General features: G+C 69.3%; 48 protein-coding genes (2 of these 48 running past the window's edge). 19 read left to right on the top strand and 29 right to left on the bottom strand.

The features are described from left to right. The 4 genes in view from L2K70_RS02285 to L2K70_RS02265 are tightly spaced (at most 28 nt apart) and all read right to left on the bottom strand, a layout consistent with a single transcriptional unit that may run on beyond the window. Positions 1-3,871, bottom strand: partial view of an Eco57I restriction-modification methylase domain-containing protein gene (locus L2K70_RS02285; RefSeq protein ID WP_236398389.1) — the 5' portion only. 731 nt of this gene lie to the left of the window's left edge; 3,871 of the gene's 4,602 nt are visible here — the first part of the coding sequence; it begins with the start codon at positions 3,869-3,871; the stop codon falls past the left edge of the window. Next, positions 3,868-6,729 carry a DEAD/DEAH box helicase gene (locus L2K70_RS21495; protein ID WP_308195712.1) on the bottom strand — a complete coding sequence of 954 codons (2,862 nt, stop codon included), beginning with the start codon at positions 6,727-6,729 and terminating at the stop codon, positions 3,868-3,870. The genes L2K70_RS02285 and L2K70_RS21495 overlap by 4 nt, the downstream gene beginning before the upstream one ends. A 28-nt stretch (positions 6,730-6,757) precedes the next feature. After that, positions 6,758-9,502: a hypothetical protein gene (locus L2K70_RS02270; protein WP_236398386.1), complete on the bottom strand. Its 2,745-nt coding sequence runs from the start codon at positions 9,500-9,502 to the stop codon at positions 6,758-6,760. Continuing rightward, on the bottom strand, positions 9,495-12,761 hold the full coding sequence (locus L2K70_RS02265) for a UvrD-helicase domain-containing protein (RefSeq protein WP_236398385.1): 3,267 nt from the start codon (positions 12,759-12,761) through the stop codon (positions 9,495-9,497). The genes L2K70_RS02270 and L2K70_RS02265 overlap by 8 nt, the downstream gene beginning before the upstream one ends. 176 nt (positions 12,762-12,937) lie before the next feature. On the opposite strand from L2K70_RS02265, the gene L2K70_RS02260 reads away from it, so the two are divergent. The 3 genes from L2K70_RS02260 (at position 12,938) to L2K70_RS02250 (ending at position 15,553) form a co-directional block, all read left to right on the top strand. Further along, on the top strand, positions 12,938-14,083 hold the full coding sequence (locus L2K70_RS02260) for a sigma-70 family RNA polymerase sigma factor (RefSeq protein WP_236398381.1): 1,146 nt from the start codon (positions 12,938-12,940) through the stop codon (positions 14,081-14,083). Positions 14,084-14,173: 90 nt separating this feature from the next. After that, the gene (locus L2K70_RS02255; RefSeq protein ID WP_236398377.1) at positions 14,174-14,557 is read left to right on the top strand and encodes a very short patch repair endonuclease; all 384 of its coding nucleotides are present in this window, start codon (positions 14,174-14,176) and stop codon (positions 14,555-14,557) included. A gap of 18 nt (positions 14,558-14,575) precedes the next feature. After that, complete coding sequence (locus tag L2K70_RS02250) at positions 14,576-15,553, top strand: hypothetical protein (RefSeq protein WP_236398375.1); 978 nt, start codon at positions 14,576-14,578, stop codon at positions 15,551-15,553. 27 nt (positions 15,554-15,580) lie between these two features. Here the strand turns inward: L2K70_RS02250 and dcm are convergent, their stop codons facing one another. The 3 genes from dcm to nrdR all read right to left on the bottom strand — a co-directional run bounded on the left by dcm (position 15,581) and on the right by nrdR (position 21,641). Further along, positions 15,581-18,040, bottom strand: coding sequence for a DNA (cytosine-5-)-methyltransferase (gene dcm / locus L2K70_RS02245; protein ID WP_236398372.1), 2,460 nt, complete (start codon positions 18,038-18,040; stop codon positions 15,581-15,583). Positions 18,041-18,144: 104 nt separating this feature from the next. After that, positions 18,145-21,054 (bottom strand): vitamin B12-dependent ribonucleotide reductase, encoded by a 2,910-nt coding sequence (locus tag L2K70_RS02240; protein ID WP_236398370.1) that lies wholly within the window; start codon positions 21,052-21,054, stop codon positions 18,145-18,147. Between the two features lie 110 nt (positions 21,055-21,164). After that, positions 21,165-21,641 carry a transcriptional regulator NrdR gene (gene nrdR, locus L2K70_RS02235; RefSeq protein ID WP_236398367.1) on the bottom strand — a complete coding sequence of 159 codons (477 nt, stop codon included), beginning with the start codon at positions 21,639-21,641 and terminating at the stop codon, positions 21,165-21,167. 348 nt (positions 21,642-21,989) lie between these two features. On the opposite strand from nrdR, the gene L2K70_RS02230 reads away from it, so the two are divergent. Beyond that, positions 21,990-22,328, top strand: coding sequence for a hypothetical protein (locus L2K70_RS02230; RefSeq protein ID WP_236398365.1), 339 nt, complete (start codon positions 21,990-21,992; stop codon positions 22,326-22,328). Between the two features lie 44 nt (positions 22,329-22,372). Here the strand turns inward: L2K70_RS02230 and L2K70_RS02225 are convergent, their stop codons facing one another. From L2K70_RS02225 to L2K70_RS02215, 3 genes are all read right to left on the bottom strand, one after another. Continuing rightward, positions 22,373-23,146 carry a PKD domain-containing protein gene (locus L2K70_RS02225; RefSeq protein ID WP_236398363.1) on the bottom strand — a complete coding sequence of 258 codons (774 nt, stop codon included), beginning with the start codon at positions 23,144-23,146 and terminating at the stop codon, positions 22,373-22,375. 29 nt (positions 23,147-23,175) lie between these two features. Then, a complete protein-coding gene (locus L2K70_RS02220) occupies positions 23,176-23,691 on the bottom strand; it encodes a hypothetical protein (RefSeq protein ID WP_236398361.1) in 516 nt (171 codons plus the stop codon). A 248-nt stretch (positions 23,692-23,939) separates the two neighbouring features. Further along, positions 23,940-24,290 (bottom strand): LysM peptidoglycan-binding domain-containing protein, encoded by a 351-nt coding sequence (locus L2K70_RS02215; protein ID WP_236398359.1) that lies wholly within the window; start codon positions 24,288-24,290, stop codon positions 23,940-23,942. A 296-nt stretch (positions 24,291-24,586) separates the two neighbouring features. On the opposite strand from L2K70_RS02215, the gene lexA reads away from it, so the two are divergent. The 3 genes from lexA to L2K70_RS02200 all read left to right on the top strand — a co-directional run bounded on the left by lexA (position 24,587) and on the right by L2K70_RS02200 (position 27,468). Continuing rightward, positions 24,587-25,309, top strand: a complete 723-nt coding sequence (gene lexA, locus L2K70_RS02210; protein WP_236398356.1) for a transcriptional repressor LexA — start codon at positions 24,587-24,589, stop codon at positions 25,307-25,309. Between the two features lie 98 nt (positions 25,310-25,407). Further along, positions 25,408-26,625, top strand: a complete 1,218-nt coding sequence (locus tag L2K70_RS02205) for an NAD(P)/FAD-dependent oxidoreductase (RefSeq protein WP_236398353.1) — start codon at positions 25,408-25,410, stop codon at positions 26,623-26,625. Positions 26,626-26,748: 123 nt separating this feature from the next. Next, positions 26,749-27,468 (top strand): sulfotransferase family 2 domain-containing protein, encoded by a 720-nt coding sequence (locus tag L2K70_RS02200; protein ID WP_236398350.1) that lies wholly within the window; start codon positions 26,749-26,751, stop codon positions 27,466-27,468. On the opposite strand, the gene L2K70_RS02195 is transcribed toward L2K70_RS02200, so the two are convergent. The 9 genes from L2K70_RS02195 to miaA all read right to left on the bottom strand — a co-directional run bounded on the left by L2K70_RS02195 (position 27,456) and on the right by miaA (position 39,015). After that, a complete protein-coding gene (locus tag L2K70_RS02195) occupies positions 27,456-29,459 on the bottom strand; it encodes an ATP-dependent DNA helicase (protein ID WP_372477469.1) in 2,004 nt (667 codons plus the stop codon). The two genes, L2K70_RS02200 and L2K70_RS02195, sit on opposite strands and share 13 nt — an antisense overlap. A 53-nt stretch (positions 29,460-29,512) precedes the next feature. Next, a complete protein-coding gene (locus L2K70_RS20910) occupies positions 29,513-29,644 on the bottom strand; it encodes a hypothetical protein (protein ID WP_268930018.1) in 132 nt (43 codons plus the stop codon). Between the two features lie 144 nt (positions 29,645-29,788). Then, positions 29,789-32,080 carry a protein translocase subunit SecD gene (gene secD / locus L2K70_RS02190; RefSeq protein ID WP_236398344.1) on the bottom strand — a complete coding sequence of 764 codons (2,292 nt, stop codon included), beginning with the start codon at positions 32,078-32,080 and terminating at the stop codon, positions 29,789-29,791. A 146-nt stretch (positions 32,081-32,226) separates the two neighbouring features. Beyond that, positions 32,227-33,774 carry a GTPase HflX gene (hflX, locus tag L2K70_RS02185; protein WP_236398342.1) on the bottom strand — a complete coding sequence of 516 codons (1,548 nt, stop codon included), beginning with the start codon at positions 33,772-33,774 and terminating at the stop codon, positions 32,227-32,229. 67 nt (positions 33,775-33,841) lie between these two features. Continuing rightward, the gene (locus L2K70_RS02180) at positions 33,842-34,618 is read right to left on the bottom strand and encodes an SDR family oxidoreductase (protein WP_236398339.1); all 777 of its coding nucleotides are present in this window, start codon (positions 34,616-34,618) and stop codon (positions 33,842-33,844) included. Between the two features lie 66 nt (positions 34,619-34,684). Further along, on the bottom strand, positions 34,685-35,470 hold the full coding sequence (dapF, locus tag L2K70_RS02175) for a diaminopimelate epimerase (RefSeq protein WP_236398336.1): 786 nt from the start codon (positions 35,468-35,470) through the stop codon (positions 34,685-34,687). A 148-nt stretch (positions 35,471-35,618) separates the two neighbouring features. Further along, entirely contained in the window at positions 35,619-37,460 is a 1,842-nt protein-coding gene (gene ggt / locus L2K70_RS02170; protein WP_236398333.1) for a gamma-glutamyltransferase, read from the bottom strand. 83 nt (positions 37,461-37,543) lie between these two features. After that, entirely contained in the window at positions 37,544-38,059 is a 516-nt protein-coding gene (locus tag L2K70_RS02165) for a dihydrofolate reductase family protein (RefSeq protein ID WP_236398331.1), read from the bottom strand. A gap of 47 nt (positions 38,060-38,106) precedes the next feature. Continuing rightward, positions 38,107-39,015 carry a tRNA (adenosine(37)-N6)-dimethylallyltransferase MiaA gene (gene miaA, locus L2K70_RS02160; RefSeq protein WP_236398328.1) on the bottom strand — a complete coding sequence of 303 codons (909 nt, stop codon included), beginning with the start codon at positions 39,013-39,015 and terminating at the stop codon, positions 38,107-38,109. Positions 39,016-39,101: 86 nt separating this feature from the next. Here miaA and L2K70_RS02155 point away from each other — a divergent pair, with 86 nt between their 5' ends. From L2K70_RS02155 to L2K70_RS02145, 3 genes are all read left to right on the top strand, one after another. After that, complete coding sequence (locus L2K70_RS02155; RefSeq protein WP_236398325.1) at positions 39,102-39,362, top strand: antitoxin; 261 nt, start codon at positions 39,102-39,104, stop codon at positions 39,360-39,362. A gap of 25 nt (positions 39,363-39,387) precedes the next feature. Beyond that, positions 39,388-39,840 carry an NUDIX domain-containing protein gene (locus L2K70_RS02150; RefSeq protein ID WP_236398323.1) on the top strand — a complete coding sequence of 151 codons (453 nt, stop codon included), beginning with the start codon at positions 39,388-39,390 and terminating at the stop codon, positions 39,838-39,840. Between the two features lie 77 nt (positions 39,841-39,917). Then, positions 39,918-40,220 (top strand): hypothetical protein, encoded by a 303-nt coding sequence (locus L2K70_RS02145; RefSeq protein ID WP_236398321.1) that lies wholly within the window; start codon positions 39,918-39,920, stop codon positions 40,218-40,220. A gap of 95 nt (positions 40,221-40,315) precedes the next feature. On the opposite strand, the gene L2K70_RS02140 is transcribed toward L2K70_RS02145, so the two are convergent. Both L2K70_RS02140 and miaB read right to left on the bottom strand, forming a co-directional pair. Then, positions 40,316-41,293, bottom strand: coding sequence for a type IV toxin-antitoxin system AbiEi family antitoxin domain-containing protein (locus tag L2K70_RS02140; protein WP_236398318.1), 978 nt, complete (start codon positions 41,291-41,293; stop codon positions 40,316-40,318). 152 nt (positions 41,294-41,445) lie between these two features. After that, on the bottom strand, positions 41,446-42,939 hold the full coding sequence (gene miaB, locus L2K70_RS02135; protein WP_236398315.1) for a tRNA (N6-isopentenyl adenosine(37)-C2)-methylthiotransferase MiaB: 1,494 nt from the start codon (positions 42,937-42,939) through the stop codon (positions 41,446-41,448). Positions 42,940-43,162: 223 nt separating this feature from the next. Here miaB and L2K70_RS02130 point away from each other — a divergent pair, with 223 nt between their 5' ends. The 8 genes from L2K70_RS02130 (at position 43,163) to L2K70_RS02095 (ending at position 50,085) form a co-directional block, all read left to right on the top strand. Further along, positions 43,163-44,515 (top strand): glycoside hydrolase family 16 protein, encoded by a 1,353-nt coding sequence (locus L2K70_RS02130; protein ID WP_236398312.1) that lies wholly within the window; start codon positions 43,163-43,165, stop codon positions 44,513-44,515. Between the two features lie 128 nt (positions 44,516-44,643). Further along, entirely contained in the window at positions 44,644-45,855 is a 1,212-nt protein-coding gene (locus tag L2K70_RS02125; RefSeq protein ID WP_236398309.1) for a glycoside hydrolase family 16 protein, read from the top strand. Continuing rightward, entirely contained in the window at positions 45,855-46,121 is a 267-nt protein-coding gene (locus L2K70_RS02120; RefSeq protein ID WP_236398306.1) for a hypothetical protein, read from the top strand. The genes L2K70_RS02125 and L2K70_RS02120 overlap by 1 nt, the downstream gene beginning before the upstream one ends. Positions 46,122-46,131: 10 nt before the next feature. Continuing rightward, complete coding sequence (locus L2K70_RS02115; protein WP_236398303.1) at positions 46,132-46,629, top strand: 2'-5' RNA ligase family protein; 498 nt, start codon at positions 46,132-46,134, stop codon at positions 46,627-46,629. Between the two features lie 59 nt (positions 46,630-46,688). After that, a complete protein-coding gene (locus L2K70_RS02110; RefSeq protein WP_236398300.1) occupies positions 46,689-47,465 on the top strand; it encodes an amino acid ABC transporter ATP-binding protein in 777 nt (258 codons plus the stop codon). Between the two features lie 98 nt (positions 47,466-47,563). After that, positions 47,564-48,454, top strand: a complete 891-nt coding sequence (locus L2K70_RS20905; RefSeq protein WP_268930017.1) for a glutamate ABC transporter substrate-binding protein — start codon at positions 47,564-47,566, stop codon at positions 48,452-48,454. Between the two features lie 84 nt (positions 48,455-48,538). Continuing rightward, on the top strand, positions 48,539-49,222 hold the full coding sequence (locus tag L2K70_RS02100; RefSeq protein WP_236398297.1) for an amino acid ABC transporter permease: 684 nt from the start codon (positions 48,539-48,541) through the stop codon (positions 49,220-49,222). Then, positions 49,222-50,085, top strand: a complete 864-nt coding sequence (locus tag L2K70_RS02095) for an amino acid ABC transporter permease (RefSeq protein ID WP_236398294.1) — start codon at positions 49,222-49,224, stop codon at positions 50,083-50,085. Before L2K70_RS02100 ends, L2K70_RS02095 begins: the two co-directional genes overlap by 1 nt. Here the strand turns inward: L2K70_RS02095 and L2K70_RS02090 are convergent. The 4 genes from L2K70_RS02090 to L2K70_RS02075 form a co-directional block, all read right to left on the bottom strand. Further along, complete coding sequence (locus L2K70_RS02090) at positions 50,082-50,558, bottom strand: hotdog fold domain-containing protein (protein WP_236398291.1); 477 nt, start codon at positions 50,556-50,558, stop codon at positions 50,082-50,084. The genes L2K70_RS02095 and L2K70_RS02090 overlap by 4 nt on opposite strands. An 80-nt stretch (positions 50,559-50,638) precedes the next feature. Further along, a complete protein-coding gene (locus tag L2K70_RS02085; RefSeq protein ID WP_236398288.1) occupies positions 50,639-51,211 on the bottom strand; it encodes an ATP-binding protein in 573 nt (190 codons plus the stop codon). A gap of 93 nt (positions 51,212-51,304) precedes the next feature. Further along, positions 51,305-51,682, bottom strand: coding sequence for a VOC family protein (locus L2K70_RS02080; protein ID WP_236398285.1), 378 nt, complete (start codon positions 51,680-51,682; stop codon positions 51,305-51,307). Beyond that, positions 51,679-52,482 (bottom strand): trans-aconitate 2-methyltransferase, encoded by an 804-nt coding sequence (locus L2K70_RS02075; RefSeq protein WP_236398283.1) that lies wholly within the window; start codon positions 52,480-52,482, stop codon positions 51,679-51,681. Before L2K70_RS02075 ends, L2K70_RS02080 begins: the two co-directional genes overlap by 4 nt. 187 nt (positions 52,483-52,669) lie before the next feature. Here L2K70_RS02075 and L2K70_RS02070 point away from each other — a divergent pair, with 187 nt between their 5' ends. Further along, on the top strand, positions 52,670-53,155 hold the full coding sequence (locus tag L2K70_RS02070) for a MarR family winged helix-turn-helix transcriptional regulator (protein ID WP_236398280.1): 486 nt from the start codon (positions 52,670-52,672) through the stop codon (positions 53,153-53,155). 89 nt (positions 53,156-53,244) lie between these two features. Here the strand turns inward: L2K70_RS02070 and L2K70_RS02065 are convergent, their stop codons facing one another. From L2K70_RS02065 to L2K70_RS02050, 4 genes are all read right to left on the bottom strand, one after another. After that, complete coding sequence (locus tag L2K70_RS02065) at positions 53,245-55,041, bottom strand: ABC-F family ATP-binding cassette domain-containing protein (protein WP_236398278.1); 1,797 nt, start codon at positions 55,039-55,041, stop codon at positions 53,245-53,247. A gap of 186 nt (positions 55,042-55,227) precedes the next feature. Further along, positions 55,228-56,769 (bottom strand): flotillin family protein, encoded by a 1,542-nt coding sequence (locus L2K70_RS02060; RefSeq protein ID WP_236398275.1) that lies wholly within the window; start codon positions 56,767-56,769, stop codon positions 55,228-55,230. 47 nt (positions 56,770-56,816) lie between these two features. Continuing rightward, on the bottom strand, positions 56,817-57,314 hold the full coding sequence (locus L2K70_RS02055; RefSeq protein WP_236398273.1) for an NfeD C-terminal domain-containing protein: 498 nt from the start codon (positions 57,312-57,314) through the stop codon (positions 56,817-56,819). Positions 57,315-57,402: 88 nt separating this feature from the next. Further along, on the bottom strand, positions 57,403-57,671 hold the end of the coding sequence (locus L2K70_RS02050; protein ID WP_236398269.1) for a 4-(cytidine 5'-diphospho)-2-C-methyl-D-erythritol kinase. 631 nt of this gene lie beyond the right edge of the window; only the last 269 of its 900 coding nucleotides appear in the window; its start codon lies beyond the right edge, outside the window; it ends in the stop codon at positions 57,403-57,405.

Here is a 57,671-nt window from a genome sequence, read left to right as displayed (position 1 = left end):
GCAAAATCGGAATAAGGGTGCGCTCGCCCGTATTGGCCGCCATTCCTCGCCAAGCGATACGCGGCAGATCGAGTGACCGACTTCCACTCCACGCCTGGTAGGCATTTCGATATGTCGGCGCGTCAGTGGCACGCTTGTAAGAAGTTACGGGAACTTCGTCCACTGACAACCCTTCCAGATCGACTTGCGACCAATCGAGGTTGTTAGCCATGGTCTCGTTCGGAGACTTATAGAAAGGCGCTGCCACGTGGAAATTTGGCCCCATTAGCACCACGTCGGACCAATCTGTTGGCCGGCCCCACTGCAGTTCGATAAGCCCATCTTTCCGAGCCTGAGTCTCAATCAGACCCGGACTGAACGACAAGTCCAGGCCGCGCAGCCGCGGGGCGCGAGCAATCACTCGCAGGGTTTCGGCACTCGAACTGTTTACAGAATAGACCATTCGAGAGTGAAGCACCGGTACATCTTCTGGTTCGACAAGCGTATGCCAAGTCGCAAGCGTCTCTTTATCAACTCTCAGTATCCGACTTCTGTGGGGCCGTACATCCCATTTGCCTTCCATGTCCTTCAGGCCCGGCTCAGTACCCTCCCCGCCGTGCTGCAACGACCGCTCAACTGTATCTGGGTGGTAAAGCGAACTCGCCATTAAGAATTCCGGGGCGTCCCGTTCCAGTCCATAGACGTGAACACCGTACACAACCAAGTGGTGGATCTCGAATAGGACGAGCTCGTTGATGAACTGCCAGTGCCGCCGGAGACGACGATAGGCGCCAGCCCGAAGCACGCCCGCCTTCTCGTCCGTGAAGTGCGTTTCAGGGTGAATCAGAGCGATGACGCCTCGGCCGGACTGACGCCCCCACGTGCTCTCAATAAAGCATCGATAGAGATCTGGTCGAAGCCCAGCGAGATAGGGGAAGAGAATGGGCGCCGAAACTGCTTCGCGTAAAGCCATCTGGTCGGAAGCGAGACCTACAACTTCGACGCGCGCAGCAGGATTACAAAGCACTGTCCGTGCGAGCACCTGCCGGCGTTCGCTCGCCATCTTCCCTTCCAGCGCGAAACGCACGTCGTGCTCAGCGAGCGCAGAAGTCTCGTCCCAATCAGGACGTACCCACGGTGGATTTCCGACCTGAAGGTCAAAGCCTCCTTGCTGGTCAAAAAGCTGCGTGAAGTCGAGGTGCCAGTGAAAAAAGCCCTGCCGCATCGCGACCGACTGCGTGACGGCGAGCCACGGGTGATCGGCGAGCACCTTCTCGACGCGATCCGCCCCTGCAAGCACCCAGTCGTTGTGCTCGGCATCTGCGAGCTCGTCCCAGTCGGCGATGTCACCGATGGTGGCGTCCCCCTGACTGCGTGTCTTGGCGCGCATGGTCTCGCCGCCGAGGATCTGCCGGAGGGTGCCGTACCACTCATCAACCGTCGGGGGCTCGATGGTCTCTTCGGTGAGCGGCCAGAACCAGAGCGCGCACCAGGCGTCCATCACGAGCTTGAGGCGCTGGTAGGCGCCGTCGTGGTCGGCCAGCGACTCCTCGATCTGCTCGCGGGTGACGTAGGCCTCTGCCGTCTCCTCGTGATCACGGCCCCAGAGGGGGATGTCGCGGCTGGCCTGCTGCTCGGCGATCTCAAGGCGGCGGGAGGCGATCCCCCAGAGCGTCTCGACGCGAGCCGCGAGCTCGGTCAGGTGGTCGAGCTGCTTCTTGGTCGGCTTGGACCTGGTGGAGCGTCGCCACGTCTTGAGGTCGGCGACCGCGTCGGGGACGAGCTCCTTGATCTCCTTGCCCACGTCGGCGGCGGCGCCCCAGCCCTCAGCTGGCACGAGGAAATGGTGGATGAGCCCTGGGCGGTCCGAGATGTCCGTCGGTACGGTGGTCAGCCAGGTCTTCGACTGCAGGTCCGACTTCGAGAACCCGGCACGGCGAGCGCCGACCAGTGAATTGCCCCGCTTGAGATGAAGCCCAAACCACGGGGCGTGCAGTCCCTCGACCATGGTGTCGAGCCACAGCGAGATCTCGGCGAGCTCGACAGCCGTCGCGTTGAGGTCGACACCGTAGACGTTGTGCAGGGCGAGGTAGGCCTTCACCTTCTGCAGCTCGCGGGGGTAGGCCTCGGGGTCGATCCGTTCGCCGAGCTCGTCCTGGCGCCGGGTCAGGTACTCGGCCGCGAGCTGGCGCACGGCCTCGATGGCGAACGCACCCGAGCCGAGCGCGGGCTCGCAGACCGTGAGGGACAGGATCTCCTCGGCGGTCGTGCGCTGGCCGTCCTGGTCGAGCAGCTCCTCGAGGGCTTGGCCGACGGTGAACTTCGTCAGCACCTCGGGGGTGTAGTAGGACGCCGACTGCTGGCGCTCGCGGCCCGCAAGCCGGAACACGAAGGCTCCGCGCCGGTGGTGGACCGGCTTGAGCTCTCCGGTGACCTTGTCCTCGGTGCGGACGAAATCCTTCTCGTCGATGTCTCCGGACCGGTCGACGGGGACCAGCCAGGACCCCTTGGAGGAGTCGCCGCCCTTGGCGACCTCGTAGAGGTCCGTCTCGGCGAACCGGCCCGTGTAGGACATCAGGCCCTCGTAGACCGCACCCAGCTGGTTGATGCCGAGCTCGGCGTAGGAGATGAATCCGCGGTCGCGACCACGCGCCTCCTTCGAGAGCAGGAGGTGCTGGAGCACCTCCTGGAGCCGCGCGTTGCCGAGGCCAACCTCGGCAATGTGAGCAACAGCGTCCGGGTGGAAGAGGTCTGCACGGAGCGACCGGAACTCGAGCGGCTCCAGCAAGCCTTCGTCCTCGGTCACCGTGGGCTGGTAGCCCTGGTCGACGAGCCGGAAGAGGACGCCGAGGGAGTCGTAGAGGTGGGTGCCCCGCTCGGCCTGCGGGCTCGTCAGCGGCACCTGCACCAGCTCGCGGAGCCGGTCGAGGCTGTAGCCCGCGTCGTACTCGGGAGCGCCGACCGGCATCACGCCGAGCTCGGGCGACGCCTCTGCGTAGAGCAGGAACAGGATGCGGTAGAGGTAGCGCAGTGACTGCTTGGCCAGTTGTTGCGCCTCGGACTGCGGGAGCGGCTCGAGACCCTGCTCGCGCCGCCGGGTGACGACCTCGTTGGCGATGAGCTCGATCGAGAGGCGCACCCCCTCGCGAAGGTCCTGGGAGACGCCGACGGTGTGCTTGACGGACTCCTCCAGCACCTCGTGCCACCAGATGGTGCCCTCCGCGTCGGGTGCGAGCGACTCGGCGGCCAGGCAGGTGAGCGCGCGGTCGACCTCACCCCCCTTGGTGCCGTCGTTGCGCTCACACACCAGCTGGAGGTCGAGCGAAAGGTAGCGGCCCTCGGGCCACCGCTCCTTCTCCGCAACCAAGAGCACACGGCCGGCGAGGACGAGAGCGAACGCCGGACCGTGCTCCTGGACGAACAGCCTGGACAGCAGCCGGCTGACAGACGTGACGGCGTCCCCGGAGTCCTCGTCGACGAACGCTTCAGCCAGTGTCTCCTCGTCCTTGGCGAGCAGGTCCTCCACGGAGTCGACCGGCTTTGCGGCGACCAGTGCCACTCCCGCCACGTCGGCCAGGCTGGCCTGTCGCACGAGGGTGAGCGGCCCTGTCTTCTCGTGGTGCAGGCCGATGGCGTCGTACCGCAGGACGCGCAGCACGTCAGACCTCAGGTCCGCGGCAAGGGTCGGGTCCTCCTCGAGCCGTGCCAGCCGCGCAAGGAGGTCGACACGCGCCCCGGTGAACCGGCTCCGGGCGGTCTCGCTCTCGGCGGCGTCCCACTCCTTGCGACGAGCCAGCACTCGAGCCTTGAACGACTCCTTGGTCGCGTCGGTGGTGAGGTAGTGCTCGCTGATCCAGTCACCGACGACCACGATCGCGTCACTGGCACTCACGGCTGACCTCCGAGGAACGACGGGACGACGACGAGCAGCGGGCGGACGAGCCGCTGGTCGGGCAGGAGGGACTCGGCAACCTCGCGCTCGCGGCGTACGAGCTCCGTGCGGTCGCGGATCTCGAGACGCTGGGCCTCGCGGGCGGCGTCTACTTCCCACTGGCTGACGCGCTCGAACCAGGCATCGACGCGGGCCTGGACGTCCTGAGCCGATGTCTCCACGAGGGAGGACAGGAAGGTGTGGCCCTGGTCGACCGCTGGTGCGACGTACGCCTGCAGGTCGTCCAGCCCGGTCACGGCGCCGGTGTTGACGGGCGTGCGCTCGAGACCGACCGACATCAGGGCGCGGCGCAGGGACGGGTGCGGCTCCGGGAGGGCGAGACCCGCGGGGCCCTGCCCGACGAAGCGCAGCGTGAGGAAGGACGACGCCACGACCTGCCCTCGCCGATTGGTGAGCATGCCGTGCATCAGGACAGCGACCTCGTCGACCGACCCGCGGACCGCGAAGACCTGGTTGCGTCCGAGCTTAGCGAGCGCTCGGTCGGCCGCCCACTCCAGCACGGGGTGCAGCGGCGCGAGGTAGTGCGCCTCCGGCCAGGTGATCCCGTCCTCGGCCCGGGCGGCCGCCATCGCCTGCTCCCCGCGTCGGGTCGTCGTGGCAAGACGCAGCCGCTCGGCGACCCGCCGCTCGCGGAGGTAGGTCTGCGGGAGCACCTCGAGTCGGCGGCGCAGGTCGGGCGACGGCTCGAGGTCGGCCACCTGGTAGGCCCGGTCCTCCTGCCACGCGACGCCGTCCGGCCAGGGTCGGCCGGGGGTCAGCAGCACCTCGTCAAGGGTGTCGCGCAGGAAGTCGAGGTCGCTGGGGTAGACCCCGGACGGCTCGTCATCGACGGTGGCCACCGGCGCGTCGTCAGGGGCGTTGACGATGGCGGCGAAGAGATCGTCGAAGTCGTCGCCGGTGCCGATGTCCTTGACCTGTCGGACCACCTCGTCGAAGGACTCCTGCTCGGCGAGGACTCGACGGATTTGTTCCTCCTCGCGCTTCACGTCGTGCTGCCCCATCAGCGACGCAGAGTCACCCAGCGCCAGGTGAGCCTCGTGCTCGCGCTCCATCAGACGGGTCAGCACGCGCAAGTCGCCCAACGACCCGTCGACGTCCGGGTCGAGCAGCAGGGTGGTGATGCGGGGTCGGTGTCGCTGGCCGTAGCGGTCGACGCGCCCGTTGCGCTGCTGGATGCGGATGAGGCTCCACGGGATGTCGTAGTGCACGAGGTGGTGGCACTGGAGGTGGAGGTTGACGCCCTCGGACGCGACGTCGCCGGTCACGAGCACCCGGATCTGCGACGACTCGAGCTTGAAGGACTCGACGACGTCCTGCTGCTCGACGTCGCTCAGTCCGCCGTGCAGCACGACGACCTGGTCCTTGATCATGCCGAGGTCCTTGCACAACTTGCCCTGGAGCCACTCGAGGGTGGCCACTCTCTCAGCGAAGACGACGACCCGGGTGGCGCTCTGCCCGGCGACGCCGATGTCGTCGAGGTGCGCACGCAGGGCGTCGTACTTGCCGCTGGGCTCGGTGTGCGCGCGCTCGGCGAGGGCGAGCAGGCGGACGAGCGCCTCGTCCTCGGCGCGCTCGTCAGCGCTGAGGTCGGGGCCGAGCTTGCGGCGTCGCTCCCGCACGCTGGCGACGAGTGCCGCCGGAGAGGACAAGAACGCCTTCATCAGGGTCCAGGGGAACAGAGAGGAGTTGGGGCCGGAGTAGGGGTTGCTGCCCGACCGTGGGTGCAGCCAGACCTCGTCAAGCTCGCGGGCGATCTCGTCCTCGATGGGCGACGCTGCCACGACCTGGTTGTCCGGTGGCAGCCGCTCGGCCCAGTCGCCACCGACATGGCTGGCCACCTCGGGGCTGTTACGGTGGCGGCGGATGACCAGGCGCCTGACCTCGTCCTTGACGAGCTCGCCGTCGGGTGTCACGGCACTGGGCTCGAGCATCCGGACCAGCTCGGCGAACGACTCCTTGCGCCCGTTGTGCGGGGTCGCCGAGGCGAGCACCAGCGCGTCCGTGCGGGACGCGAGGAGCCGCGCGAGCCGGTTGTTCTGGGACGCGCCGGTGACGTTGTGGGACTCGTCGATCACCACGGCGTCCCAGTGCTGCTTGCGGAGGTGGCTGAGGTAGCGGTCGCTCTTGAGGGTGTCGATCGAGATGACGACGCGCTTGTAGTAGGCGAACGGGTTGCGGTTGCCGGGCACCTTCTGGCGGATCCGCTGGATGCCGACCGAGTCGAGGCGGACGAAGGGCAGGGCGAACCGGGTCCACATCTCGTGCTGCATCTGCTCCAGCACGTGACGCGGCGTGACCACGAGGATGCGCTCGCCGCGACCGCGACGCACGAGCTCGGAGAGGATCATGCCTATCTCGATGGTCTTGCCCAGGCCGACGGCGTCGGCCAGCAGGATGCGGGGGCGCAGGTTCTGCGGGTCGAGCGCCTTGCGGACCGCCTCGAGCTGGTAGGGCAACGCATCGGCCATGCCCTGGGTGGCGACCGTGAGGGTCGGGTCGGTGACGGGGACGGCCGTCTTGCGCGAGGTGGCCTCGAGCCACAGCCGCGACCGTCGGTAGCCCGGGGTGTCGTCGGCGACGACCTGCGCCTGTGCGGGGTCGAGCACCTCGATGTCGTCCAGGCCGGTCGAGAAGGTCGCCGAGGTGTCGCGCACGAGCTCGGAGAGCCCCTGCACGTCGATGAACCACTCGCCGTCGGACGAACGCTCGGTCCGCGTAACCAGCCACTCCTCGTCGCGGACAACCAGCACCGAACCGGGAGCGGGTGCGACCCGCTCCCCCACCGCCACGTCAGTCACTCGGCGACCCTACCCGCGTCATTCGTCGTCACTTCTCGTCCCTGGGGTCGCGCCACTCCAGGCAGCGGGACTGGACCGGGCAGGCTGCGCACACCTCGGCCTTCTCGGCACGCGGAGGCAGCAGGTTCGGTTTCGGCGGCGCCACCTCGAGCTCGTCCGCCGGGAGGCCGTCCTTAGCCATCTGGTAGGCGGCGTCCAACGCACTACTGCCGTTCTTGGTCCCCTTGAGGGTCAACAGCCACTGCGGCCTGGCGCCACCCTGCTTGACGACGCGCTTGTCATAGCTGCTGGTCTGCTGGCCGTTGGTGAGGTGGGGCCACAACAACTTGCCCGTCGCCTGAGCCGCCAGGAACGGTGCGCCCTCGACCTCCAGCGCTCCGACGACGTTGCCGTAGAGCATGGACTGCAGGTGGCTGGGCCCGAAGGACGCCGTCGGACCCATGGCCCACTGGATCGCGAAGCGGCGAGGGCAGGCTCGGGACGCGGCAGCTGCGGAGGCGTGTATCGAGTCCACAGCAGCGACGAGGGTCTCCTCTTCCTCGTCGGGCTCACTCGGCTCGGGTCGCTCCCGGTCGGCGACTCGCTCTGCCGGGCTGGGGCCTGGGACGACAGCCACACCGCCGGCCACTTGCTTCACAGCATCAGTGGAGTGCGGCTCTGTCAGGAGCGAGACGATGGGCGACAGGCGTCGACGCTCTCCTCCCGCGTCTGACACCCAGCTCACCGTGAGCGTTCCCTCCGGACCGACCCCGTCGAGCGCCAACCAGAACAGGTAGAGGTCGCTCAGACCCGCCGTGTGGGCTCGGGTCTCGAGCAGACCCGCAGTGACCGGCTCGACGGCGTCGTCAGTCGAGGCGCGGAGGTCATCGAGCGTGAACGGCCATCCGACCGGCTGTGCTGCCGCCGGGAAGGCGTCCTCGGCCATGTTGGCGAGGTGCAGGTCCTTCTCCGCCCTGCTGAGGCCGAGGGCGTCCAGGCCGCGCAGCTTGGTCACCTTGGTGGCGGCCGGGTCGTCTTCCCCCTTTCCCTCGAGCTCCAGGTTCCGCCCGAGGATCATGGCGACGACGTCGACGAGCCCGACCACGTCGATCTCCTCATCCGTGAGGACACCCAGGCCGCGCAGCTTGGCATCGACGGCGCGGGCTTCGTCCTGGGGTAGCCGGCGGAGGGCCTGGTCCAATCGATGTCGTACGGATCGGAGGTGGTCGCCGAGGACGACTCGCTCGTGCGCAGTGGTCTCGGCCAGGAGCTGCACCACCGAGACCACGGTCGTGCGCACCCTCGCTGCGTCGTCGGCCGAGAGGTCCGCCCAGGGCACGAGGCGGGTGGGGTTCAGGACGGCCTTCTCGATGCGGGTGACGTCGTCGTCCGCGTCCTGCCGAGCGCCACGTGGGGCCACGCGACCCGTGACTGCGTCCACGAGCTGGCTGGCGCGCCCCACCCATTCGTCGCCCGAACGGCAGTCCGCAAAGTAGGGCAGCGCCCGACGGACGAGCGGCGGGCGTGCACCGATGCCTGCGACGACGTCGAGGTATCCGCTGGCGACAATGTCGAGCAGGGCCTCCGGGCTCAGCCGGAAGGTGACCTCCCCCTCGTCATCCTGGGTGATGCACCCGTGCAAGGCGAGCAGGAAGCTGCCGATGGGGAGCTGCGACAGACTCGGTGCGGGCGTGTCGCCGACTGCGGCCGGCTCGCCCTCCCGACCCAACCGGCCCGCGTACCTCTCGACCTGCTCGGCAGCGGCTGCGTAGCGGGCTGGCGCCTCCTGGCCGTCCGCTGTCTCGGCGCGCCAGAGCCGTACGAGCTCTGCAGGGCTGTGGCACTCCACCACACGCACCGCGTCGGGTGCTCCGGGCTCCGCACCGGTCAGCACGTCGCGGAAAGCGCGAGCAGCAGGTGTCGCCTCGTGCCCCACGTCTACCCGGGTTGGTGTTGGCATCTGCCACTCTGATCGGAAGAAGTAGCGCCAGGTGGAGAACGCCGGGTTGTCACCGTCGTCGTGCACGACGAAGACCTGCTCGACGCTGGGGACACGGGCGAGCGCCTGGAAGAAGGCCCACTGGACAGGGTTGTAGAAGTAGAAGCCGTGGTGCACGATCGTGCGGCGGTCGGTGCGGCCGAGTGCTTTCTCGAGGGCGCTGACGATCCGTGCCACCAGCCCTCGTGCCTCGGGCGTCGACTGTGCGTCCAGGTCGTCGAGGTCAACCCAGAGCAGATCTCGGGGTGCGCCCAGGGACGGCACGTCCACCTCGGCCTGTGCCCATGCCCGTGCGGCGAGACGGGCGGCTGGGTCGTCCAAGCGGAGCGACTGGGGTCGCACGCCTGCCGCGACGAGAGCGTGGACGGTGGTGGCGTACTGCCTGCGTGACGCGAGCAACGCCCGGCCGACTCGGTCGTTGGCGTGCTCCCGCACGAAGCGGCGTAGGGAGTCGTCCACCTGGATACCCGTGCGAAGGCGGCGGCCGGACGCCTCTTCCTGCCAAGCCCTGATGCGCGACCGGTGGGCACCCGGGCTGGAAGCGAACAGTCCCGGGCCCGGGAACTCCTCAAGGCCCAGGCTCATCTCGCCCGGGAGTCCGGGGAGCGTGACCAGGTCGATCAGCGTCGCGATCGGGAACGCCAGCGTCCCGCCATCCTTGATGGCCGCAGCGAGCGTGGTCGTCGCCGTGACGTGGTCGACGTCGTCCCACCCGCGTCCGACCTCCTTCTGAAGGGCTTGGTCGATCTGCTCGACGGAGACGCCGGGAAGCGCGAGAGCGCGCACGTCACCCATGTCCGCCTCCCATGAGGAGAAGGTCCGACCATCGCGTCGGCCTGCCAGCCGCGGCTGTCGCTCGGTGGTCCACCAGCAGCACGAGCTCTTCCTTGGCGCGGGTCATGGCCACGTAGAGCAACCGCGCTTCCTCACGCGCGGTGTCGACCTCGTCCGTGCCCCAGTCGGCGAGCTGCCGAGCCAGCGGGACGTTGCTGTAGTCAGTCTCGGTCCGGCCCTTGAGGTGCCACCGCCACAGCAGCCGGACCTTTTCGTCCTTGGGCCGGAGCACGGCTGTGCGCGTCTCGACGCTCCGCGGTGGGCCGAAGATGCGATCGGTCGAGGGCACGACCACCCGGTCGTACTCCAGGCCCTTTGCCTTGTGCACGGTCAACGCCACGATGGTGCCTTCGGTCTGCGGGTCTGGCTCGTCCTCACGGTGGTTGGTGGCGATCTGGAGGCGGATCCACGTCAGCAGGCTCTCAAGGCTCAGCGGCCCGTCCTGGAACTGTCCGTCGAGGAGCGTCAGCAGGTGGTCGAGACAGCGGCCGTAGCGTGGGCGCTCGGTCTTGTCGTCGTCAATCGGCAGGGAGCAGGCCTCGGGAGCGAAGACGCTGACGCACTCGACCACCCATTCCAGCACCGGCGTGGTCGACAGGGCGGTGCCCAGCAACTGGAGCCGGTCACGCAGCGACCGCAGGTCGTCCCGCAGGAAGCTGCCGTGCTTGGCGAGCTCGGCGAAGCGGGTCTGCCACGCTGCAGGGACCGGGAGCCCACGGCCCCACTCCTCCTCGAGGCCAGCCGGAGCCTGGTCGCCGAGGATCCCGGCGGCCCACCGCGTCTCGCAGAGCTCGAGCAGGGCGGCGGCGTCGTCCGGGTCGGCCACGGCATCGAGCAAGACTCGGAGCTCCCTCACGGCCGGGGTGGTCCAGAAGCTGCCACCCACCCGGAGCTCGCACGGCAGCTCGAGCTTGCGCACCGCTTTCTGGACCGCGATGGCTTGCCAGTTCTCGCGGCACAGGATGCCGATCGAGTCGTCTGGCTCAAGCACCTGCCAGCGCGCGACCATGGCGGCGGCCTCCTCGGCGAAGTCCTTGGCGGCGATTTCCTCGATGGTCGCGCGTCGGCTCGTGTCGCGGTCGCGGTGGCGTGGCCGCAACCGGTCACCGAGCTCGTAGGGCAGCAGGTCTTGGTGACCCCACGCCATGAACCACGGGTGCAGCGAGTCGAGCAGGATCTCCCCCGACCTGAAGTTCCTCGTGAGGTCGTACGCCCGTGCGGGCGCGAGGTCGCGCGACTTGTACCGGTCCTCCAGCTCCTCGAATGCGTTGCCCTCGGCTCCGCGAAACCGGTAGATGCCCTGCTTGACGTCACCGACCACGAAGAGTCGCGCTCCGAGGCGCTCGCGGACATCGAGGACGAGCTCCATCTGAGCGGCGTCGGTGTCCTGGAACTCGTCGACGAACAGGTGTCGGTAGCGCCGGACCTGCGTCTGGTCGTCGGCGTTGAGCACCACGGTGGCCGCCGGAACGAGCGCGTTCGTCGGCAGGGTCTGGTCACGCACGTACGTGACAGAGAGGCTGGCCGCGGCCGCCACCACGACCGACCTCGTCAGGTCAACGACGGCCGCACCGACGGCTCCGTCGGGCGATGACCCCCAGTCGACGTCGTCAACGCCAGATGCCCCCGCGACGCCGAGCAAATCGACTCCGTTGTTCTCCAGCGCTTCCCAGACGGCAAGCACGTGCCGCTGCCACTCGTACGACGCCGGCACCTTTTCGTGGTGCTGGTTGATGAGCGTCACCAGCTGGTCGGAGAGCGCGCGCTGGACAGCGTCCTGCACCTCGAGGGTGCGGCGCGCGACCCGAGTGTCTGGTCCGAGACCCACGGCACCTCCGCCACTCGCGATGATCCGCTTGGCGAAGGAGTGGATCGTGGTGATGTCCGCGCGTGCCAGCTGCAGCATCCACGCAAGCGCAGGCAGGGCGCACGACTGGCAGAGCCGCTGACGGAGCAGAAGGGTTCGCGCGATCCGGTGTCGCATCTCCGAGGCTGACTCGCGGGTGAAGGTGATCAGCGCGATCTCGTCGGCTCGTAGGTCGCGGGGCTCCTCACCCTTGCCGGCCGACAACCCGGCGCCCGTTGCGAGCAGGTAGACGATGCGCTCCGACATCGTCTCGGTCTTGCCGGTGCCGGCGCCGGCCTTCACGACCACGTCCTCGTCCGGGGGCGCGTGCACGACGCGGTACTGCGCATAGTTGATCCCACCGGCATCGTCCGCCGCGAGCAGTGCGCCTTCGACGTCGGCGGGGAGGTCGTCGATCCCGTCGCCGTCGACGATCCACGTGCCGGGCAGGTCGACGTCCTTGACCGTCGACCACTCGAGCAGGCGAGCATCCTGGTAGGCCTGGAGTCGCACGGCGTCGAGCGATGAGTCGAGACCACGATCCGCCACCACGAAGACGCGGATTCCGTATGCGATGAGCCCCAGAAGATCGTCGACCTCAACTTCATCGAGGCCGATCCGGAGGACGGAGTACCGGGGCGAGTGTGGCACGCCGAGCGAGCGTCGCAGCACGTCGAGGGCGAGTGCCGGCTCGTGCTCCAGCCACTGGTGAGGAAGCGGCGCCTCCGCGACAGGCGGGACGATCACCTCAGGTTGCTCTGCGACCCCAGCGCGCTTGCGTCGGAGTGTGCGCTCGATGGGGTACAGATCGGCCGGCTTGACCGGCGGCCCATCTCCCTCCTCGGGCAGGATCGGCTCCTCTCCGGCTATCACCTCAACAGGTGGTCCGGCGATCTCCTGCATCGCGGACACCGGCCACACCCAGGCGGCCACCTCCTGCCCACTCGCCCCGCGCCTCACCTCGTCGCTACCAACCTCGCGAAGATGGCCGACGTCGGTCTGCAGCCACCGTCCTGGAGTCGTCGCGGTAGGCGCCTCGTAGAGGACCACCCAGACAGGTGTGCCCGTGACGTCGTAGATCCGCACGTAGTCGGAGAAGACGGCTCTATCGATCCAGTGCTGGCTCTCCCCGGTCAGCGAGTCGACCGAGGCTCGGGAGCGACTCTTCACCTCCCAGAAGGCTGTCGCCCCAGCCTTGATGGCGGAGAAGTCAGGACTGCGTAGCCACTCGCCCGCCACCCTGGTCAGCGGCGCCTGTGAGCGCTCGGTGTTGCCGGTCGCCTCACCGAGAGGCGTCACGGCGTACCCGTCTGCCTCGAGCCAGGACCCCCATGCCAGCTCGCACCGACGCCACAGCGCGTCTTCGTCCAGCACCCCCGAAGTCCTCCCTGGCCGCGTCGTCGAGGCACGTGGAATCGTGCCTCCGACAGTCCTATCAAGAATCTGTGGACGAGCGCGGGACTTCTGAGAAGTCAGGACACGCCTGACGCGCGCGCTGCAGACTGATGTCGGTGGGCCGCTCTAACGTCGGCGGCCTCAAGGGGGTTCAGATGACACCGGACATCAGGCAGCAGCTGCTGGCCGCACTAGCGAGCCGCCTCGACGGGGCTTCGATCAAGCGCTCGGCGGTGGAGGAGGCGATCCTATCGGCCAGTGGCGGCGTCGGCTTGCGCGCGCACGTTGACCAGCTGCTCGCGGAGGCCGGCATCGAGGTCGTCGAGGACGTGGTGGTCGAGGTCGACCCGATGCCACCGGCCACTCAACCCGCGCCAGTTGTGGCCGTCGATCCCATCCAAGCGGCCCGGCGGCGGCTCGAGCTCGATCGCGGGCGGGCGCCCGATCGGCTGGCCAAGATCATTCTCAAGGCTGAAGAGGAGGTCGGCCTGACGCTGCTCGCCCGCCCAGACGGCGTACAGCTCGACGCGGGCGGTTTTGCCCACCTTGAGGGCGAGGCCAAGGAGGCCGCCGACGCCATGGTCCTGCACAACATGGGACTTATCCACTCGGTTGCCCAGCGACTTGGCGGCCAGGGTCTCGAATACGACGACCTCGTCGCCAGCGGCATCCCCGGCCTTGTCCGCGCCGTCGAGAAGTTCGACCCTTACCGCGGCCTGAAGTTCTCCACGTACGCGATGCACTGGGTGCGGCAGAGCATCACTCGCGCCATCGACAACGAGGGCAGGGTGGTCCGGCTCCCGGTGCACGTCATCGAATCGATCCGACAGGTGAAGGCTGCGCAGGAACGGCTCACGGTCGACGGGAAGATGCCTGCGTGGTCCGAGATCGCCAAGGCCTGCCACATGTCGGTCGACCGGGTTGAAGAGCTGCTCATGCTGGCGCCGGCTGTGGTCTCGCTCGACAAGCCGGTCGGCAACGACGGCATCACGCTCGGCGATCTCGTGGATCGCCCAGTCCGTCGCGAGCCGGTGGAGGTTCACGGCATGGACGGAGATGATCTCCAACCGTTGCTGGACTGCCTGGTGGAGCGTGAGGCCGACATCCTGCGACGCCGCCACGGGCTTCCGCCGTACGACGACTCGGCGACGCTCGACGACATCGGCAAGGTCTACGGCGTGACGCGTGAGCGCATCCGCCAGATAGAGACCAAAGCCATGAAGAACATCCGGAAGGTTCTGGGGGTCGAGGACCCGAAGAAGGCCACCGCGGAAGCGCAGGAGTCGCAAGAGGCATCGTGACTTGATCCGAACCGGTAGCGGTGATCGAGTGGTGAGATGACCGCAGCCGAGCCGGGGCGAGTGTCCCCTGGGGTGCCCCTGTCTCGGAAGATGTCGACACTTGCTCGTCGCGACACCAAGCCCGAGCTCGACCTCCGGCGCGAGCTCCACCGGCGCGGCATGCGCTACCGGGTCCAGGTCAAGGTTCCAGGAAACAACCGCCGGACGATTGACATCGCCTTCACTCGCGTACGGCTCGCGGTCTACGTCGACGGTTGCTTCTGGCACGGCTGTCCCGAGCACCACGTTCGCCCTCGCGCCAACAGCGAGTGGTGGCAGTGGAAGATCGAGCGCAACCAAGCACGCGACGCCGACACCGACCGCGAACTGGCAGAGGCGGGTTGGGAGGTGCTTCGGATCTGGGAGCACGAGCCTCCTGGTTTGGCTGCGGACGCGGTCCAAGGTGCATACGGTGAGCTCGTCCAAGCCCGGTAAGCACACCCAGGAGATCCCATGCCCCGCCCCGACATTGCCTGGGGCACCAACGTTGAGCTCAGGGAAGGGCATTGGGCGTGGCGGCACGACATCAGGGCACAAGTCGTCAATCCAGACATCGACGGATTACTCACCGCTTGTTTGCTCCACCACCTCAAGGGCTGGCCGGTTGCCGGCTTCTACGACACCCAGCGCCTTTTGATGGACCCGGCGCAGGCCCTGCCCATGAACTTGGACGAGGTGATCTGGGTGGACGTCGACATGTGCTGGCCTGGGGCGCGGAGCTTGAGCCAGCATGTGGTGCTCGATGCGCCATCGGACGCCACTGCCGTGGATGCCTACGCAGATACGGTCAATCCGAGTCTCCTCAGCGGACACGCCCGTCGCCACAACTACACCGCGAAGTATCCGTTCGGGACGTTCCAGTGGGCATGGTGGTTGATAGGTCGCCGCGCACTCCCAGATATGCCTGACCCCGGCGACCTCGTCATGACGGGGCTCGCATGGATGCCCGATGGAGGATTCCAGAGCGTCGAGACGGTCTGGCGCGACAACTGCGTTGGATGGGCAACGCAGCGCATGCCGGGGAGCATCCTCGCCCCGCTCGCGACCACTGACCCGAGCCGAGCCCGCGCGGCCGTCGCCTTTGCCGAGTCAGAGCTTCGCCGACGCAGCGGCGTCGATCGTGGCTGGCGGAACCACCAGTTCACTTTGACTCGCGGGTCGGGCAACGGTCCCGTGATGAACATGTCGTGGGACGAGGCGCCGGGGGCACTGCAGGCACTCTGCGACGCGATCACAGGCATCTATGGATGGCGCCGTCTGGTGCTGCCGTCCTCTTACGACGTCCACGAGGGTCGTTGGCGGACCGGAGACCGGGCTCCTGACGGCTGGCCGTTGTCCGCGAATCGTCGCGAGGTTGTTTCGCTGGCCGTGACGTCCAAGAGTCAATTCTGCTGGACGGAACCAGGATCTCTGACCGCCGCCATCGAGTAGTCGTCAGCGCCTGGGCCGGACGCTGTGTCACCAGTCGTGTGAAGCGACTATCCACTCGCCGGCACGTTCTAGATCAATCTGGTACTTGTCACCGCGCGGCTGGCCACCAGGCTGCGGCGGCTGCGACCAGACTCGAATGACTCCACCCTTCAGCGCCGACTGCCACCCATCTCTGTCGAAGTAGAGGACACGAAGCCCGCTCACGATCGCCTCGCTCTTCAACCTTCGGTTGAATGCAGCAGGCTTCTTTCGTGCACCGGGCACCTTGCCGTACCTGAGCCTCTCGGCTTTGAGCCACTCACCGAACTCCTCGTCAAACTCCATAGCGGCTGCGAGCACGATCAGACCGACACCACCGTGTCGCCTGAGCACCCAGTCCGTCGCCGCCTTGTCGTTGAGAATCGTCATCCGTACATCAGGATTGTGAACCTTGAGGTCCCATACGTGGTCAGCGCTGAGGTCCAGGACGACGCGCGGATTGTTTGTCGGCGCGGCGGAGCCGCCCAACCTAGCCATGAGGGGGCCGAGGGTGCAGAACTCGAAGTAGAACCCGGGCCACTCGCTCTTCGCCCAGTCAGCCGACTCTGCTTCACGCATCTCTGTCACCGCCTCCCGGCCGCGCACGTGATGGGGCGTGTGAGCGACCACGACGTCGCGAATGACCTCTGCTTCTTCGACCGGCGTTCGGCGAGTCGTTTTGGCGCTCTGTCTGCCTACTGCTTCCTCCATGACGCGCAGGAGTTGATTGAGACCGGACAGAGTCACCGTCGCGCCTGTCGACGAGTGCTCCGCCTCCCACAAGTGCCCGTTCGACGTGACGAGATGCTCCGCTAGGCGAGGTTTGCTAAGGCACAGGACCGAATCGCCGTGGCCCAGGTACTTCGCACAGTTGACGAGAACCCGCTTCCGCTCAGTGCTCCCAGGACCAAGATCCTCGGGCTGACCGCCGACCAGCGCAGTCAGTCGGTTCACGGCTTCTAGCTTGTCCCGGGCGGGCACAAACCCATCGACAGCAGTGCGATCTGACTCGAGTTCGCTGACATCCTGAAGCGCGTTGCCCACGCGCTCGAATCGACTGTCCGGAGACTCGCCAGCAAGTTCCACTGCTCTCACGAGCATGCTTGGGAGCTCGTCTCGATGCGCGAGGACGTACTTGCGGAAGACATAAAACGCGGCTCCGACATTCACGCCGTTCCCCATCTGCTTGTAGGAGGCGGCATCTCGTTGCGCAACCGGGTTCTCGACCCCTGGCACCTTCCTGGCGAACTCGAACGAGTCCGGAAGCCCCTGCAGCCGGGCGGTCTCGCGAGGGGTGAGGCGGCGCCGGTTGCCCATGATCGACGTCTGTGTGATGGCAACTAGGGCGGGTACATAATCGGGCCGCTTGGCGCGGATGCCCGAGGGCCGGAAGTGCATGATCGTCTCGGCCAGCGGTCGGTGCGGGCCGGCCTGCCACTCGAACTTGCGGCGTGAGGGCGGGAAGGCGTCGAGCTGCATCCGGAAGGTGTCGAGCACGTCTCGGTGGCGGTCGTAGAACTCGGCGTTCTTGAGCAGGAAATTCGTCTTCCAGGCCGGGAATGGCGCGCCCTTGGCGGCCGCGATGTCGATCAGGTCGGTCGCCGCTTCTAGAGTCCGCCACTCATCTGCCCAGATCGGGAAGCCAGGCAGCCGCTCGTCAGGCCCCAACCGCTCCGCGACGGCGGTCAAGAGACGGTCCCAGGTGTCGATCATCTTCACCTCGGCACTGTCGAGCCAGTAACGCTCGTCCACCTCCGAGTCGGGCTGAAGGGGTAGATCTCGCTGCAGGTCCCACTGGTCCTTGCGCCACTCGAGGTCGAGTGACCTGGGCGAGACGATCGGGTCGTCGAAGTTTGCGGGATCTTGTGACGTCTCGACCCCAACGTAGTGAGCCAGGATGAAGACGCGCTCGCGGACCTGGGGTCTGCCGCCGAGGTGCCGCGGGAGGAGGTGCGGGGAGAACACAGCGGGCTCGCTCGCGGTGCGGTAGCCGAGCTCGCGAAGCGTGCGCACGATTGTCTTGAACGTCGTGTCCCGGTGGCGCGGGCCGGCGAGATTTCGGACGTTCTCCAGCATCACGACGGAGGGACGGCGCTCAGGGTCCTCCAGGATCTTGGCAATGTTCCAGAAGAGGGTGCCGCGGGTCTCGTCCATCCCGCGCTGGAAGCCGCTCTTGGAGAACGGCTGGCACGGGAAACCCGCGGCTAGCACGTCCGCGTGCGGGACACGTACCTCGGGGTCAGTCAGCGCGACGATGTCCCCGCTCACGCCGAACGACTTCACGCCGGGCGGGAGCGGAGCCCCCGCCTCGCGTAGTGGCCGCAGCCAGTTATGGTCGTAGACCGCTGCAGCATCGGGATCGATCTCGCTCGCGAAGGCCCACTGCCCACCCGCGGCGTGCAGCGCTGCGTGGAAGCCACCGATGCCTGCGAACAGGTCACTGAAGGTGAACGAGGGTGTCGAGCTCATGTTCGAAGCCTAGGTCTCTCGTACGACATCGCGGCAGAGGTGATCGGCGTGTTGTGGACGAGGGCGGGCCGCTGATGCGGCCCGCCCTCGACGTGTCACTCAGGTCAGCTGCAGCCGCTGGTGGACCCGCAGCCCTCGCACACGTAGCACGAGCCGGCCGGGCGCATCTTCGTGCCGCAGGTCATGCAGAGCGGGGAGTCGACGGCGGTGCCGGTGAGCTTCTCGAAGAGCTCGGCGGTGGTCTTGGCCTCGCCGGTCGACACCTGGGCGGGGACCTCGCGGGCCTCGCTGCCGTGGGTGTCCTTGGTCTCGACCTCCTCGAGGTCACCGACCGACGCCGCCGGGGCCGGCGACGAAGGGGCCTCGACGAGCTCGGCGGCCGAGCCGGTCTCCTCGACGAGCGGCTCGTAGGAGCCGGTCTCGAGGTGGCGCTGGCGCTCCGCGGCGGAGTAGATGCCGAGCATCGAGCGCTCCTCGAAGGACAGGTAGTCCAGGGCGAGGCGGCGGAAGATGTAGTCCATGATCGACTGCGACATCCGCACGTCCGGGTCGTCGGTGAGGCCGGCGGGCTCGAAGCGCAGGTTGGTGAACTTCGAGACGTAGGTCTCCAGCGGGACGCCGTACTGCAGGCCGATCGACACCGCGATCGAGAAGGCGTCCATCACGCCGGCCAGGGTCGAGCCCTGCTTGCCGAGCTTGAGGAAGACCTCGCCGAGCTGGCCGTCGTCGTGGGCACCCGAGGTCATGTAGCCCTCGGCACCGCCGACGGTGAACGACGTCGTACGGGAGACGCGCGACTTCGGCAGGCGCTTGCGGACCGGGGCGTAGACGACCTTCTCGACGACCTTGGTCTCGACGGCCTCGGCCGAGTCGGAGGCGGCCTTGTCGGCGGCGTCCTTCTTGGCCTTGCCGCCACCGTCGGACAGCGGCTGGCCGACCTTGCAGTTGTCGCGGTAGATCGCGGTGGCCTTGAGGCCGAGCTTCCACGACTGGAGGTAGACGTCCTCGATCTCCTCGACCGTGGCCGACTCCGGCAGGTTGACCGTCTTGGAGATCGCGCCCGACAGGAACGGCTGCGCGGCAGCCATCATCCGCACGTGGCCCATCGGCTTGAGCGCGCGGGCGCCCATCGCGGTGTCGAAGATCTCGTAGTGCTCGGTCTTGAGGCCGGGGGCGTCGACGACGTGGCCGTGCTCGGAGATGTAGGCGACGATCGCCTCGATCTGCTCCTCCTGGTAGCCCAGCTTCTTCAGGGCCCGCGGGATCGTCTGGTTGACGATCTGCATCGAGCCGCCGCCGACGAGCTTCTTGAACTTCACCAGCGAGAAGTCGGGCTCGATGCCCGTCGTGTCGCAGTCCATCATGAAGCCGATGGTGCCGGTGGGCGCGAGGACCGAGGCCTGCGCGTTGCGGAAGCCGTTCTTCTCACCGAGCTTGATGACGTCGGCCCAGGCCTGCGTCGCGAGCTTGTGGACGCGGCCGTCCTCGGTGTGCAGGACGCGGACCACGTCGTTGGCCGCCTGGTGCTTGCGCATCACGCGCTTGTGGGCGTCGGCGTTGCGGGCGTAGCCCGTGTAGGGGCCGACGATGCCGGCGAGCTCGGCGCTGCGCTTGTACGACGTACCGGTCATGAGCGACGTGATCGCGGCAGCCATCGAGCGGCCGCCCTCGGAGTCGTACCCGAGGCCCATCGCCATCAGCAGCGCGCCGAGGTTGGCGTAGCCGATGCCGAGCTGGCGGTAGTCGACGGTGGTCTGGCCGATGGCCTCGGTCGGGAAGTCCGCGAAGCAGATCGAGATGTCCATCGCGGTGATGATGAACTCGACGGCCTTCTGGAAGAGGGCGGCGTCGAAGGTGTCGTCGTCCTTGAGGAACTTCAGCAGGTTGAGGCTGGCGAGGTTGCAGGACGAGTTGTCGAGCGACATGTACTCCGAGCACGGGTTGGACGCGGTGATGCGGCCGGTCTCCGGGTTGGTGTGCCAGTCGTTGATCGTGTCGTCGTACTGCAGGCCCGGGTCGGCGCACTCCCACGCGGCCTGGCTGATCTTGCGGAACAGGTCGCGCGCGTCGACGGTCTCGATGACCTCGCCGGTGCCGCGGGCCTTGAGGCCGAACGACGTGCCGTCCTCGACCGCGCGCATGAACTCGTCGGTCACGCGGACCGAGTTGTTGGCGTTCTGGTACTGGACAGAGGTGATGTCGGCGCCGCCGAGGTCCATGTCGAAGCCGGCGTCGCGGAGCGCGCGGATCTTGTCCTCCTCGCGCGCCTTGGTCATCACGAACTCCTCGATGTCCGGGTGGTCGACGTCGAGGACGACCATCTTGGCCGCACGACGCGTGGCGCCGCCCGACTTGATGGTGCCCGCGGAGGCGTCGGCGCCGCGCATGAAGGAGACCGGACCCGACGCCGTACCGCCGCTGGAGAGCAGCTCCTTGGACGAGCGGATGCGGGAGAGGTTGAGGCCGGCACCGGAGCCGCCCTTGAAGATGAAGCCCTCCTCCTTGTACCAGTTGAGGATCGAGTCCATCGAGTCGTCGACGCTGAGGATGAAGCAGGCCGAGACCTGCTGCGGGGACTGCGTGCCAACGTTGAACCACACGGGGGAGTTGAAGGAGAAGTACTGGTTCACGAGCAGCCAGGTCAGCTCGTGCTCGAAGATCTCCGCGTCGGCGTCGGTGGCGAAGTAGCCGTGGTCGGTGCCGGCCTTGGTGTACGTCTTCACGACCCGGTCGATGAGCTGCTTGAGGCTCCACTCACGGGCGTCGGTCCCGACCGCGCCACGGAAGTACTTCGTGGTGACGATCGTGGAGGCGTTGACGCTCCAGAAGTCGGGGAACTCCACGCCGCGCTGCTCGAAGACGGTCTCGCCGGTCTTCCAGTTCTGCTGCACGACGTCGCGACGCTCCCAGGTGATGGCGTCGTAGGGGTGCGTGCCCTTGGTGCTGAAGACGCGCTCCAGCTTGAGGCCCTTGCCCTTCGTCCTGGCAGCGCCGGTGCTCACCGTCTCGGTCATGGAGTTCCTCTATCCCTGGTGGTTGGTGAAACTGAAGATCGCGAGTCGTCTCGCGGCTGTTGGTGAGCCCGGCAGACCGCTTCCCCACGATCTGCCGGGCCGTATGGGGGTCAGCCCGTCGTGGCGGGCTGATCGTGGGTAGCGCGTTCGAGCCGCATGATCTCGATCTCGTTCTCGAAGTCGGCGGCCGACTCGAAGGCGCGGTAGACGCTCGCGAAGCGGAGGTAGGCCACCTCGTCGAGCGCGCGGAGCGGGGCGAGGATCGCGAGCCCGACCTCGTTGGCGTCGAACTCGGCCTGGCCGCTGAGGCGCAGCGCGTCCTCGACCTCCTGGCCCAGGCAGGCGAGCTGTGCGTCGGTGACCGGGCGGCCCTTGCAGGCCTTCCGGACCCCGGCGATCGCCTTGTCGCGGTTGAACGGCTCGGTGGCGCCGGAGCGCTTGAGCACGGTGAGCTGCATCTTCTCGACCGTCGTGAAACGGCGGTCGCACTCGGCACACGTACGGCGTCGGCGGATCGAGCCGCCGTCGTCGGCGACCCGGGAGTCGAGGACCTTGGTGTCCTCGTTCTTGCAGTAGGGACAGTGCATGGTGGTCCTCCCTCCGTACGCGTTTCGGGCGCGCTTGATACGCCCTGTGTCGGGTGTGAATGAGCTGTGGATAACCGGCTCCGGGGTGTGGGCGACGCCCTGTCCCTCTGTGAGCGAGCTGGGGATAACTACAGCGATGTAAGTACTAGATGTAGTGGTAACCCTAGGTCCCGACCACAACACTTGGCAAGAGAACGCCGCAGCTCATCGGATCAATTTCTGGTCGTAGGTAAAACCGCAGGTCAGCCCGCGTTATGCCCGGTACGGACCTCCTCCTGCGGGCGTGTCGGGGCGCTCGGACCGTGTGTTCCCCTCCCCCACTCAGGTCACATCCGTCACAATGAACCCGTGTCCAGGGGGAAGCGTGCGGGGTCGCGTCGTGGCACCGCTCCGCCCCGGACGCTGAACAAGGCGGCCCTCGCCATCGGCGCCGCGATCACCCTGTGCGTGGTGGCTTGGGGCTACCTCGTCTACGCCGCCATCGACTTCGGTACGGCGGCGCGCGGGGGCAGCTCGTCGGCGTGGTGGTTCATGGCGCTCGCCTGCCTCGGCGCGATCGCCTGCCTGTTCGTCGGGCTGCTGCTCGTGGGGCGGCTGCTCCGGGCGTTGGGGATCACGTCGCCGCCGTCCTCCCCTGATGCTCCCGCCGGGCCTCGGCCCGTTGGTGGCAAGCGCGCGGCTCGCTGACTGTGCGGTGATCCTGACGCGGATGTTGCGTCGTAATTACCGCGCTAGCGGAGGACGAGCTGGGGGCGCGCCTCGACGACCTCGAGGTCCTGGCCCTCGCCGGGGACCCAGATGGTCGACGGGATCTCCTCGGGCGGACCGCCATTGACGCTGAAGCTCGCCGCGCCGTACTGCGTGTCCACGCTGACCACCACCTTGTCCGTCACCCGCTCGTAGACATGGGAGACGTCGAGGTCGGGGTACGGCGCACCCGGGCTGGTCGTGGTCACCGAGGTCCCGTCGCCGAAGTTCCAGCGGTACGCGATGGGCTCGGCGGTCACGACGACGTGCGACCGCACCAGCGTCACGGGGATGCTCGTCGCCTCGGAGTTGTCGGTGTAGAAGTTCGTCTCAAGATTTACCAGCGTCTTGCCGCCCGGCGGCTGGACCACCAGCTCGGACGCCGGCCAGTCCAGGGTTTCGAACGCCCTCAGCACCAGGACGCGGATCGGCGGCGGGTCGCCGACCTTGCGCTCCTCGTCTGCGGTCAGGCAAGCGGTGCCGACGTTCACTCCGTCCCGGTAGAGCGTGTAGCGCGTGCCCGGCACCCCGGCCGCGGTCGTGCAGTCCTGCGGGTTGAAGCACGCGCCCTCGAGGGTGCGGCCGTCGTCCTTGCAGAGCTGCCGGACGGTCCAGGTGGCGGTCGGGTACTCGGTCTTCTGCTCTTCAATGTCCGCAGCCGACAGGAAGTGACACTCCTCGAACGCCGATCCAAAGTCGGCGCTCTCGTTGCAGTCGGCAGAGGCGGCCGGGCCGATAAGCGTGAGCAATGCAGCCACCATGGAAACCACGAGAACCCGACCAACGCTCATTGCGAAACCGCGCCCTTGTCGACCACGAGCCAGGAGTCACCCAACGTCTTAAGCGTCAGCAGATGCGCGCCGGGGCCACCAGCCAGCTTCTTAACCGCCCCGTTGCTTGACTCCTTGTACTCAGTAGGCCTGGAGACAACCTTTACGACATACTGGTTGTCCTGGAACTCTCGCTGAGTGATGCGCTTGATCTGCCACCCATCCCACTTCAGGTAGCCGCCAGCTTCGTATACGCGTTCAACGTTGTCCGCGAGCTCACTGCACGCCTTGCAGCCCTTCGACATCGCGCGGTACTCAGCCGTCTCGCCCGTGTTCTCCATCTGCGCCTCAACTGCTGCCCATTTCCGAATGAAGTCCTCCGCGCTCTCCGCATTTGGCGTCTCGGACTCGCTGGCTGTAGGCGACGGTGAGCTCGAGGTCGGTTCAGGGATCTTCGGCGTGGGATCGGGGTCGTCGGTGCAGCCCGCAAGCAGCAGGACGCCGGCCAGGGCGAGCGCGAGGCGTACGTGCATTGGTGTGCCTTCCCGAGACAACGTCAGCATGCTGAAACTACCCAAGGGAGCCGTTCGAAAAACAGTCCCTCGGCAAAGCCTGTGGAGAACCAGCGAACTGCGGAGATCCGGTCTCGATACGCCGCTCGTTCCTCGCGGCAACCCGACCAGCACGGAACAAATGTGCGAGGGGCGGGCCGCTGGGCCCGCCCCTCGTCTTCCCCTTGGTCCACCAGCCGGGGTCGAGTCGGCTGATGGAGGCCTCTGCGTCAGTCGGTGCGGACCGGGACGCGGAGCTTCTGGCCGGCTGCGAGGCCGGTGGAGTCGAGGGCGTTGAGCCGCTCGATCTCGTTCATCACGCCGCGGACGTCGCCGTCGGTCGCGATCTCGCTGGCGATGCCCCACAGCGTGTCGCCGGGCGCGACCTGGACGATCTCGGTGGGCGCAGGCTGGCCGGCCTCGCCGGTACCGACCGCGCCGCCGGCCAGCACGAACGCGGCAGCCAGAACGATCATCAGGGAGGTCAGGAACACCACGAGCCGACCGCGGCGGGTCAGGCGGACCGTCGAGCGGCGGGCGGTGGTGGAAACGAACGCGGGTGCAAGGCTGAGGGTGCTCATCGTGGCCTCCTGGGGAAGATCAGCCGGTGTGGACTTGGTGTTGATCCATGTCTAGACGGAGCCACCGACAGTGGGTCTGGAGCTACCGAACTGCGGCGGTCGATCAGACGTTCGATCGAACAGGTGTACGACGTTAGAGCACGTGTTCGAACAACGCAAGCACTCGATCGAACAACTGTTCGGCGTGTCGTATGACATCTGCAGGCGACACGCGGGTTCGAACAGGTGTTTGATCCCGGGCTGGCCCGAGGACTACGGTGAGCGGACTTGCTTCCCGCGTCGAGAGGTTCCCAGTCATGGCCAGGTCGGACGACAAGACAGTCATCGAGATGCCGGACGGTCCCCCGGACGCCACCGGGCTCACCCCGCGCCAGCAGCGCGTGCTCGCCACGATCAAGGACTCGATCGAGAGCAAGGGCTACCCGCCGTCGATGCGCGAGATTGGTCAGGCCGTCGGCCTGACGTCGTCCTCGAGCGTCGCCCACCAGCTCCGCGTCCTGGAGAGCAAGGGCTTCCTCAAGCGCGACCCCAACCGTCCACGCGCCCTCGAGGTGTTCCTCCCCGAGGTGATGGCAGCCCGCCGCTCGATCTCCAGCGGCGAGGAGTCGCTCGTCGACGAGACCGGCATCGGCGACGTCGCGCCCACCGCGATCAACATCCCCGTCGTCGGCCGCATCGCCGCTGGCGGCCCGATCCTCGCCGAGGAGCAGGTCACCGACGTCTTCCCGCTGCCCAAGCAGCTCGTCGGCGACGGCACGCTCTTCCTCCTCGAGGTCTCCGGTGACTCGATGGTCGACGCGGCGATCTGCAATGGCGACTACGTCGTCATCCGCCAGGAGCAGACCGCGACCAACGGCCAGATCGTCGCGGCCATGATCGACGGCGAAGCCACGGTCAAGACCTTCCAGCGCAAGGACGGCCACGTCTGGCTGCTGCCGCACAACGAGGCGTACGACCCGATCCCCGGCGACAACGCCACGATCCTCGGCGTCGTGACGGCGGTGCTGCGCAGCCTCTGACCGGTTCGTGGTTTCGAGGCTCGCTGCGCTCGCACCTCAACCACCGAGGGGGTGGAGAGGGTGTTGAAAGGTCAACCATCGCGGGACACGATGGCCGCATGAGCGATGCGGAGAAGACCTACGACTACGTCATCGTCGGAGCGGGAGTGGCCGCGGCAAGCGCCGTGAAGGGCATCCGGTCCGGCGACAGCAGCGGCACGATCGGGGTCTACGGCTCCGAACCGCACAAGCCGGTCTACCGGCCGGTGCTGTCCAAGGACCTCTGGCTCAAGGACGACGAGACCCTCGAGAGCAGCTCGCTCGCCGGCGACCTGGACGACGACGCCGACGTCGACCTCGTCACCGACACGACCGTGACCGAGATCGACCCGGACGCGCACGTCGTACGACTGGCTGACGGCAGCACCGTCGGCTACGGCAAGCTCCTGCTCGCCACCGGCGCCGAGCCGCGCACGCTCGCGGTCGACCCCGGCCCGCGCGTCGTCTACTACCGCACCGCCGCCGACTACGAGCGCCTCCGTGCGGTCGCCGAGAACGGCAGCCACGTGGTCGTCGTCGGTGGTGGCTACATCGGCGCGGAGCTCACGTCCGCGCTCGTGCAGAACGACGTCCAGGTGACACTCGTCCTCGACCTCGAGGACGTGCAGGAAACGATGTTCCCGCGTGCGCTGGCCGCAACGCTGACCAAGGCGTTCGCCGACCGCGGCGTGACCGTCGTGCACGGCTCGGTCGAGGGCGGCGAGGAGCAGGACGGCGGGGTCCGGATCCGGCTCGACGACGGCACCGACATCAACGCCGACGCGGCCGTCATCGGCGTCGGCGTCCTCCCCCGCACCGGGCTTGCCGAGGCCGCCGGGATCGACGTCGACAACGGCGTCGTCGTGGACGACCACCTGCGCACCAGCGCAGCGGACGTGTACGCCGCGGGCGACGTGGCGTCGTACCCCGACTCCCTCCTCGGGCGCCGACGCGTCGAGCACGTCGACCACGCCGAGAAGTCCGGCGAGCACGCCGGCAAGGTGATGGCCGGCGCCGACGAGGCCTACGACTACACGCCGTTCTTCTGGTCCGACATCCTCGACTACGGCTACGAGGCCGTCGGGGAGACCAGCAGCCAGCTCGACATGGTCGAGGACTGGAAGGATGGCCAGGTCGGGACGGGTGTCGTCTACTACCTGAAGTCCGGCTCGGTGCGCGGCGTGCTCCTCTGGAACGTCTGGGACAGCGTCGACAAGGCGCGCGAGGTCATCGCGGAGACCGCCAAGGAGCCGGTGTCGGACGTGGAGTCGCTGCGGGGGCGGATCGCGTTCGACTGACACGGGTCTCGTGACGGGACTCCGTCCCTCCTCGACCAGCGGTGGGTGGGTCTCGATACGCCTCGCTCGCTCCTCGCTCGGCTACTCGACCAGCGGATGTGCTGACGCGGTAGCCTCGCGGCGATGTCCGAGCCCGTCGTACCCGCGCCCGAGGTGTTCCGCACGCGCGAGGGGAACCGGCGGCGGCTGACGCCGGCCGGGCAGGCGGAGATCGAGCGGTTGACGGCCGCGGGTGAGGCGTCGGCGTGGCTCAGCCCGCTGGCGTACAACCTGACGATCAGCCACAGCCACCGGTTCGTCTGGTACCGCGTGGCGAAGGTCGCGACCCGCACGATCCGGCACCACTGCGAGACGCACGGTGTGCGCCTCGACGTCGACCACGCGATGCGGGTGCGCTACCCGCTGGCGACGTACGCCGACTACTTCACGTTCGCGTTCGTGCGCGACCCGCTCGACCGGTTCGTGTCGGCGTGGCACGACAAGGTCGTGGACCACAACTACTACGACTTCGACCCGGCGACGCACGAGCGGATGCAGGTGGTCGAGGAGTTCGCGCGGTGGACCGCGACGCACGACCTGTCGGCTGTGCCGGGGACCGACCAGCACCTCACGCTGCAGAGCCGGATGATCGACCTGAATCGCGTTGACTTCGTCGGGCGGCTCGAGACGTTCGACCGCGACTTCGCCGAGGTCTGCGAGCGGATCGGCGCGCCCGCCGTCCTGACCGCGCCGAAGAACCAGACCGCGCCGGGCGGTCGCGACCGACAGGTCTCGGACGAGCTCCGCGAGCTGGTCGCGCGGATGTACCGCCGCGACTACCAGCTCTTCGGCTACGAGGCCTGACCCAGCCGCTTGAGCGCCTGGCGCACGAGCGCGGGGTCGGTGGTCGACCACATCGGCGGCAGCGAGGCCTTGAGGAACCGTCCGTAGCGGGCGGTCTCGAGCCGCGGGTCCAGCACGGCGACGACGCCGCGGTCGGTCGTCGTACGGATCAGGCGGCCCGCACCCTGCGCCATCAGCAGCGCGGCGTGGGTCGCGGACACCTCCATGAACCCGTTGCCGCCGGCATTGTCCGCAGCCTTGGCGCGCGCCGACATCAGCGGGTCGTCGGGGCGCGGGAACGGGATCCGGTCGATGATCACGAGCTGGCAGGTGTCACCCGGGACGTCGAGCCCCTGCCAGAGGGAGAGCGTGCCGAAGAGGCAGGTGTGCGGGTCCTCGACGAACTGCTTGGCGAGCTCGGGCAGCTGCGCGTCGCCCTGCGCGAGCGTGGTGAGGTGCGGCAGCCTGGCACGGACGGCCTCGGCGGCGGTCTCGGCGGCGCGCCGGCTCGAGAAGAGGCCGAGCGTGCGCCCGTCGAGCTGGTCGACGAGGTCGCAGATCTCGTCGAGCTGCGCCTGGCCGAGGCCGTCGCGGCCGGGCTGGGGCAGGTGGCGAGCGACGTAGAGGATGGACTGCTGGCCGTAGTCGAACGGCGACCCGACGTCGAGGCCCTTCCACGGCAACGCGGTGTCGTCGTCGGCCGGCGCGACGAGCGAGCCCTCGCGCTCGGTGGGCTTCAGGCCGAGGGACGTGGCGACCGCGCTGAAGTCGCCACCGAGCATGAGCGTCGCGCTGGTGAAGATCACCGTCTTGTCGGTGAGCAGCTTGTCGCGCATGGGGCCCCACACCTGGAGCGGCGCGACGTGGAGCCGCGCCGGGAACCGGTCCCTGGCCTCCCCCAGCCACAGCACGTCACGATCGGAGCCGGCGGCCATCCGCTCGGCGTTGACGAAGACCTCCTGCACCATGCCCTTGGCCTGGGTACGGCCGGCGTCGCCCTCGCTATCACCACCGGGTGACTCGCGGGGGTACGCCGACAGGCAGGCGCGCGCGGCGTCGCGCACGAGGACCAGCGCGTCGGCCAGCTGCGTCGACACCTGGTCGATCCGCCCGGGCGGGGTCGCCTCGATCGCCTCGGCCAGGGCGGCGGCGGCGTCCTCGAGGTCACCGGCCGGGTCGCCGTCGGCGTCGGCCGTCCACCGGGACGAGCGACGGGCCGCCCGCTCGATGTCACCCGCGCCGAGCTCGTCGGTCGCCGCCTGGGTGACGCGGGCAACCAGCTCGTGCGCCTCGTCGATCACCACCGTGTCGTAGTCCGGGATCATCGGGACGTCCTCGATCGCGTCGATCGCGAGGAGGGAGTGGTTGGTGACGATCAGGTGGCTGCGCTGCGCCTTCTCGCGCGCGAGCTCGGCGAAGCACTCCGCGCCGAAGGGACACTTCGAGGCGCCGAGGCACTCGCGGTGGTTGACCGCGACCTGCCGCCACTCGCGGTCGGTGTGGCGCGGTGCGTTGTCGCGCTCGCCCGAGCCGCCCTGCTCGGACTCCTCCTCGGCCCACGCCCGCAGCTCGAGGACCTTCTCGGCCATCGACCCCGTCGGGACGTCGACGAGGGTGCCCTGGTCGTCGGGGACGCCGGCCCGGATGCGGTGCAGGCAGGCGTAGTTGGACCGCCCCTTCAGGACGGCGTACGACGTGTCGAGGCCGGGCACGCCCTTGACCGCCTCGACCAGCCGCGGGAGGTCGCGCTCGACGAGCTGGTGCTGGAGCGCGAGGGTCGCCGTGGCGACCACGACGCGCTTGTCGTGGAGCATCGCCGGGACCAGGTAGCCGAGCGACTTGCCGGTGCCGGTGCCGGCCTGGACGAGCAGGTGCCGGCCCTGCTCCATGGCGTCGGCGACCTCCTGGGCCATCTGCACCTGGCCGTCGCGCTGCTGCCCGCCGAGGCCGCTGACCGCCTGCGCGAGCACCTCGCTGACGGGCGCGGAGGTCGTGGCGGTCTCGGGCACCAGAGAACCCTACGGGGCGGCGCCGACACGACGTCGTACGCCATCCACAGAGGTGACTAGTAGTTCTTCTTGCGGCCGATCTGGCGCTCGATGCGGCGCTCGGGCTGGCCGAGGAGCTTCGCGAGGAGCTTGACCCGGTAGCGGTAGGCGACGACGCCGAGGACGACGATCAGCAGGAGCCACAACATGAGGTGAGCCTATTACCCGGCGGCAATCCGCCTACCGGACCGGGGCCGGGTGGGGGAACTCTTGCGCTGTTGGGGCGTTGCAACGGCCCAGACGCGTAGGAGTCACCGCCTCAGCGGTGACTCCTACACTGGGCAAGAGCCAGGTCAGACGACGGCGCCGGAGTCCTCGGGTGCGCGCTGGACCTTCTCCTTCTTGACCCGCGACATCGGGTACCTCGGCTGCAGGTAGGTGAGCAGCGGGGTCGCGACGAAGACGGAGGAGAAGGTTCCGACGACGAGGCCGACGAGCAGCGCGATGGCGAAGTCCTGGAGCGAGTCGCCACCGAGGACGGCGAGCGCGGCGAGGATGAACATCGCGCCGAGGCCGGTGTTGACCGTGCGCGGGATCGTCTCGACGGCCGCCTTGTTGGCTACCTCGTTGAAGTCGTCCTCCGGCTTCGAGGCCCACCAGCGCTCGCGGATGCGGTCGAAGACGACGACGGTGTCGTTGACGGAGAGACCGACGATGGTCATGGCCGCGGCGAGGAAGATCCCGTCGATCGGCTTGTGGAGCCACGCGAAGAGACCGACGACGAGCACCACGTCGTGCACCATCGCCAGCACCGACGCCACGCCGAAGGTCCACTTGAACCGGACCGCGAGGTAGAGCAGCTGGGCGAGGAACGCGACACCGAAGGCGATGAGCGCGTTGTTGCGCAGCTCCTTGCCGAGCGAGGAGCCGATCGTCTGGTCGTCGATCTTGGTGACGTCGCCGCCGACCTTGGCGAGCTCCGCCTCGATCTTCTGCTCCTCGTCGTTGGAGATCGTGCTCGTCCGGACGGTGAAGGCGGTGTCGCCCGTGTCGGCGGTCTGCACGACCGCCTCCGGGAAGCCGGCGGTTGCGACGGCCTCGCGGGCCTGGTCGACGGAGATCTTGTTGCTGACCGAGTAGTCGAGCTGGCGGCCACCGGTGAACTCGACACCGAGCTGCAGGCCCTGCGTCGCGATGCCGGTCACCGCGAGGACGAGCGCAGCGGCGGAGATGCTGAGCCACGTGTTGCGACGCTTGACCAGCTGCGGGTTCTTGCGGTCCAGCCAGGTGCGGACCCTGCCGAGGTGGCTCAGGCCGCTGACGGCCGGGTGGGTGGCGACCGGCTTGTTGGCGACGGCGAGGTCGCACAGCACGCGGGCGATGATCAGCGCGGACACCATCGAGGCGACGACACCGATGGTCAGCGTGACACCGAAGCCCTTGATCGGGCCCGAGCCGAGGAAGAACAGCAGTCCGGCGGCGAGGAGGGTGGTGACGTTGGAGTCGATGATCGCGCTCCACGCCTTGTTGAAGCCGACCGCCAGCGCCCGCCTGAGCCCGGCGGACGGGTAGGCGACGTACTCCTCCCTCGCTCTCTCGAAGACGAGGACGTTGGCGTCGATCGCCATGCCGATCGCCAGCACGAACCCGGCGAGGCCGGGCAGCGTCAGTGTCGAGCCGAGGCCGACGAGCATGGCGTAGGCCAGGAGCGCGTACGACGCCAGCGCGATGGTCGCGGCGAAGCCGACCAGGCGGTAGACGAAGATGATGAACAGGCCGGTCAGGACGATGCCGATGATGCCGGCCTCGATCGAGGCGTCGATCGCCGCGGCGCCGAGCGAGGGGCCGACGAGGCGGTCGGAGATGGCCTTGAGCTCGAGGGGCAGCGAGCCGCCCTCGATGAGCGCGGCGAGGTCCTTGGCGTCGGTCGGCGAGAAGTTGCCGGTGATGTCGGTGGAGCCGCCGCGGATGCCGACGTCGCAGCCGACGCTGGTGTTGACCTCGGGCGAGGAGATGACCTCGCCGTCGAGGACGATCGCGATGCGGCGCTTGGGGTCGCCCGACGGGTTGCAGGCGGCCTTGCCGGTGATGTCGGCCCAGGTGTCGCCACCCTTGCCGTTGAAGTCGATCGCCACGACCCACTCGACGCTCTGGTCGCGCTGGACCGCGCTGGCGCCGGTGATCTCGTCGCCCTGGATGACCGTCGGGCCGATCTCGAGCGAGTCGCCCTGGTCGGACGGCAGGATCTCGTTGCCCTTCTTGGTGGGCTTGGCGTCGGGCTGGGCGGTCGCGATGACCTCGTGGACCGTCAGCTTGGCGGTGGTGCCGATGCGCTCCTCGGCGTCCTGCGCCTGCTTGTCGCTCGTGACGCCCGGGAGCTCGACGAGGATCCGGTCCTGGCCCTGGCGCACGAGCGTGGACTCGGCGACACCGAGGGCGTCCACGCGGCCGCGCAGCACCTGCAGGGTCTTGTCGACGTTCTCGGCGTTGGCCGGCGTCTGGTCGGTGCCCTCCGCCTGGAAGACGAACTGCGCGCCACCCTTGAGGTCGAGACCGAGGTTGGGCTTGACGTTGATCGCCAGCGCCAGGCACCCGACCAAGAGGCCGAGCACGAGGAAGAAGCGGATCCAGACACCACGTGACATGCGCGAGTTACTTCCTTCATCGACAACGAACGCCCGAATCCTCCACCCGGACCCGTGCAACGCACGAATCCGACCGAGAGTTCCGATTCACCGAGACGCAAACCTCGGCGACTGTACGCCCCTCGCGCGCGCGACGCCCGGAAAGGTCAGCGGGCGTAGGCCGTCAGCTCGCTCGCGAGGTCGGCGTTGGCCCGCCCGACGACGAGCGTGCCGTCGCCGGTGTGCTCCAGCGAGCCGATCTCGGCCTCCTGGTGGATCCGGTTGACCAGGTCGCCGCGCTCGTAGGGCAGCAGCACGTCGAACTCGACCTGCGGGCGGGGCAGCTCGGACTCGATCGTCCGCAGCGCCTCCTCGATGCCGTCGCCTGTCTTCGCGCTCACGACGACGCTGTGCGGCTCGCGCGCCCGCAGCCGGCTGATCACCATCGGGTCGGCGGCGTCGGCCTTGTTGATCACGATGATCTCGGGGACCTTCGTCGCGTTGATCTCGGCGAGCACCTCGCGCACCGCGGCGATCTGGCCCTCGGGGTCGGGGTGCGAGCCGTCGACGACGTGGAGCAGCAGGTCGGAGTCGGCGACCTCCTCCAGCGTCGAGCGGAACGCCTCGACCAGGCCGTGCGGCAGGTGCCGGACGAACCCGACGGTGTCGGACATCGTGTAGATGCGCCCGTCAGCGGTCGTCGTACGCCGCGTGGTGGGGTCGAGGGTCGCGAAGAGCGCGTCCTCCACCAGCACCCCGGCGTCGGTCAGCCGGTTGAGGAGCGAGGACTTGCCGGCGTTGGTGTAGCCGGCGATCGCGACGCTGGGGATGTGGTTGCGGCGGCGCGACTGGCGCTTGACGTCGCGGGTGCCGCGCATCTCCTTGAGCTCGCGGCGGAGCTTGGCGATCTTGGTATTGATCCGGCGGCGGTCGGTCTCGATCTTGGTCTCACCCGGACCGCGGCCACCGATGCCGTCGCCGCCGGCGGCACGACCACCGGCCTGGCGCGAGAGGTTGCCGCCCCAGCCGCGGAGGCGCTGCTTCATGTACTGCAGCTGCGCCAGCTCGACCTGCGCCTGGCCCTCCTTGGACTTCGCGTGCTGGGCGAAGATGTCGAGGATCAGCGCGGTGCGGTCGACGACCTTGACCTTGATCCGGTCCTCGAGGTTGCGCAGCTGACTGGGCGCGAGCTCGCCGTCGCAGATCACGGTGTCGGCGCCGGTCGCCTGGACGATCTCGCGGATCGCCTCGACCTTGCCGCGGCCGATGAAGGTCGCCGGGTCGGGCGACTGGCGGCGCTGGAAGACGGCCTCGAGGACCTCGGAGCCGGCGGTCTCGGCGAGCGCGGCGAGCTCGGCCATCGAGTTCTCGGCGTCGGCGACGGACCCCTCGGTCCACACGCCGACAAGCACGACCTTCTCGAGGCGGAGCTGGCGGTACTCGACCTCGGTGATGTCCTCGAGCTCGGTGCGCAGCGCGGCGACCCGGCGCAGCGCGTGGCGCTCGGCGAGCTCCTGCGCGCCGACCGTCAGCTCCTCGGGGTCCGGCTCGTCGTCGTACGCCTCGTCGGCGTAGCCGGACTCGCTGCCCCACTCGGAGTCGGCGTCAGCGTCGTCGGTGTCGAGGAGGTCGTCGTCGAGCTCGATCGAGTCGTCGTCCCAGCCGCGGGTGGCGTCGAGGGCGTCCTTGAGGTTGAAGTCAGGTGCGTTCGTCATATGCCTTCAAGCGTAGGTCGGGGTGCCGCCGAGCGCGAACGCTTTCGCCACGGGCGTACGACCCCGGCTACTTCGGTGGCATCCGGATGCCGCCGTCGACGCGGATGGTCTCGCCGTTCATGTAGGAGTTCGTGAGGCACTCCACGACCATGCTGGCGAGCTCCTCGGCGCGGCCGAGGCGCTTGGGGAACAGCACGTTCTGGCCGAGGTTCGCCTTGAACTGCTCAGGGTCGGGGAACGCGTCGTAGATCGGGGTGTCGATCAGACCCGGCGCGACGGTGTTGAGCCGGATGCCGGCGGCCGACAGGTCGCGCGCGACCGGGAGGGTCATCCCGACGACGCCGCCCTTGGAGGCCGAGTAGGAGGCCTGGCCGATCTGGCCGTCGAAGGCGGCGACGGAGGCGAGGTTGACGATGGCCCCGCGCTGGCCGTCCTCGTCGGGCTCGTTGCGGCTCATCACGGTCGCGGCCTGGCGGGTCATGTCGAAGGTGCCGATGAGGTTGATCTCGACGACCTTGCGGAAGGCGTCGAGGTCGTGTGCCTGCTCGAGCAGCCCGTCGCGGCCGATCGTGCGCTGCGCCCAGCCGATGCCGGCTGAGTTGACGCACGCGCGCAGCGGCGCGATCTCGGCCGCCGCCTCGACGGCGGCGGCGACCTGCTCGGTCTTCGTGACGTCGACGGCCGCGAACACGCCGCCGATCTCGGAGGCCAGCGCCTCGCCCTTCTCGGCGTTGAGGTCGGCAACGACCACGACCGCTCCCTTGGCGGCGAGGGCGCGCGCGACGGCGGCGCCGATGCCGCTCGCGCCGCCGGTGACGATGGCGGTGGATCCGGTGATGTCCATGCCTCGGATCCTAGAGAGGTCGGGTGCGCGGCTCCGCAGCGGATGGTGCCGCGACGGCACTCGACCTCAGAGGTCGGTGAGACCCTCCGCGACGAGGACGGCGGGGCCGGTCAGCAGGACGCGGTCGTCCTCGGTCCAGGTGATGGTGAGGGTGCCGCCGGGCACGTCCACGCGGTACGGCGTCCCGCGGGGCGCGTCGTCGACCAGCGACGTTGCCACCGCGACCGCGCACGCGCCGGTGCCGCAGGACCGGGTCTCCCCCGAGCCGCGCTCGTGCACCCGCATCGCGACGTGGTGCTCGCCGCGACGGACGACGAACTCGACGTTGACGCCGTCGGGGTAGACCGCGTCGTCGTGCTCGGGCTCCTCGAGCAGCGGGCCGGCTTGGGCCAGGTTGTCGACGAAGGCGACCGCGTGCGGGTTGCCCATCGAGACGTGGCGGGCCGCGAACGTCGTACCCATGACCGTCACGTGGGTCTCGCCGAACACCTCGGGCGAGCCGAGGTCGGCGGTGTAGTCGTCGCCGGTGCGGTCGACGACCTTGATGCCGTCGCGGGTCTGGATCTTCATCGGGAACGGCTCGCCCTCGCGCTCGTGCAGGTAGCGCGCGAAGACGCGGATGCCGTTGCCGCACATCTCGCTGACCGAGCCGTCGGCGTTGCGGTAGTCCATGAACCAGTCACCGTCGCGGCGCACCGCCCGCAGCACCCCGTCGCCGCCGATGCCGGCACGCCGGTCGCAGAGCGCGCGCACCCGGTCCGCGGACAGGTCGCCGTGCACCGTGCCGTCGGCGTCGGGCAGCACCACGAAGTCGTTCTCCGTGCCGTGGCCCTTGAGGAAGGGGTAGCTCACCGCTCAATTGTGGCACCCGCAGCCCATCGCTGGTTGAGGTGCGAGGGCGCCCCGCGCCCGAGCCTCGAAACCTGCGTGGTTTCGAGGCTCGCTGCGCTCGCACCTCAACCAGCGAGAAAGGTCGGACCTCGACCAGCGAGGGTCGGGTCTACTGCGGGTCGACCACCTTCGCCGCCCCCTTGCCGCGCCGGCTGGGCTCGGCGACGGCGGTCAGCCGCTTGCCCGGGCCGAACTCGATCGCCGTCGCCGCCCCGATCTCGGCGGCGCTGGTGAAGGCGTCACCGGCCGGAGCGAGGGTGTGGCCCAGCGCGGTGAGCGCGGGGCCGTAGGCGTCGATGAAGGCGGGCTCGGCGGTGACGCTCGCGGTGTTGCGCTGGCTGGCGCGGGGCGCGGCGATGGCCTCCTCGATGGTCATGCCGAGGTCGATCCGGTTGACGAGCATCTGCAGGACGGTCGTGATGATCGTCGAGCCACCGGGCGAGCCCAGGGCCAGGAACGGCTTGCCGTCCTTCAGCACGATCGTCGGCGACATGGAGCTGCGCGGCCGCTTGCCCGGCTGGATCCGGTTGGGGTCCGCGGCGTCGTACACCGTCGAGAAGTCGGTCAGCTCGTTGTTGAGCAGGAAGCCGTGGCCGGGGACGGTGATCCCGGAGCCGCCGGTCTGCTCGATCGTGAGGGTGTACTCCACGACGTTGCCCCACTTGTCGGCCACCGTGAGGTTGGTGGTGGAGATGTTCTCGGTGTCGGTGTCGGTGGTGCCCTTCGCGCTCGCGGGACCGCACACGCCGTCGTACGACGTCACGTCACCGGCGGCGACCGGCTTCTTCGCGGCCCTGGCGGGGTCGAGCGAGCAGGCACGCTCGGCGGCGAACTTGTCGTCGAGCAGCCGCTTGACCGGCACGTCGACGAAGGCCGGGTCGCCGACGTACTTGCCGCGGTCGGCGAAGGCCAGCGCGCTCGCCTCGAGGTAGTGGTGGAGGGCCTGCTCGGTGGTCATCTTCGACAGGTCGTAGCGCTCGAGGATGTTGAGCGCCTCGCCGACGGTGGTGCCGCCCGACGAGGAGGGCGCCATGCCGTAGACGTCGTGGCCGCGGTAGCTGATCTTCGTCGCGCGCTGCGAGCGGACCTTGTAGTCGCGCAGGTCACGCGGCGTGAGGTAGCCCTTGGGCGTCGGGAGCTTGGTGTTCTTGGTGGTGCGCGGCTTGCGGACGACGTCGGACATCAGCCGCGCGAGCGGGCCGCGGTAGAAAGCGGACGTGCCCTTCTCGGCGATCGTCCGGTAGGTCGCGGCGAGGTCCGGGTTGCGGAAGATCGAGCCGACGGCAGGCGCGTCACCGCCGCGCAGGAACAGCTTCTTCGTGTCCTTGAAGGCGCGGAAGCGCTCCTCGTTGTCGAGGGTCTGCTGGCGGAAGGTCTCGTCGACCTTGAAGCCGCGCGTGGCGACCTTGGTGGCCGGGGCGAGGGCCTCACCGAGCGACCAGGTGCCCCAGTTGGCCAGTGCCTTGTCCCAGGTCGCGAGGGTGCCGGGGGTGCCGACGCTGACGCCGCTGGTGACCAGCTCGGGCGTGAAGTTGTAGGGCTTGCCGGTCGCCGGGTCGATGAAGGCGTCCTGCGGCATCTTGCTGGGAGCGGTCTCGCGGCCGTCGATCGTGCGGACCTTGCCGGTCTTGGCGTTGTAGTAGACGAAGTAGCCACCGCCGCCGATGCCGGCGCTGTAGGGCTCGGTCACCCCCAGGGTGGCGGCCGCGGCGACCGCGGCGTCGACCGCGTTGCCGCCGGCCTTCAGGACCTTGAGGCCAGCCGCACTGGCCTCCGGGTCGACGGTCGTGACCGCCCCGCCCTTGCCGATGGCCGTGGGCGCCTTGGTCGTGGGGCGGGGGTCGGCGCCGCCGGGCGGCTGGGCCGCGGTCGCGCCGAGCGGGGTCGCGAGCACGAGCCCGGAGATGAGGCCGGTCGCGGTGACGGCGGCGAGGGACGTACGCAGGTGCATGGGGAGTCCTCCCGAGACGAGATCGTCCGTCCACCCTGCCCCGAGGCGGCAGGTCGTGTCCACGTCCTCGCGAGGGTGTCGGCTCAGCGGACGACGGAGTAGCGCCCGCACATGAAGTCGCGGTTGCGCGCGACCTCCTCCAGCCGCAGCTCGACGTGGCGCGGCAGCACGGGCGCTCCGCTGCCGACAGTCACGGGGGCGTACTGGACCCAGACCTCGTCCAGCAGCCCTGCGTCGTGGAACTGCCCGACCAGCTCGCCACCGCCGACCACCCAGAGGTCCTTCCCGTCGGCCACCTCCGTCATCTCGGCGTGGACGGCGGCGACCTCGGCGTCGGTGAACCGCACCTGCTGGAACGGTGCGAACTCCCGGTGGGTGACCACCCACGTCGGCTTCGGGCCCCACGGGTCCTCGTCGTGGTCGAGGATCCACTGCCACGTGTTGGCGCCCATCGCGCACGCGCCGATCCGCTCGCTGAAGGCCGGGTAGGCCATCGGCCCGTCCTGGTCGATGTCGCGCGAGGTCAGCCAGTCGAGCGAGTGGTCGTCGGTCGCGATGAAGCCGTCGAGGGTGCAGCCGGTGTAGTAGATCGTCGCCATCGATCCACCATGGCACCGGCCACCGACACCGGGCTTGATCCTCGTCGTCAGGTCTCCGGCAGGGCCCGGACCGCCTTCTCGACCCGGTCCGGGTCGTCGTGGGCGACCCAGACGATGCGCGGGTCCTTGCGGAACCACGCGTCCTGGCGGCGCGCGAAGCGACGCGTGGCGGTCTTGGTCTGCTCGACCGCCTCGGCGAGCGTCCGGTCGCCGGCGAGGAAGCCGACCACCTCGCGGTAGCCGATGGCGCGGTTGGCGGTACGAACCTCGGCGAGGCCCTGGGCCAGGAGCGCCTCGACCTCCTCGACGAGCCCCGTCGCGAACATCTCGTCCACCCGCCGGGCGATCCGCTCGTCGAGCGTCGGCCGGTCGATGTCGACACCGATCTGCACGGTCAGCGGGTCGACGTACTCCAGGCGCGGGAGGCTGGCGCTGAACGGCCGGCCGGTGAGCGCGACGACCTCGAGCGCCCGGACGACGCGACGCCCGTTGTCGGGCTGGATCTGCGCCGCGGCCTCGGGATCCACGCCGGCGAGCCGGTCGTGGAGGGCGTGGCTGCCGATGCGCGTGAGCTCGGCCTCGAGCTCACGCCGCAGGGAGTCGTCGGTACCGGGGAACTCGAACCGGTCGACGATCGCGCGGGTGTAGAGCGCGGAGCCGCCGACGAGGACCGGCGTAGCGTCCCGGCGCCGGATGTCGGCGATCGCGTCGCGTGCCCAGCCCTGGAACAGCGCGACCGTGGCCGGCTCGGTGACGTCGAGGAGGTCGAGCAGGTGGTGCGGGATGCCGCGGCGCTCGGCGGGCGGCAGCTTCGCCGTACCGACGTCCATGCCGCGGTAGACCTGCATCGCGTCGGTGTTGACCACCTCCCCGCCCAACCGCTCGGCGAGGTCGAGGCTCAGCCCGGTCTTGCCGGATGCGGTCGCGCCGACGAGGGCGACGATCGGCTGGGGCATGGGCTCATTGTCCCTGCCTCGCTAGGCTCGGGATCGCCGGAGTCCTCACCTGTCCGGGTGGGCCGGCGCTCCTCGAGGAGGACCTGATGAGTTTCCTGGACAAGGCCAAGGCCAAGCTCACCGAGGCGGTCGACCAGCACGGCGACAAGATCGCCCAGGGGATCGACAAGGCCGGCGCGTTCGCCAACGAGAAGACCGGCGGCAAGCACGCCGACAAGATCGGTCAGGCGACGAGCAAGGCGCGCGACGCCCTCGACAACCTCGACGGCAAGAACGACGACATCGGCCCCGGGCCCGCCAAGAACCACGGCGACCCGCTGCGCGACGAGGGCACCGACCGCCCCTGACGCCGGTCGTCCTAGGGTCGGCCGCGTGACCGACCGCTTCGTCCTCGTCCCCGCGTCCTACGTCTACCTCCTCCGCGAGGGAGACGCCGGGACCGAGGTGCTGCTCCAGCTGCGCCAGGGCACGCCCTACATGGACGGCCACTGGGCAGCCGCCGCGGCCGGGCACATCGAGCGGGGCGAGACGGCGTACGACGCCGCGCGCCGCGAGGCGCTCGAGGAGCTCGGCATCACCGACGTCGACCTGTCGCTCCAGTTCACCATGCAGCGCACGCAGCACGCCGACGCCATCGACGAGCGTGTGGACTGGATGTTCACAGCCCGGTCGTGGACCGGGACGCCGCGCGTCGTCGAGGCGCACAAGGCGGCGCGGATCGACTGGTTCCCGATCTCCGCGCTGCCCGAGCCGATGGTGCCGCACGAGGCGTACGCCCTCTCGCAGCTGGGTACGGGTGAGGTCTACCTGACCTTCGGTTTCTGACCCCTCTCACCCCTCGGGGGTGGTCGAGCAGGCAGCGCCGCGGCACGATCGAAGGAGATCACCCATGGAGGGAACCGATGAGCAACGACGACCTGAGCCCGATGCCGACGCCCGTCACCGAGGAGCCGGAGCTGGTGCCCGGCGGTGTCGACGCGATCGAGGAGGACCCGGCCGACAACGGCCTGGGCCGCGACCTGAACCCCGACGACAACCCCGCCGTCGACGACGCGATGCCCGACGAGATCTCCCAGCCCGACGACAAGCCGCAGGCCCCCGAGGGCGAGGCCGACGACCACGAGGCGGGCACGCCCGCCTCCGGCGACGACGCTCCCGAGGCCGGCCAGGAGGCCGAGGACGGCTCTCCCGAGCCTCCCGCCTGACCTTTCTGTCGTCGGAGTCACCGGCTATCGGGTGACTCGGCGGAGACAGTGGAAGATCTGAGCCACCTAGCGGCTCGGGTCTTCCACGATCTGGCTCAGGCGGCGTCGGCCACTGCGCAGCCAGATGCACAGGGGCGGGCCGGCGGCCAACCGTCCAGCACCAGCAGGCGTGAGAGCTTCGCCGCCGTCGAGCAAGGACGGTCGAAGACCTGGCCCCACGTCAGTCGCACGGTTCCCATCCCGGCGACAGCGGCATCGAGATCACGCTCGAAGTCCTTGTCCCGCTGCAGGGCGGTGTCGTGCCACAGCCGGCCGTCCAGCTCGACGAGCCGTTCGCCGTACGACGCGTCGCGGTAGACAATTCCGCTGGCCGTCCCCACCCGTAGCTGTCGCTCGGCGGCGGGCAGACCGTGTGGGCGCTCGACCAACGTCAGGAAGCCGTGCTCGAGGACCGAGCAGGTGCCGGTCGCCACGTCCCTGAGGACATCCTCCAAGAACTCGCGCCGTCGAGCGCGCTTCCTCTCCGCGAGGGTCGCCATCATCCGCAGCGCCGTGGTGTGTCGGCTCTGCACGGCACGTGACACCGCACCGATGGCGTCGAAGTCGCTCCGCGCCTCCATCGCGACGTCGAGGGCTGCGTGGTCGTACGCCATGCGGGGCGGACCGAGGTTCCATCGCACGCGCTCGTCGAGTCCGTACGTCCGGACGACCCTCACGCCTGTTGGCGCCACGACCCGGCGCTCACGAGGGATGGCGACCACGATCGGTGCCGCGTTCGCTTCCGCCCTGCCCGGGCCGTCAGCCGCTCGCATCGCGGAGGCGCCTGCCAACGCGGCGGCCAGATCGCTGCCCGAGATCGCTCCGGGCGTCGCGCAGGCGAGGACCGCACCCCATGCCCGTTGCACCCATGTCGGGTCACCGGTGTGGTCGACGAGGACGCCCGGGTGCATCGGGGTCAAGTCGCGGCGGCGAACGAGTCGACGTACGTCGTGCGGCTCGAGGCCGGCGCGCAGCGCCTGGGCGCGCGAGACGACGCCGTCTTGGGCGGCGAGCAGCTCGGCAAGGAGATCCATCCCTCGACGATCGACGGCGGACACGCCGTCGCGCGACCCTCGCGGGGCGCCCTGTGGACAACCGGAGCGTGGAAGATCCGAGTCACCTGGTGGCTCGGAAGCTCCACGATCAGGATGGAGTCACCGGGTACCCGGTGACTCCATCCGAGCGGTCAGCCGCAGGCGGGGGCGCCCGGGAGGGGCGCCGGGACGCCGATCGTGGGCATGCCGAGCCCGACGGAGGGGGTGGCGGGCGGGGCGGCCGTTCGGCGCTCCCACGCGTCGCCGGCGCGCGTACGCCGGACCGCGAGGACCGGGCCGTCGGCCACGAGGTGGTGCGGGGCGGCGTACGTCACCTCGACGGTGACCATGTCGCCGGGGCGCGGGAGGTCGGTGGGCGCGTGGCCCGAGACGGAGAAGTGCACCAGCCGGTTGTCGGGCGCGCGGCCGGAGAGGCGGGCGGTCGCGGCGTCCTTGCGGCCCTCGCCCTCGGAGACCATCAGCTCGAGCGTGCGGCCGACGAGCGCCTTGTTCTCCTCCCACGCGATCTCGTCGACGACGGCGGCGAGGCGCAGGTAGCGGTCCTTGACCACGTCGGCGGGCACCTGGTCCTCGAGGACGGCGGCAGGGGTGCCGGGGCGCTTGGAGTACTGGAAGGTGAAGGCCGACGAGAAGCGCGCCGCCCGCACGACGTCCAGCGTGGCCTGGAAGTCCTCCTCGGTCTCGCCGGGGAAACCGACGATGATGTCGGTCGTGATCGCCGCGTCCGGGATCGCGGCCCGCACGCGCTCGATGATCCCGAGGTAGCGGGACTGCCGGTAGGACCGGCGCATGTCGCGCAGCACCTTGTCCGAGCCGGACTGCAGGGGCATGTGCAGGGACGGCATCACGTTGGGGGTGGACGCCATCGCCTCGATCACGTCGTCGGTGAACTCCGCCGGGTGCGGCGAGGTGAAGCGCACCCGCTCGAGGCCCTCGATGTCCCCGCAGGCGCGCAGCAGCTTGGAGAACGCCTGCCGGTCGCCGAACTCGACGCCGTAGGCGTTGACGTTCTGGCCCAGGAGCGTGACCTCGGTGACGCCCTCGGCGACCAGCGCCTCGACCTCGGCCAGGATCTCGCCGGGGCGGCGGTCCTTCTCCTTGCCTCGCAGCGCCGGGACGATGCAGAAGGTGCAGGTGTTGTTGCACCCGACCGACACCGACACCCAGGCGGCGTACGCCGACTCGCGCCGCGTCGGCAGCGTCGAGGGGAAGACGGACAGCGACTCGAGGATCTCGACCTGCGCCTCCTCGGCGATGCGCGCCCGCTCGAGGAGCACCGGCAGGGACCCGATGTTGTGGGTGCCGAAGACGACGTCGACCCACGGGGCACGCGTCGTGATCGACTCGCGGTCCTTCTGCGCCAGGCAGCCGCCGACGGCGATCTGCATGCCGGGCGTCGCGGCCTTGACCGAGGCGAGCTGGCCGAGGTTGCCGTAGAGCTTGTTGTCCGCGTTCTCCCGTACGGCGCACGTGTTGAGGACGACGACGTCGGCCTGCCCGGCCGTCGCGCGGACATACCCGGCGTCCTCCAGCAGCCCCGCGAGGCGCTCGGAGTCGTGGACGTTCATCTGGCACCCGTGGGTCTTGACCTCGTAGGTGCGGGCGGAGGGAACTGCGGCGCTCATGACCGCACCAGCGTACGGGCGAGCCCTCCCACGGCGGCAATCACGACGCTCGCATGGCCCGTTGTGACTACTCCGAGTGATTCTTAGGGACCGAAAACCCCATTTCTCCCATATTTCCTTCGCAGAAACCCTCAGATTCTCCCTCAGAGGAACAATGCGGTAACACGAGATCCACACGGACGTGGGCCCACAGCGTGTTGCCGTCGACGCTGGGAGTGCACGGATGCAATCACACGGAGTTTTCGCCCTTCCCGCCCGGGCTGCGCGGGTCGTCGCCCTGGCGTCGATCGTCCTGGCCATCAGCATGGTCGCCTCGCTGGCCCCGTCTCCGGCGCAGGCCGCGCACGGCAGCGAGACGACAGCCGGCGACCACCGTGCGAACCACAGCAGCAAGCACGGGAAGACGCACGGGAGCAAGCACGGCACCCAGCGTGGGGGCAAGCACGCCGACAAGCACCCGAGCAGGCCGGCGCGCAAGAAGGCCGTGCGCGGCACCCTCGCCGCCCTCCCGCCGATCGCGCAGCCCGGCACGTCCCCGGCCGCTCCGGAGCGCAACGGCAGCCTGGTCGCCACGTTCTCCCCCGCCGACCCCGGCCGGAAGGTCGTCCTCGAGCGCCAGACCCGCGCCGGCTGGAAGGCGGTCGCCTCGGGCCCGGAGGACGCCAGCGGCACGGTCGCCTTCTCCCCCGCTCCCGGCACCTACCGCGCACGCACGACCACCACCGACCGCTACTGGGTGACCGGGACGGTGACCACCACCGCCTGGCAGCCGACCTTCGAGGACACCTTCTCCGGCAGCACGCTGGACCCCACGAAGTGGAACGACCAGCGCCGCGAGCACGAGAGCGTCTACGCCCCGCGCACCTGCGCCCGCACCGATCCCTGGGCCCGTCGCGTCGAGGGAGGGGTGCTCCAGCTCGGTGTCGCCCTCGACCCCGAGCGCGTGGGGATGTCGTGCTCCTACACCACCAAGCGCGGCCCGGGCACCAGCCCGTACATGGTCAACTCGCAGGTCGCGACCGAGCTCACCCGCTCGTTCCGCCACGGCATCTTCGCCGCGCGCATCAAGCCGCAGCGCGCCAAGGGCATGCACTCGGCCTTCTGGCTGCTGCCCGAAGGCACGACGTACGTCGACGGCGACCCGTCCGGCGGCACCGAGATCGACGTGATGGAGTTCTTCGGCGAGGCCGGCCGCGGCAAGGACGCGATCGGCTCCCACATCCACTACTACGAGCCGGGCTGGAGCAAGGTCAGCCTCGGCGACGTCTTCCCGGAGACGCGCGAGGTGCTGGGCAAGGGCCGCAGCTGGTGGGACGAGTTCCACGTGTTCTCGGTCGAGTGGACGCCGACGGAGTACGTCTTCCGCGTCGACGGCCGCGAGTACTACCGCGAGCAGACCGCGGTCTCCCAGGCCCAGCAGTACCTCGTGCTGTCGAACCTGACCTCCGACTACGAGCTCGCCGAGCTCACGCCCAACGAGATGAGCGACACCGCGCAGGTCGACTGGGTGCGCGTGTTCGACGCCGGGTCGACCACGTCGACGCGCACCACGAGCGGACGCCGTACGACGAGGTGACCCGGCCCTCCGGACGAGGCAAGCGGCGACCGCCGGGGAAGGTATGGCGAAGCCTGGCCGTAACTCCTACTGATTCTTAACGTTTTCTCCACAGAACGGTAACAACACGACCGTTGTCCGGGGGAACCATGACGTCACCACTTCACGGCTCCAGCTCCGTCTCCGCACTCCTCGCACTCGTCCTGCTCGCAGCACCGTCTCCGGCCCACGCCGGGGAGGGACGGGCGGCCCCGCCGAAGCAGGTCCGCGGCACGCTCACTGCGTTGCCGGCGATCGTGCAGCCGGGCACCAGGCCCGCGGATCCGTCCGACGCGGGCAGCGTCGTCGCCCGCTTCACGCCTGCCTCACCGGGGCGGGTGGTCACGCTCGAGCGGCGCACCCGCGGCGAGTGGAGGCGCGTCGGTCGCGCGGTCGAGGACGCGTGGGGATCCGCGGCCTTCGCGCCGCGCCCCGGGACGTACCGCGCCCGCACGACGGGCCGGGGCCGCACCTGGCTCAGCGGCACCGTCCGCCTGAAGCGGTGGCGCACCGAGTTCGCCGACGACTTCGACGGCACCGCGCTCGACACCTCCGTGTGGAACGACCAGCAGCGCGAGCACGAGTCGGTCTACGCGCCGCGGACCTGCGCACGCGTCGACGGCTCCGTGCGCCACGTCGCGGACGGCCTCCTGCACCTCGGGATCGGCGTCGACCCCGATCGCCTCGGCACCTCGTGCTCCTACACGTGGGGCGGCGCTCCGGGCACCAGCCCCTACCTGCTCAACTCCCAGGTCTCGACCGAGTTCACCCGGTCGTTCCGGCACGGGATCGTGGCGGCCCGGATGAGGTTCCAGCAGGCGAAGGGCCTGCACGCCGGCTTCTGGATGCTGCCGGTCGGCACGACGTACGCCGACGGCGATCCTGCCGCCGGTGCCGAGATCGACGTCGTGGAGTTCTTCGGCGAGAACGGCCGCGGGAGCGAGACGATCGCCTCCGGCGTGCACCACTACGAGGCCGGGTGGGACAAGGTGAGCCGGGGCGGGTTGTTCCCCGAGGCACGCAAGGCGCTCGACGGTGACCGCTCGTGGTGGGACGAGTTCCACGTGTTCTCCGTCGAGTGGACCGCGAAGGAGTACGTCTTCCGGGTCGACGGACGCGAGTACTACCGGGAGCGGCGCGACGTGTCGCAGGCCCAGCAGTGGGTCCTCTCGGCGCTGACCTCCGACTACGAGCTCGCCGAGCTCACGCCGGACGAGCTCGACGACACCGCCCAGGTCGACTGGGTCCGGGTCTTCGACGCCACGTCGCGGGTGTCCACGCGCACGACGGTCGGACGACGCGTCGCGGCTGGCGGTGCGTGATGGGTGCCGGGTCGCACGTCTACTCGTGCGAGTGGACGGCGTGGGAGCGCGTCTACTGCGTGGACGGCCAGGAGCGCCACCGTGAGCAGCGCGGGGTGTCGTTGCCGCGCACCGAGGTGGTGCGCTCGCCGGCCACGTCGGACTACGCGCTCCTCGCGGTGGTCGAGCACGTGGTGCTCGTCCCACGCCCGCGCGGCGCGTCCGAGGCCGAGCTCGTCTCGACGCACACCACGGACCTGGACGGCTCATCGGGGACCGCCACCTAGTCTCGGACGCATGCCCCGGATGCACGCGATCGAGCTGCTGCCGGACGCTGACGGGTGCGAGGCCGTACGCCGCGACTGGCAGGCGTTGCACGACGCCGGGCTGCCGTCCCAGCTCGACCACCGCGGCACCACCAACAGCCCGCACGTCACAGTGGTCGCGGCACCGGCGCTGGCTGCTGCTGACGAGCAGCGGGCCCGCGAGCTCGTCGCCTCGCTCCTCCCCGTCCAGGTGCGGGCCGGTGCGATCGGGCTGCTGGGTGGGGCGAAGGTGTCGCTGGTCCGGCTCCTCGACGTGCCCGACGGCCTGGTTCGCGCCGTGCTCGACCTGCGGTCCGAGGTGGCCGACGTGCAGCACGACGGCTGGCTGCCGCACGTCACGCTGGCGCGGCGGATGCGCCGGGACGACGTACCTGCCGCGCTCGAGGTGGTCGGCCACGACGACGTCGTGATGACCGTCACCGAGCTGCGCCGGTGGGACCCCGAGGCAGGAATCGTCACCACTCTGTGATGGCCCGTTCGGGCCATGCCCGATGGCCCGGAAGGACCACCTGCCGATAGGTTGCGCCTATGACCGCGCAGGAATCGGGATCCGTCACGGCCAGTCGGGGCGAGCCGCTCGTGGTGCTGAGCGACGTGCAGAAGCACTTCGGGCAGCTGCACGCTCTGAAGGACATCGACCTCACTGTCAACCGCGGCGAGGTCGTCGTGGTGATCGGGCCCTCCGGCTCCGGCAAGTCCACGCTGTGCCGCACGATCAACCGGCTCGAGACCATCGACGAGGGCACGATCACCCTCGACGGCCAGCCGCTGCCGCAGGAGGGCAAGGCGCTCGCCGCGCTCCGCGCCGAGGTCGGCATGGTCTTCCAGAGCTTCAACCTCTTCGCCCACAAGACGATCCTCGAGAACGTCACCCTCGGCCCGATCAAGGTGCGCGGGATGAAGAGGGACGAGGCGGAGAGGAAGGCGCGCGAGCTGCTCGACCGCGTCGGCGTCGGCCACCAGGCCGAGAAGTACCCCGCCCAGCTCTCCGGCGGCCAACAACAGCGCGTCGCGATCGCCCGCGCCCTGGCGATGGAGCCGAAGGTGATGCTCTTCGACGAGCCGACCTCGGCCCTCGACCCGGAGATGATCAAGGAGGTCCTCGACGTCATGGTCGACCTCGCCGAGCAGGGCATGACGATGATCGTGGTCACCCACGAGATGGGCTTCGCGCGCACGGCCGCGCACCGCGTCGTGTTCATGGCCGACGGGGCGATCGTGGAGGAGAACACCCCGGAGGAGTTCTTCACCCACCCGACCTCGGACCGGGCCAAGGACTTCCTCGGCAAGATCCTCAAGCACTGACGCCCCACCTCGGCACCCACAGACTCGGGAACACAGCACGTCCCATCCCCAGACACCCCCAGACGGCCTCTCGGGCCGCCGACAGAAGGAGAGCAAGGATGAGATTCACCAGGACCAAGGCGGTCATCGCCACGGCGGGGTTGGCCCTGTCACTCGCTGCCTGCGGCAACGCCGGTGAGGACTCGGAGGGCGTCGACGTCCAAGCCGACGAGAACGCTGCCTCCAGCTTCGACGACGGCACCCGGATGAAGGAGATCGCCGACGCCGGCACCATCAACGTCGGCGTGAAGTTCGACCAGCCCGGCCTCGGCTTCAACGAGACCGGCTCCGACATGCCGACGGGCTTCGACGTCGACATCGCGAAGATCCTCGTCGCCAGCCTCGGCATCGACCCCGACGACACGTCGAAGGTGAAGTACGTCGAGACGATCTCCGACAACCGCGAGCCCTTCCTCCAGGAGGGCAAGGTCGACCTCGTGCTGGCGTCGTACTCCATCACCGACGAGCGCCGCCAGGTCGTCGGCCAGACGGGTCCCTACATGCTCACCGGTCAGCAGCTGCTGGTGCCGGAGGACTCGGACGCCGAGGGCCCCGAGGACCTGCAGGGCAAGGAGGTCTGCTCGGTGACCGGGTCGACATCGCTCGAGAACGCCAAGGCGCAGGGCATGAAGCCGGTCGGCTTCGACACCTACAGCCAGTGCGTCGACAAGGTGCTCGACGGCACCGTGGAGGCGATGACGACAGACGGCACGATCCTCGCGGGGTACGCCGCGCAGAACGAGGGCCAGCTCAAGGTCGTCGGCGACCCGTTCTCCGAGGAGCGCATCGGCGTCGGCTACTCGAAGGACTACCCCGAGATGTGCCAGTGGATCAATGACACGCTCGAGAAGGCCAACGAGGACGGCACGTGGGCCGAGGCCTTCGAGGCCAACCTGGGCGCCTCCGGTGTCGAGACCCCGGATTTCCCGGAGCTCGACCCCTGCGAGTGAGCCACCCGCACCACTGACCGGTCCGGGCCCGCGCCTCGCGGGCCCGGGCCGACCACCGCCTGACCCCCGACCGAGAGGAGAGACGTGGACGCCGTCATCGAAAGCCTGCCCGACGTCTTCAAGGCCTTCGGCTACACCGTGCTGCTCTTCCTCGTGTCAGGGACGCTCTCGCTGATCGGCGGCACGCTCCTCGTCGCGATGCGGGTCGGGCCGATCGCCATCCTCAACAAGGCTGGCGCCGCCTACGTCACCCTGGTGCGCAACACCCCGCTGCTCGCGGTGTTCTTCTTCTTCTCGTTCGCTGCACCACGCATCGGCATCAACTTCAGGTGGGTCGACGTGCACATCGGCACGTTCGACTTCACGTCCTTCTTCTCCACCGCGGTCGTCGCGCTGACCCTCTACACGTCGACATTCGTTTGCGAGGCACTCCGCTCGGGCGTCAACGCCGTGCCGCTCGGTCAGGCCGAGGCTGCCCGCGCCATCGGGCTCCCCTTCGGCGGCGTGATGAGCCAGGTCGTGCTGCCGCAGGCCTTCCGTGCCTCGGTGCCTCCTGTGGCGAGCGCGTTGATCGCCCTGCTGAAGAACACGTCGGTCGCCGCCGTCTTCGGCGTCATCGAGGCCACCTCGCAGATGAAGTCGCTCACCAACAACAACGCCGACGAGCGCTGGGGCATCTTCCTCGCCTTCGCCATCGGCTACGTCGTGCTGGTCGAACTGGTCTCGCTCGCCGCCGGCACCCTCGAGCGTCGTTGGAGGATCGCGTAATGGCATCAGCAGTCCTGTTCGACTCACCCGGGCCGAAGACCGCCGCCCGACACCGCATCTACACGGTGGTCGCCGCGGTAGTCCTCATGCTGCTCGTCGCCTGGGTGCTCAAGCGGCTCAACGACGCCGGCCAGTTCGCGTACGAGCTGTGGGAGCCGTTCGTCACGCCCAACATCATGCAGGCGATCGGCGAGGCGTGGCTCGACACGTTGTCGATGGCCGGCTTGTCCGTCCTGGGCGCACTGGTGTTCGGCGTCGTCTTCGGTGTTGCCAAGCTCTCCGACCACAGGCCCGTGCGGTGGGCCAGCTGGCTGGTCGTCGAGTTCTTCCGGGCGGTGCCAGTCATCATGCTGATGATCTTCGCGTTCTACGCGGTCTTCAACTCGATGTCGATCGAGCGCGGTGCCTACTGGTCTGTGGTGCTGGCCCTCACCGTCTACAACGGCGCGGTGCTCGCCGAGGTCTTCCGGGCCGGCATCAACGCCCTCCCCAAGGGTCAGGCCGAGGCGGCGTACGCCATCGGCATGCGCAAGAGCCAGGTCATGAACATCGTCCTGCTCCCGCAGGCCGTCAAGATCATGGTGCCCGCGATCATCAGCCAGATGGTGGTGGCCCTCAAGGACACCAGCCTGATCCTCATCGTCTTCGGCGTCGGCCTGACGAAGATCCTCAAGCAGCTGCCGCTGAGCTTCAACAACCTCGTCCCGACGACGATCGTCATCGCCTTGCTCTACATCGTCACCAACCTCGTGCTGACGGCGATCGCAAGCTACGCGCAGAAGAAGTTCGTCGGCGAGAAGGAGATGCTCAAGGTCTCGATGGTCGGCGAAGCGGACCAGAACCAGTCGGCCGCAACGTTCTAGTGATTCTTCGTGGGCGACACCCAGAGCCGGATCTCGCCCTCGACCACCACGGTCCCGTCCGTACGGACCCCGCGCACGCGGACCGGCAGGTCGTACCCCTCACCGAGTTCGCGCGTCCACTGCTCGGGGTCGGTCTCCGCGACGCAGGTGATGTCGGAGCTGGCCTTGGCGGTGTAGGCGACCTCCATTCCCTTCGGGATCCAGCGCCGATCGCGCGGGATGGTCGCCTCGGCGAGCGCGCCCATCGCGGCCTCGAGGCCGTTGCACAGCGCGATCGCGTGGACGGTGCCGATGTGGTTGTGGACGCCCCGGCGATCGCGGATCACCAGCTCCGCGTGGTTCGGCTCGATCACGGTGAACCGCGGCCGGATGCTGGCGAAGTAGGGCGCCTTCTGGCTGAAGGCGAGCGAGAAGATCCGGTTGCCCAGCGGCAGGGCGGAGGTCTTCTTCCAGAGGTCCAGGACGGCAGGCATGGTGGTGAGGTTACCAGCCGGTAACCCCTATCTGAGGACGCCATGCACGAGTTCCGGCCCGATCCACGTACGTGGTGTCCTCAGAGGTCCGCCAGCCAGGCGAGGATGCGGTCCGCCGTCTCGTCCGCGGACAGGTCGGTGTTGTCGACGACGAGGTGGGGCCAGCCCCCGAGCAGTCGCTCCCCCGGCGCGTCCCGGCCGGGCTCGGAGGTCATCCGGTGGCCGGCCTCGAGCTCGCGGACGTTGTTGTCGGACCACTCCACGTCGCGCTTGGACTTCTTCTCAGCGAGCCGGTGCTCGGTGCGGTTGCGCACGAGCCGGGTGTCGAGGTCGGCGACGAGCTCGACGAGCGCGACGTCGTCGCCGAACGGGCGGGCGAGCTCGGCGAGGTAGTCGGCGTCGCCCTGGTCGTCCATGCCCATCACGAAGGTGAACACCAGGTCCGTGCCGGCCTCGGCCGCCTCCTCCATCACCCGTCGGCGGACCTCCTTGTTGAGGGTGTTGAAGGGCGGCGTCCCGTAGTCGAAGACGTCGAGGAGCATCTCGATCGTGTGGTGGTTGTGGAAGAGCCGGTACGACGACCGCGCGGCGACGGCGCGGCCGACCGTCATCTTCCCGACGGCGGGCGGGCCGAGGATCAGCAACAGGCTCACCGGGCGATCGTCCCCGATGACCGACGCCGACCGCACGTCGATATCTGAGGACGAGGTGGACGTGATCCGGGTCGGACCACGTGCACGGCGTCCTCAGGCGTCGGCGAGGACCTCGACCCGGTTCCCGTGGCCGTCGAAGGTGTGGAACCGCACGTGCCCCGGGAAGGTGTCGCGCTGGCTCTCGTCGACCTCGAAGCCGAGCCTCCTGAGCCGTTCGGCCACCTCGTCGAGGTCATCGACCACCAGCGCAGGGTGCGCCTTCCGAGCGGGCGTGAACGGCTCCTCGACGCCCACGTGCAGCTCGGCCGCGACCGCGCCCGAGTCGTCGTACGCCCGGAACCAGCAGCCGCCGCGAGCGACGAGGTCGGCCGGCTTGTCGACCTCGGTCATCCCGAGCCCGTCGCCGTAGAAGCGGCGCGCGCCGTGCTCGCCGCCCGGCGGGCAGGCGACCTGGACGTGGTGGAGCCTCATCCCACCCGCTCCCCGTCGGGCTTGCGCGCGACGACGAAGATGCGGCGGAACGGCAGGATGACGCGACCGTCGGCGTCCTCGGGATAGGCCTCGCGCAGGAGCGCGCGGAACTCCTCCTCGAACAGCGGCCGGAGGTCGTCGGGCAGCGCCTGCAGGGTCGGCCGGGCGCCCGTGCCGGACACCCAGTCGAACACCGGGTCCGACCCGGTCAGCACGTGCAAGTAGGTGGTCTCCCAGGCGTCCACCTCGCAGCCGAGGTCGAGCAGCACGCGTGAGTAGACGGCCGGGTCGTGGCTCGCCGGGACGCTGACACCGCGCGTGTGCGCGGCGTAGGGCTCGCGAGCGGCGAGCTCACTGCGGGTGGTGTGGCTGGGCTCGTCGAAGTTCCCGGGCACCTGGAAGGCGAACCAGCCGCCCGGGGCGACGCGGTCCACCAGGCCGGGCAGCAGGTCGAGGTGGTCCGGGACCCACTGGAGGGTGGCGTTGGAGACCAGTACGTCGACCGGCGCGCGCAGCGCCAGCGGGTCGGGGCGCGCCCACTCGCGCAGGTCGCCGACCTCCCACTCGATGCCGTCGATGCCCTCGGCCGCCGCGACCATCTCGGGGCTGCTGTCAACGCCGGCGACCTTCGCCTGCGGCCAGCGCGCGGCGAGCAGCGCGGTGAGGTTGCCCGGGCCGCACCCGAGGTCGACGACCGTGGCGGGGTTCTCGGCGGGCACCCGCGCGAGCAGGTCGACGAACGGCCGCCCCCGCTCGTCGGCGTAGGACAGGTAGCGGTCGGGGTCCCAGGTGTGGCTCATGGTCGTCTCCTCCGTGCCGGGCTCGGGGTAGTCCAGTGGGAATCTGCTGTCGAACAGCCTCGATGACAGCCAATTCTCACTGGACTACCCAGCGAAGTGTCTTGATGTCGAGATATTCACACCCTCGGCCACATCTATCTCGATGTCAAGATTCTCGACCGGATCGGTCGTCTGGCAGGATGTCGCCATGCGGGACGAGGTGGACGACCTGGTCGAGGCCTGGGGGCGCGAGCGCGGCGACCTCGACCTCGCGCCCGTCGAGGTCTTCTCCCGGATCAGCCGGCTGGCCCGCCACCTCGACCTCGCCCGCCGCGACGCCTTCACCGCGCACGGCATCGAGTCGTGGGAGTTCGACGTGCTCGCCGCGCTGCGCCGGGCCGGGACGCCGTACGAGCTCTCCCCCGGCCGCCTGCTCCGCGAGACCCTCGTGACCAGCGGCACCATGACCAACCGGGTCGACCGGCTCACCGCGCGCGGACTCGTCGAGCGGCTGCCCGATCCCAAGGACCGCCGGGGCGTGCTCGTCCGGCTGACCGCCGAGGGCAAGGCCGCCGTCGACGGCGCCTTCGAGGCGCTGCTCGCCGCCGAGGCCGACCTCCTCGCCGACCTGCCCGAGAAGCAGCGCACCCAGCTCGCCGGTCTCCTGCGCTCCCTGCTCGCGCCGTTCAGCTGATCCACGTCGGAGACGCGCAGGCATTGGTCAGCGCCTGCCTACGCTCCCGCGCTCAGGCGAGAGCGCGGCCGGCACCAATGCCTGCGCGCCTACTCGACGACCTCAGAAGCCTCGAGCCACTCCAGCTCGAGCTCGTCCTTCTCCGCGGCCAGCTCGCCGAGCTGGCTCCCGACCCGGGCCAGCAGGTCGTAGTCGCTGAGGTTGGCCTCCATCTCGGCGTGCAGCTCCGCCTCGCGTACGGCGATGCGCTCGAGCTGCTTCTCCACACGGGCCAGCACCTTGCGGGCCGCGCGGTCCTCCGCCGATCCGGGCCGCGCCTTGGCCGTCGCCGCCGGCGCTGCGTCATGCGACGGCGCACTCACCGGTTCGGGTTCGGATGACGCAGCGGCGACGGCCGAGGCGGCACGACGCTCGAGGTACTCGTCGACCCCGCGCGGCAGCATCGAGACCTGCCCGTCGCCGAGCAGCGCCCACACCGAGTCGGTGACGCGCTCGAGGAAGTAGCGGTCGTGCGAGACCACGATCAACGTGCCGGGCCAGCTGTCGAGGAAGTCCTCGAGCACGTTGAGGGTGTCGATGTCGAGGTCGTTGGTCGGCTCGTCGAGCAGCAGGACGTTGGGCTCGGTCAGCAGCAGCTTGAGCAGCTGGAAGCGCCGGCGCTCGCCACCGGACAGGTCGCCGAGCCGGGCGGTGAGCCGGTCGCCGGTGAAGCCGAACCGCTCGAGCATCGACGTCGCGGTGATCTCCTGCCCGTCGAGGGTCTTGGTGACGCGCCGGATCGACTCGACCGTCGGCAGGACGCGCGCCTCGGGGTCGATCTCGTCGAGCGCCTGGGTGAGGTGCTGCATCGCGACCGTGCGGCCGTGCCGTACGCGCCCGACGCTGGGCGGCAGGGCACCGGAGATCAGGGACAGCAGCGAGGTCTTGCCGGCACCGTTGACGCCGACGATACCGATGCGGTCGCCCGGACCGATCCGCCAGGTGGCGTGGTCGAGCAGCACCTTGTCGCCGCGCGCGAGGTCGACGTCCTCGATGTCGATGACGTCCTTGCCGAGCCGCTGGCTGGCGAAGCGCTGGAGCTCCATCCGGTCGCGGGGCGGGGGTACGTCGTCGATGAGGGCGTTGGCCGCGTCGATGCGGAACTTCGGCTTGGACGTCCGCGCCGGCGGGCCGCGCCGCAGCCAGGCGAGCTCCTTGCGGGCGAGGTTCATCCGGCGCGTCTCCGACGCCGCGGCCTGCCGCTGGCGCTCGGCCTTCGCGAGGACGTAGGCCGCGTAGCCGCCCTCGTAGGAGTCGACCGCGCCGTCGTGCACCTCCCACGTCGTCTGGCAGACCTCGTCGAGGAACCACCGGTCGTGGGTGACGACGATCAGCGCGCTCGGCAGCGTGACGAGGTGCGAGGCGAGCCACGCGACGGCCTCGACGTCGAGGTGGTTGGTCGGCTCGTCGAGCACGATCAGGTCGTGGCGCGAGAGCAGCAGCGCGGCCAGCGCGCAGCGGCGGCGCTCGCCGCCGGACAGCCCGACCACCGCGCGGTCGAGGGTCACGCCGGCGAGCAGCTCGTCGACCACCTGCCGGGTCGTGGGGTCGGCGGCCCACTCGTGGTCCGCACGCCCGCCGAGCACCGCCTCGCGCACGGTGTGGCTGTCGACGAGCTCGTCGCCCTGGTGGAGGTAGCCGATCTCGACGCCGCGGGTGCGGGACACCCGGCCGGAGTCCGGCTCCTCGATGCCGGTCATCACCTCGAGCAGGGTGGTCTTGCCGTCGCCGTTGCGCCCGACGATGCCGACGCGCTCCCCCACGGAGATGCCGAGCGAGACGTCGGCGAGCAGCGGCCGGACGCCGTAGGACTTCGAGACGCGCTCGAGGTTGATCAGGTTCGCCATGTCGGGGTCGATCCTCTCAGGCGACCCCTGGCGCGGGCGGATCGGCGTACGCCTGGGGGCGGGGCGGTGAGTGAGGGGGATCCGGACGCCCCGGAATCCTCCTCACGCACCGCTCGCGTGGGTGAGAGGTGGTCGAGCCACATTCGCCGGTTGCAGAATGTGGCTGGACCACCGCTCGACAGGAGATCAGGCCTTGTCGTCCTCGGCAGGAGCCGACGCCGGGGCGGCCTCCACCGCGGCCGGGGCTCCGGTGGTGGTGGCGTACTTCTGGATCAGCGACTCGATGTCGAGGCCCGTGGTCGTCTTGAGCAGCTCCATGGTCTGGACGAGGTTGTTGCTGACCTGGCGCGGCAGCTCGCCGGCGCCGTCGGCCGAGATCACGGTGAGCTTGTCGATGCCGGTCATCGGGCGGGCCAGCTCGGCGGCCACCTTCGGCAGCACCTCGACGAGCATCTGCAGCACGGCGGCCTCGTTGTAGCCCGCGAACGCCTCGGCCTTCTTGTCCATCGCCTCGGCCTCGGCCTGGCCGGCCGCGAGGATGGCGGCGGCCTGGGCCTCACCCTCGGCGCGTACGGCGTCCGCCTCCGCGACGCGGCGCGCCTTCTCGGCCTCGCCGCGCTTGGCGCCCTCGATGGCCTCGGCCTCGGCGAGCGCCGAACGGCGGGACTTCTCGCCCTCACCGGTCAGTCGCGCCTTCTCGGCGTCGGCCTCGGCGGCGGCGATCGAGGCGGCCTTCTTGGCCTCGGCCTCGAGGATCTGCGAGTTGCGGCGACCCTGTGCCTCGGTCTCGACGCGGTAGCGCTCGGCGTCGGCGGGCTTGCGGACCTCGGTGTCGAGCTCGCGCTCCTTGAGCGCGGCCTGCCGCACGGCGACCTTCTCCTGCTCGAGCAGGATCGCCTGGTCGCGGTCGGCCTGCGCGAGCGGACCGGCGGCGGAGGCCTGGGCGTTGGCGGCGTCGGTCTCGGCCTTGATCTCGGCGTTCTTGAGCGCGAGCGCGCGCTGGGTGACCGCGATCTCCTGCTCCGCGGCGATGCGGGCCTGCTCGGCGGCCTGCCGGGCGTTCGCCTCGGCGATCGACGCGAGCTGGTTGAGCTTGGCCGCCTCGGGACGACCGAGGTCGGCGAGGTAGGACCCGTCGTCGGTGATGTCCTGGATCTGGAAGGTGTCGAGCACCAGGCCCTGGCCCGTCAGCGACGACTCCGACTCCTCGGCCACCCGCTGCGCGAAGGCGGCGCGGTCGCGGATGATCTGCTCGACCGACATCGAGCCGACGATCGAGCGGAGCGCACCGGCGAGGACCTCCTGGGTGAAGGTCTCGATCTCGGCCTGCTGGCTCAGGAAGCGCTGGCCCGCGGCGCGGATCGAGTCCTCGTTGCCGCCGACCTTGACGATCGCGACGCCGTCGAGGTTGAGCTTGATGCCCTGGCCCGACACCGCACCGCGGATCTGCACCGAGATCCGGCGCGAGGAGAGGTCGAGGATGGCGAGGCGCTGGACGAACGGGATGACGAACACGCCGCCGCCCATGACGACCTTCTGGCCGGACAGGTCGGTGGAGATCTCCCCGGTCTCCGGGTTGCGCACCTCGCCCTTGCCCTTGCGCCCGGTGATGATGAACGACTCGTTGGGGCCGGCCACCTTGTAGCGGGTGACGACCAGCAGCGCGAGGAGCACCAGGAGGACGACGAGGCCGATCACAGCGGTGACGACGGCGGACAGACCGAACATGGGTGGGGCTCCTAGCGAGTGGCGTACGACGGACGGGTCAGGGCTGGTCAGGGCAGGAAGAGCGGCTCGACGTGGACGGCGGTCGGCGAGATGACCGAGGTGACGCTCACCTGGGTGCCGGCCTCGACCGGGACGCTCGAGCGGGCGTTGAGCCGGGTGAGGTGCCCACCGACGCTGACCGAGACGACGCCGAAGCCGTCGGCGGGGATCGCGCTGACGACGGTGGCGATCTTCTCGAGCATGTCGGAGGTGCGGACGGTGTCGGTCTCCCCCGAGCCATGGAGGTACGCCGACGCCTTGGCGGCCGCGGCACCCAGCAGCACCCCGAGCACCAGGCCGATGACGACGGCGAGGGTCGTGGACCCGGTGGCCGACAGCGCGATGGCGCCGCCGAAGCCGAGGGCGCCGAGGAAGCCCGCGAGCGCCTCGGTCGAGAAGAACCCGGCGCTGAGTCCCTCGAAGGCGCCGTCGAGCACGTCGCCGAGCACGAGCGCCACCACCAGCAGCACCACCCCGAGCGCGCCGAGCAGCAGGAACACGGTCACGATGCTCTCCCCCGGTCAATCAGCGCGACGTCGCGCACACCCTAGCGGGTGATCACCCCGCCCGGGAGAGGACGCGGGAAGCCGCGGATCAGGCGACGACGTGGGCCCCGGCGACCGGGCCGGTGGCGGTCAGCACGACCTCGTGACCGGCGCCCGCCAGGCTCGCAGCGGTCTCGCGCGCACCCTCGGCGGAGTCACAGAGGAAGACGACCGTCGGCCCCGACCCGCTGACGATCCCGCGGAGCGCACCCTCGGCCTCGCCCAGCGCGATCAGCTCGCCCAGCTCGGGGCGCAGGTCGATCGCCGGCTCCTGCAGGTCGTTGTGCAGCGCCCGCGCCAGTCGTACGGGCTCGCCCG

It is taken from the genome of Nocardioides potassii, from assembly GCF_021648885.1.
Lineage (GTDB): Bacteria > Actinomycetota > Actinomycetes > Propionibacteriales > Nocardioidaceae > Nocardioides > Nocardioides potassii.
This window is presented reverse-complemented; position numbering and strand designations above follow the sequence as displayed.

Coding starts and splice junctions, on each gene's coding strand:
- L2K70_RS02180 (WP_236398339.1), bottom strand. CDS start 34,618: ATGGACATCACCGGATCCACCGCCATCGTCACCGGCGGCGCGAGCGGC.
- L2K70_RS02140 (WP_236398318.1), bottom strand. CDS start 41,293: ATGGATCTCCTTGCCGAGCTGCTCGCCGCCCAAGACGGCGTCGTCTCG.
- L2K70_RS02250 (WP_236398375.1), top strand. CDS start 14,576: ATGCCCCGCCCCGACATTGCCTGGGGCACCAACGTTGAGCTCAGGGAA.
- L2K70_RS02130 (WP_236398312.1), top strand. CDS start 43,163: ATGCAATCACACGGAGTTTTCGCCCTTCCCGCCCGGGCTGCGCGGGTC.
- L2K70_RS02165 (WP_236398331.1), bottom strand. CDS start 38,059: ATGGCGACGATCTACTACACCGGCTGCACCCTCGACGGCTTCATCGCG.
- miaA (WP_236398328.1), bottom strand. CDS start 39,015: ATGCCCCAGCCGATCGTCGCCCTCGTCGGCGCGACCGCATCCGGCAAG.
- L2K70_RS02270 (WP_236398386.1), bottom strand. CDS start 9,502: ATGGGTGACGTGCGCGCTCTCGCGCTTCCCGGCGTCTCCGTCGAGCAG.
- L2K70_RS02095 (WP_236398294.1), top strand. CDS start 49,222: ATGGCATCAGCAGTCCTGTTCGACTCACCCGGGCCGAAGACCGCCGCC.
- hflX (WP_236398342.1), bottom strand. CDS start 33,774: ATGACGAACGCACCTGACTTCAACCTCAAGGACGCCCTCGACGCCACC.
- L2K70_RS02240 (WP_236398370.1), bottom strand. CDS start 21,054: ATGACCGAGACGGTGAGCACCGGCGCTGCCAGGACGAAGGGCAAGGGC.
- L2K70_RS02200 (WP_236398350.1), top strand. CDS start 26,749: ATGTCCGAGCCCGTCGTACCCGCGCCCGAGGTGTTCCGCACGCGCGAG.
- L2K70_RS02090 (WP_236398291.1), bottom strand. CDS start 50,558: ATGCCTGCCGTCCTGGACCTCTGGAAGAAGACCTCCGCCCTGCCGCTG.
- L2K70_RS20910 (WP_268930018.1), bottom strand. CDS start 29,644: ATGTTGTGGCTCCTGCTGATCGTCGTCCTCGGCGTCGTCGCCTACCGC.
- L2K70_RS02145 (WP_236398321.1), top strand. CDS start 39,918: ATGAGCAACGACGACCTGAGCCCGATGCCGACGCCCGTCACCGAGGAG.
- secD (WP_236398344.1), bottom strand. CDS start 32,080: ATGTCACGTGGTGTCTGGATCCGCTTCTTCCTCGTGCTCGGCCTCTTG.
- ggt (WP_236398333.1), bottom strand. CDS start 37,460: ATGCACCTGCGTACGTCCCTCGCCGCCGTCACCGCGACCGGCCTCATC.
- L2K70_RS02065 (WP_236398278.1), bottom strand. CDS start 55,041: ATGGCGAACCTGATCAACCTCGAGCGCGTCTCGAAGTCCTACGGCGTC.
- L2K70_RS02070 (WP_236398280.1), top strand. CDS start 52,670: ATGCGGGACGAGGTGGACGACCTGGTCGAGGCCTGGGGGCGCGAGCGC.
- L2K70_RS02205 (WP_236398353.1), top strand. CDS start 25,408: ATGAGCGATGCGGAGAAGACCTACGACTACGTCATCGTCGGAGCGGGA.
- dcm (WP_236398372.1), bottom strand. CDS start 18,040: ATGAGCTCGACACCCTCGTTCACCTTCAGTGACCTGTTCGCAGGCATC.
- L2K70_RS20905 (WP_268930017.1), top strand. CDS start 47,564: ATGAGATTCACCAGGACCAAGGCGGTCATCGCCACGGCGGGGTTGGCC.
- L2K70_RS02080 (WP_236398285.1), bottom strand. CDS start 51,682: ATGAGGCTCCACCACGTCCAGGTCGCCTGCCCGCCGGGCGGCGAGCAC.
- L2K70_RS02255 (WP_236398377.1), top strand. CDS start 14,174: ATGTCGACACTTGCTCGTCGCGACACCAAGCCCGAGCTCGACCTCCGG.
- L2K70_RS02075 (WP_236398283.1), bottom strand. CDS start 52,482: ATGAGCCACACCTGGGACCCCGACCGCTACCTGTCCTACGCCGACGAG.
- L2K70_RS02155 (WP_236398325.1), top strand. CDS start 39,102: ATGAGTTTCCTGGACAAGGCCAAGGCCAAGCTCACCGAGGCGGTCGAC.
- L2K70_RS02220 (WP_236398361.1), bottom strand. CDS start 23,691: ATGCACGTACGCCTCGCGCTCGCCCTGGCCGGCGTCCTGCTGCTTGCG.
- L2K70_RS02060 (WP_236398275.1), bottom strand. CDS start 56,769: ATGTTCGGTCTGTCCGCCGTCGTCACCGCTGTGATCGGCCTCGTCGTC.
- lexA (WP_236398356.1), top strand. CDS start 24,587: ATGGCCAGGTCGGACGACAAGACAGTCATCGAGATGCCGGACGGTCCC.
- miaB (WP_236398315.1), bottom strand. CDS start 42,939: ATGAGCGCCGCAGTTCCCTCCGCCCGCACCTACGAGGTCAAGACCCAC.
- L2K70_RS02125 (WP_236398309.1), top strand. CDS start 44,644: ATGACGTCACCACTTCACGGCTCCAGCTCCGTCTCCGCACTCCTCGCA.
- nrdR (WP_236398367.1), bottom strand. CDS start 21,641: ATGCACTGTCCCTACTGCAAGAACGAGGACACCAAGGTCCTCGACTCC.
- L2K70_RS02120 (WP_236398306.1), top strand. CDS start 45,855: ATGGGTGCCGGGTCGCACGTCTACTCGTGCGAGTGGACGGCGTGGGAG.
- L2K70_RS02115 (WP_236398303.1), top strand. CDS start 46,132: ATGCCCCGGATGCACGCGATCGAGCTGCTGCCGGACGCTGACGGGTGC.
- L2K70_RS02110 (WP_236398300.1), top strand. CDS start 46,689: ATGACCGCGCAGGAATCGGGATCCGTCACGGCCAGTCGGGGCGAGCCG.
- L2K70_RS02215 (WP_236398359.1), bottom strand. CDS start 24,290: ATGAGCACCCTCAGCCTTGCACCCGCGTTCGTTTCCACCACCGCCCGC.
- L2K70_RS02260 (WP_236398381.1), top strand. CDS start 12,938: ATGACACCGGACATCAGGCAGCAGCTGCTGGCCGCACTAGCGAGCCGC.